The organism is Streptomyces sp. NPDC091282 (assembly GCF_044757385.1).
GTDB classification, from domain to species: Bacteria; Actinomycetota; Actinomycetes; order Streptomycetales; family Streptomycetaceae; genus Streptomyces; species Streptomyces gramineus.
Map to the genome: position 1 here is coordinate 114,110 of NZ_JBIVUX010000011.1, position 56,305 is coordinate 170,414.

Genomic DNA, 56,305 nt, shown 5'->3' on the forward strand with positions numbered 1-56,305 from the left:
CAGATCTGGGCGCGCGCCCCGTTCGCCGACGAGTTGTCCGTGACGTCCAGACACTTGTTCGCCGCCGCGTTCACCACGTCACCCGTCGAGGCGTTGTACGACCACTGCTGCGCGCCGGTCCCGTTGCAGTCGTACAACTGGACCTTCGCGCCGTTCGCCGTCGACGCCGAGGTCACGTCCAGGCACTTGCCGAGGGCGCGGACCGAGCCGTCGGACTGCACGGTCCACTGCTGGGCGGTGGAGCCGTTGCAGTCGTAGAGCTGCACGGCGGTGCCGTTGGCGGCCGAACCGCCCGCCACGTCCAGGCACTTGTTCGCCAGGCCCGTGAAGGCGCCGCTCTGGGCGCCGCCGCCCGACTGGGTGCCGGACCAGGTGAAGGTCGCCGAGGTCTTGCCGGGCAGCGAGTAGGTGGCGTGCTGGCCGCCCCAGTTGATGGTGACGGTCTTGGCGGCGGAGGCGTCGTTGTAGGCGATGAGCGCCTTGGAGCCGTCCGGGTTGCGCCAGGCCACGTTCGGCACCGCGGAGGACGCGGTGGAGGCGATCCGCTGCGCGCCGGGCCGGACGAACTTCGTCAGGTGCCCCATCGTGTAGTACTCGACCGTGTAGTCGACGGTCCCGCTCGCGCCGTCGCCGTTGTGCACGGTGATCAGCCCGGTGCAGGTGCCGCAACCGCCGTTGTGCGGGCCCATGTTCTGGTCCACGGCCAGCGACCACTTGGTCACCGACTTCGCCCAGTTGCGGGTGTAGTCGATGATGTTGTTCATGTCCTCGCGCTGCTGGTTGGCGATCCAGGTGCCGCCGGAGTGCTCGGTGCCGAAGGCGTCGAGGTTCGGGTACTGGTTGTGCACGGTGGTCTGCTTGTTGATGTCGCCGCCGTAGCCGTGCCAGGCGATGCCGCCGAAGTTGGGATGGTTGCGGATCGCCGCGTCGTCCACGCTCGCGGCCGCGTAGGAGTCGTAGACGTCCCAGTTCCAGTCGTGCGCGAGGACCTTGGTGGAGAGCCCGGCGGCCTGGAGCTTCGGCAGCAGTTCGCTCTTGAGGAAGTACTGCAGGCCCGAGGCGTTCCAGCTCATCGAGGGGTAGCCGGAGCAGCAGGTCGGCTCGTTCTGCGGGGTGACGTAGGAGACCTTCACGCCCTGCGCCTGGTAGGCCTGGAGGTACTTCACGAAGTACGAGGCGTAGGCGCCGTAGTCCTCCGACTTGAGCCAGCCGCCGTTGAGCGAGCCGCTGTCCTTCATCCAGGCCGGCGCCGTCCATGGCGAGGCCATGACAGTCGCGGACGGGTTCAGCTGGAGTGCCTGCTTGGTGAGCGGGACGACGTCCGCCAGGTCGTGGGAGATGGAGAAGCTGTTGAGGTTCGGGTCGCTCTGCCCGGCCGGCACGTCGTCGTACGTGTACCCGTAGCGGGCCAGGTCCGAGGCGCCCATCGGATTGCGCAGGAACGACAGCCCGATCCCGTCCGTGGGCGAGAACAGCTTCTTCATGGTGGCGTCGCGGGTGGCCTGGGACAGCGCCCCGCTGCTGTTCATCAGCCAGGCCGCGGTGTCGGTGAAGGAGGCGCCGCCGCCGGTGAAGGTCTGGTAGCGGGTGTTCTCGTCGACGGTGATGTTCTCGCCGCCGCCGCTGCCGGACTGGAAGGCGAACGGCGTCTGGGCCTGGAGGCCGCGCGTGACATGGCGGCCGCCGGAGTCGTCGGTGGTGGTGAGGTACGCCGTGACCTGCTCACCGGCCGCGTGCGCGGACGGTACGACCGCGGAGATGCCGGCCACGGTGAGCAGTCCGGCCAGGATCAGCCGGATGGTGTGGGGGGTGGTTCTCATGGACACATCGCCCTTCCTGACGGGACGTCTTGACGGGGGTGCGAGCCGTTAGTTAACTCACGTCGTGATCTAAGCCATGAGTGAACTGTGAGAGCCCCGAGTGAACCAGAGAGTCGAGGGAAGGTCTATGCCAAGAACCGCCCTGCTCGTGTCCACCGCTCTGCTCGCAGCCCTGATGCCCCTGTCCGCGGCCCGCGCCGCCGACGACCCCGCACCCACCCCCGTCGACCGCTTCGAGGGCGAGGTCCCCTTCGCCTCCCAGCCCGCCGAGGGCATCTTCACCTGGGGAGGCGACAGCGACGACCCGCCCGCTCTGCAGCTCGCCGACCGGGCGGACGCCCCCGAGGGCGCCAAGGTCCTCGCCGGGACGTACGACATCAGCGGCTACGGCGGCTTCACCCACGACTTCGCCGCCACCGAACCCGCCCACGACTGGTCCGCCCACAAGGGCATCCGCTTCTGGTGGGACGGCCAGGACAACGGCAAGAAGATCGCCTTCGAGATCAAGGACGGCGGCGCCGACGGCGAGGCCTCCGAGCTGTGGACGACGTCCTTCACCGACGACTTCACCGGCTGGAAGCAGATCGAGATCCCGTTCACGGACTTCGTGTACCGGACCGACTACCAGCCCGTCGGCGGCATCGACCACGTCCTCGGCCTGGACCGGATGTGGGGCTACGCGCTCACCCTCCCCGTCGGCGTCCAGGGGCACTTCGCCATGGACGACGTGGAGCTGTACGGCAAGGCCGACCAGTCGCTGCGCGCCTCGGTCACCACGGACGCCGCCGTCTACCCGGTGCGGGAGGGCCGCACCGCCTCGGTGAAGGTCTCCGTCGCCACCACCGGCTCCGCCCCGCTGGACGAGCCCGTGACGGTCGCCTACCAGAGCGCCGGCGGCACCGCCACGTCCGGCAAGGACTACGCCCCGGTCTCCGGCACCCTCACCTTCCCGGCCGGCACGGTCTCCGGCGCCACGCAGACCGTCAGGGTGCGCACGCTGGACGACCGGTCCGCCGAATCCGCCGAGACCGTCCCGCTCAAGCTCACCGTCACCGGCGCCAAGGCCCCCGCCGAGACCCCGCAGGTGGTCATCGACGCGCACGGACTCCCGTACCTGGACAGCAAGCTGCCCGTGAAGAAGCGGGTCGCCGACCTGCTGTCCCGGATGTCCCTGGCCGAGAAGGTCGGCCAGATGACCCAGGCCGAGCGCGGAGCCGTCGGCAACGGCGGTGACGTCGCCGCCTACGACCTCGGCTCGCTGCTCTCCGGCGGCGGCTCCACACCGACGCCCAACACCGCGGACGCCTGGGCGAAGATGATCGACGGCTTCCAGCTCCGGGCGCAGGCGACCAGGTTCCAGATCCCGCTGATCTACGGCGTCGACGCGGTGCACGGCCACAACAACCTGGCCGGCGCCACGATCATGCCGCACAACATCGGCATCGGCGCCACCCGCGACCCCGCCATCGCCGAGGACACCGGCGCGGTGACGGCCGCCGAGGTCCGCGCCACCGGCGTCCCCTGGGACTTCGCGCCCTGCCTCTGCGTCACCCGTGACGAACGCTGGGGCCGCTCCTACGAGTCCTTCGGCGAGGACCCGGCGCTGGTCAAGTCCATGGAGACCATGATCCAGGGCCTCCAGGGCCGCGCTGACGGACGCGACCTCAAGGACGACGACAAGGTCCTGGCCACCGCCAAGCACTTCGTCGGCGACGGCGGCACCGCGTACGGCTCCTCGACCACCGGGTCGTACACGATCGACCAGGGCGTCACCAAGGTCACCCGGCAGCAGCTGGAGGACATCCACCTGGCGCCGTACCAGACCGCGGTCGACCGGGGCATCGGCACGGTCATGCCGTCGTACTCCTCGCTCGACATCGCGGGCGACGGCCTGGGCCCCGTGAAGATGCACGCCCGCGGCGACATGATCAACGGGGTGCTCAAGGGCCGGATGGGCTTCGACGGCTTCGTGATCAGCGACTGGAACGCCATCGACCAGCTCCCCGGCGACTACCCGGCCCATGTCAGCACGGCCGTCAACGCCGGCGTCGACATGATGATGGTCCCCTACAGCTACCAGGACTTCACCAAGACCCTCACCGACCAGGTGAGCGCGGGCCGGGTCACCGTGGGGCGGATCGACGACGCGGTCTCCCGGATCCTCACGCAGAAGTTCGAACTGGGCCTGTTCGAGCACCCGTACGCCGACACCAGCGGGGCCTCGAAGATCGGCTCCGCGGGGCACCGCGCGGTGGCCCGCCAGGCGGCCGCCGAGTCCCAGGTGCTGCTGAAGAACGACAGCGCGGTCCTGCCGCTGAAGAAGTCGCAGAAGGTGTACGTCGCCGGCTCCAACGCCGACGACCTCGGCAACCAGACCGGCGGCTGGACCATCACCTGGCAGGGCCAGTCCGGTACCCACACCACCGGCACCACCATCCTCCAGGGCATGAAGAACGCCGGCGGGAACGTCACCTACTCCAAGGACGCCTCGGCGCCGACCGGCGGCTACGACGTGGGGGTGGTCGTCGTCGGCGAGACCCCGTACGCCGAGGGCGTCGGAGACGTCGGCAACGGCAACGACCTGGCGCTGACCCCGGCCGACCAGGCCGCCGTGGACAAGGTCTGCGCGGCCATGAAGTGCGCGGTGCTGATCGTCTCCGGGCGGCCGCAGCTGATCGGCGACCGGCTCGGCGAGATCGACTCCCTGGTGGCGTCCTGGCTGCCGGGCACCGAGGGCGACGGCGTGGCCGACGTGCTCTACGGGAAGAAGGCCTTCACCGGGCAGCTTCCGGTGACCTGGCCGAAGTCCGAGGCCCAGCTGCCGATCAACGTCGGCGACACGGCCTACGACCCGCAGTACCCGTACGGCTGGGGCCTGACGACCCTGACCAAGGCACCCAAGGGCGGCGACGCCACCCTGCGGGCGCTCGGCATCGCGGCGAAGGCCGCGGAGCGGACGGGCTCCGCCGCGGCCGGCCGGAAGCTGGTCGACAAGGCGCGGCTGCTGGTGCAGGACAGGATCGGGCAGTCGGTCACCGCGGCCGTCTCGAAGCCCTTCGCCGACGCCGACCACCTGCTGCTGACCGGCAAGTACGCGGCGGCGGTGGAGAAGCTGCGGGAGGCCTACGCGGCAGCATAAGAAATGACTGGTTATGGGAGGCTTCGGGTACATTGCGACACATGAAGGCCGTGCTGCGGATCCGGACCCGAAGCCTCCCAGGCCTGCTGCTGGCCCTGCTGGTGATCGCCCTCACGGCGTTCGCACCCGAGGCCACGGCGGCCACCGGTGTCTCGACGATCGCCGCCGCCCTCCGCAAGAGCCCGGTGTACGTCGACCCGGCGGCCGCCGCGCAGCTGTCCGCCGCCGAGGCCGACACCCTGGCCCGGCAGATCAAGGACGCGGACAAACCCCTGTTCGTCGCGGTCCTGCCGGCCGGCTACCCGACCGAGAACCTCTTCACCGACCTGCGCACCGCCACCGGCGTCACCGGCCTGTACGCGGTCCGGCTCGGCGACCGCTTCGACGCCCGCGCCGACTCCTCGGTGCTGTCCCGGACGGGCGTGCGGAACCTGGTCACCAGCGTCCAGGGCGAGCCCGCGCCCACCCAGCTCACCGACTTCACCGACCGCGCCCTGGCCAACCTGGGCGGCAGGGCACCCTCGTCCTGGGGCGGCGGCACCTCCGGCTCCGGCGTCTCCGGCACGGCGCTGATCACCGTCGGCGCGGTGGTCGTGGCCGGCGGCGCCGGCGCCTACGCCCTGGCCCGCCGCGGCCGCAGGCGTCACGCGGAGGAACAGCGGGCCGCCCTGGACCGGCTGAGGGTGGTCGTGGACGAGGACATCACCGCCTTCGGCGAGGAACTGGACCGGCTCGACTTCCACCCGTCCGAACCGGGCGCCGACGACGCCATGCGCGGCGACTACGAGCACGCGCTGAACGCCTACGACCAGGCGAAGCAGTACATGAGCGAGGCCCGCAGACCCGAGGACGTACGGGCCGTCACCCAGGCCCTTCAGGACGGCCGCTTCTCGCTGGCCGCCCTCGCCGCCCGCCGCGAGGGCAGGCCGCTGCCCGAACGCCGGTCGCCGTGCTTCTTCGACCCCCGGCACGGCCCCTCGGTCACCGACGCCACCTGGACCCCGGCCGGCGGCTCGGCCCGCGAGGTCCCGGTCTGCGCGGCCGACGCCACCCGGCTTGCCGACGGCCGCGACCCGGCGGTCCGCGAGGTCGACACCGACCAGGGCCGCCGCCCCTACTGGGACGCCGGACCGGCCTACGGCCCGTGGGCGGGCGGCTACTTCGGCGGCGGCCTGCTGCCCGGCCTCCTCGTCGGCACGGCCCTCGGCGGCTGGATGTCCGCTCCCGCCTACGGCGCGGACTACGGCACCGGATACGGCGACTTCTCCTCCGGCGGCTACCAGGGCGGCGACCTGTCGGGCGCGGACTTCGACCCCGGCGACTTCGGCGACTTCGGCGGCGGCGGGGACTTCGGCGGCGGAGGCGGCGACAGCGGGGACTTCGGCGGCGGATTCTGAGCGGGCCTTTCCGGGGCTCCCCGCGGGGCCCCGACCTACCCCAGGAGGACGCGATGGTGCGGCGGACGAGGCCGGCAGGGGAGTCCGAGGAGTACCTCCGGGCCCGGGAGGAGCTGCGCCGGGCCGAGATCGGGCTGATGCGGCGGCGGGAGGAGGTGGCGGCGCTGCGGCGGGCGCTGCCGCCGGGACCGGCCGTCGAGGACTACGTCTTCCTGGAGGGACCCCGCGATCTCGGCGCGGGCGACGCCCCGGTGCGCGAGGTCGCGCTCGGCGAGCTGTTCTCCGCTCCCGAACGGCCGCTCATCGTCTACCACTTCATGTACGGCAAGCGGCAGACCGAGCCGTGCCCGATGTGCACGATGTGGATCGACGGCTACAACGGCATCGCCCACCACGTGGCCAGGAAGGCGGACTTCGTCGTCGCCGCGGCCGCCGACCCGGCCGCCCTGCGCGGATACGCCCGTGACCGCGGCTGGCACCGGCTGCGGCTGCTCAGCTGCGGCGACAGCACGTTCAAGTACGACCTGGGCAGCGAGGACGAGAACGGCGAACAGGACTCGACGGTCTCCGTCCTCACCCGCGACGGCGACGGCACGGTCCGGCACGCCTACTCGGCCCACCCGCGCCTGGCCGACGACATCCAGGAGCGCGGCATCGACCTGCTGACCCCCGTCTGGCACCTTCTCGACCTCACCCCGCAAGGACGCGGGGACTGGTACCCGGCCACCGACTACTAGGACGGAAGCCGGCCTATTTCCCTCCTACGGTGGCGCCATGACCGCACACGACGCCGCCGACACCTCCCGCGCCAGGGCCTTCGCCGCCGTCCCCGACCTGGACGCCTGGCTCACCGCCCACCCGGCTCCGCATCCCGGCCTCTGGGTGAAGGTCGCCAAGAAGGGCGCGGGCCTGGCCTCGGTCACCTGGGCCGAGGTCAACGACGTCGCCCTGTGCCACGGCTGGATCACCGGACAGCGCAGAGCGCTGGACACGGCGTACTTCCTGCAGAAGATCACTCCGCGCCGGCCGGGCAGCATCTGGTCCACGGTCAACGTGCGCCGGGTGGCGGAGCTGACCGCGGCCGGCCGGATGCGTCCCGCGGGCCTCGCGGAGGTGGCCGCGGCGCGGGCGGACGGGCGGTGGGCGGCGGCGTACGAGCCGCAGAGCGAGGCCCGGGTCCCCGAGGACCTGGCGGCGGCGCTGGAACGCGATCCCGAAGCCGCGGCGGCCTTCGGCGTCCTCGGACGGACGGACCGGTACCAGGTGATCTTCCCGCTGCTCACGGCCCGTACGCCGAAGGGCCGGGCCGCCAGGCTGGCGGTCGCCCTGGACCGGCTGGCCGCCCGGCCCCGGACATGACCGAGCGCCCGGCCTCCGTGCGGTAACGGGGAGGGCGGGCGCTGCGGACGGTCGGGAGGAGGGCCGGGCCCGGGGGCCGCGGCGGTCCGTGCCGAGGGCTCAGGCGTTCTTGATCGCCGAGATGTCGAAGTTCAGCTTGATCTTGTCGGAGACCAGGACGCCACCGGTCTCCAGCGCCGCGTTCCAGGTCACGCCCCAGTCGGAGCGCTTGATCTCGGCCTTGCCCTCGAAGCCGACGCGCTCGTTGCCGAACGGGTCCTTGGCCGCGCCGTTGAACTCCAGGTCGATGGTGACGGGCTTGGTGACACCGAGGATCGTCAGGTCGCCGGTGATGCGGTAGTCGTCCCCGCCCAGCGCCTCGGCCTTGGTGGAGCGGAAGGTCATCGTCGGGAACTCGTCCGTCTTGAAGAAGTCCGCCGACTTCAGGTGCGCGTCACGGTCCGGGGTGCCGGTGGTGATGCTGTCCATGACGATGTCGAGGGAGGCGGTGGACTTCGCCGGGTCCGAGCCGTCCAGGTGCAGGGTGCCCTCGAACTGCTCGAAGTGGCCCTTGACGTTGGTGACCATCGCGTGGCGCGCCACGAAACCGAGCGTGGTGTGCGCCGGGTCGAGCGTGTAGTCGCCGGTCAGCGTCGCGGTGTCGGCGCCGGCGGCGGTCGCGGTGTCGTCGTTCTTGCGGCCGAAGATGCCCATGACGTGCTCCTTGAGGGGGACGGGTCGTTGATGTTTAACGTTCAACGAACTCAACGGCGACCACCGTAGTCCTATTCCGTACAACGTTCAACATCATTGGTTCGCGTGTCGCGACCCTTACGGAACGTAGTGGCAAGCCGGGCCGCCCGCCACGCGGCGTGACGGTGTGGCGCGACTGCGGCTAGGCTCGGAGGGAAGCCGTTCCGGCACGCGGGGCCCGCCGTTCGAGGGGCCCTTCACTCCGGGGGTGGTACGCGCCGGCCATGAATGTGAGGCGCGTCTCAGGCTTCCTCTTTGTGGCACCCCTACAACACCACAGCCCCCTGAGCAGTCGGAACGGCTGCATGCGGTTCTGGTTCTGTTCAGTGCTTCCAGGAAAACGCTTCGGAGACTGTACGGAGTCGACGTCTCGCAATCCTTGGTGTCCTTCGTAAGGTCACTACATGACCGTTTTGGAAGAGACGACGGGTGAGCCCACCGGCGAGCCGACGGACGCGCGCGGGCGGGTCGCCGAGCTGCACGAGATCCGTGCGGCGGCCGTGGCGGGACCCAGCGAGAAGGCGACCGAGGCGCAGCATGCCAAGGGCAAGCTGACGGCCCGGGAGCGCATCGAGCTGCTCCTGGACCCGGACTCCTTCCAGGAGGTCGAGCAGCTGCGCAGGCACCGCGCGGTCGGCTTCGGCCTGGAGGCCAAGAAGCCCTACACCGACGGCGTCGTCACGGGCTGGGGCACGGTCGAGGGCCGCACGGTCTTCGTCTACGCCCACGACTTCCGGATCTTCGGCGGCGCGCTGGGCGAGGCCCACGCCACCAAGATCCACAAGATCATGGACATGGCCATCGCGGCCGGCGCGCCGCTGGTCTCCCTGAACGACGGCGCCGGCGCCCGGATCCAGGAGGGCGTCTCGGCGCTCGCCGGCTACGGCGGCATCTTCCAGCGCAACACCAAGGCGTCCGGCGTCATCCCGCAGATCTCCGTGATGCTCGGCCCGTGCGCGGGCGGCGCGGCCTACAGCCCCGCCCTCACCGACTTCGTCTTCATGGTCCGCGAGACCTCGCAGATGTTCATCACCGGCCCGGACGTCGTCAAGGCGGTCACCGGCGAGGAGATCACCCAGAACGGCCTCGGCGGCGCCGACGTGCACGCCGAGACCTCCGGCGTCTGCCACTTCGCGTACGACGACGAGGAGACCTGCATCGCGGAGGTCCGCTACCTCCTGTCGCTGCTCCCGCAGAACAACCGCGAGAACCCGCCGAGCGTCGAGTCCACGGACCCCCTGGACCGCCGCAGCGACGTCCTGCTCGACCTCGTCCCGGCCGACGGCAACCGGCCCTACGACATGACCAAGGTCATCGAGGAGATCGTCGACGACGGCGAGTACCTGGAGGTCCACGAGCGCTGGGCGCGGAACATCATCTGCGCGCTGGCCCGGATCGACGGCCAGGTGGTCGGCATCGTCGCCAACCAGCCCCAGGTCCTCGCCGGCGTCCTGGACATCGAGGCGAGCGAAAAAGCTGCGCGCTTTGTTCAGATGTGTGACGCTTTCAATGTTCCGATCGTCACCTTCCTGGACGTACCGGGCTTCCTCCCCGGTGTCGACCAGGAGCACGGCGGGATCATCCGCCACGGCGCGAAGCTCCTCTACGCCTACTGCAACGCGACCGTGCCCCGGATCTCCCTGATCCTGCGCAAGGCGTACGGAGGTGCCTACATCGTCATGGACTCCCAGTCGATCGGTGCCGACCTGACGTACGCCTGGCCGACGAACGAGATCGCGGTCATGGGTGCCGAGGGCGCCGCCAACGTGATCTTCCGCCGGCAGATCGCCTCCGCCGAGGACCCCGAGGCCATGCGGCAGAAGATGGTCAAGGAGTACAAGGCCGAGCTCATGCACCCCTACTACGCGGCCGAGCGCGGCCTGGTCGACGACGTCATCGACCCGGCGGCGACCCGCGAGGTGCTCGCCAGGTCGCTGGCGATGCTGCACACCAAGCACGCCGACCTGCCGTCCCGTAAGCACGGCAACCCCCCGCAGTAATCCTGCGGAAACCTCTCTCACGGAGACTGACACCCATGAACGTGCCTGACATCCGCGTCGAGAAGGGCCATGCCGACCCGGAGGAAGTCGCCGCCATCACGGCGGTGCTCCTGGCCCGTGCGGCAGCCCGGCCGACCGCCGACACCGAGCAGTCCCACCGCGGCCGCGCGAAGGCCGCCTGGCGCCGTCTGGAGCGCGAGAACGGCTTCCGCGCCCCGCACAGCTGGCACGGCTAGGCCGGCCGCTCAGCCACGGCAAGCACGGCGGAAGGGCCCCTCTGGCTTCAGAGGGGCCCTTCCGCCGTGCGCGCCCGGAGGGAAAAGATTCGGGCCCCTTCACGGGAAGGGGCCCGGAGAAGCACCCCTTCAGGGGCGCTGGGGGAGGAACTGCGCGACCAGCCACGAACCACCCGCGGTCGGCGTGCGACCGGCCGTGGCGACCGGGCCGCCGAAAGCTACCGCAGGCGCGCCATCAGGGCGTGCTCGACCAGGGTGATCAGCGCCGACTTCGCGTCGGCACGGTGCCGCGCGTCGGTCGTGATGATCGGGGTGTCGGGACCGATCTGGAGCGCCTCGCGCACCTCTTCCGGGTTGTACGGCTGATTGCCGTCGAAGCCGTTGAGGGCGATGACGAAGGGGAGACCCGAGTTCTCGAAGTAGTCGACCGCGGGGAAGCAGTCGGCGAGCCGGCGGGTGTCCACGAGGACGATGGCGCCGATCGCGCCGCGTACCAGGTCGTCCCACATGAACCAGAAACGGTCCTGGCCGGGCGTGCCGAACAGGTACAGGATCAGGTCCTGGTCCAGGGTGATGCGGCCGAAGTCCATGGCGACCGTGGTGGTCGTCTTGTCCCCGGTGTGGGTGAGGTCGTCGATGCCGGCAGACGCGGACGTCATCACGGCCTCTGTGCGCAGCGGGTTGATCTCCGAGACGGCACCGACGAACGTGGTCTTGCCCACGCCGAAGCCGCCCGCCACCACGATCTTCGCGGAGGTGGTGGAGCGGGAAGGACCGCCGCTAGAGCTTGCGAAGTCCACTGAGCACCCTTTCGAGCAGTGTCACGTCTGGCTGGCCACCGGCGTTCTCGTCGCCGCCGGGCTGATGGATGGCGACCAGGCCCGCCTCCGCCAAGTCGGCGACGAGGATCCTGGCCACGCCGAGAGGGATCGACAGGAGGGCCGAGACTTCGGCCACCGACTTGATCTCACGGCAGAGGGTGCAGATCCGCTGATGCTCGGGCAACTGGCCCTGCATCTGGTGCGGCTGCGCGGTGGTGTGCACCAGCGCCTCGATGGCGAGCTGGTACCGCGGGCGGGTCCGGCCGCCGGTCATGGCGTACGGACGCACCAAGGGGTTGTTCGACGCCGAGGCCGGCGCCGGTTCGGGACGGCGCTGCGGCTGCACCGGCTGGATGCGGGGCGCCGGCGGCTGGTCGTACGGCGACGGGCCGGGGCCCTGCGGGGCGTACGGCTGCCGGTGGCTGGGCGTGGAGGGGAAGTTGTACCGGTTCGCGGAACCGTCGCCGTGACCCTGCGCGGGACCGTACGACCAGTTGCCGTTATTCGAACCGCCTGGGGGTGTTGCCACTTTCTCTCCTCCTCCGACCGTGCCGGGCACCCATCCCTGTGGAGCCGCGTCCCGAAACCTTACGGCCCCGGGACGCGAAAACGCACCGTCTGACTGTTAGTTGAGAAGGCTTCCCTGGAGTTCCGCCCGCAGATCCGGGGTAAGAACCGTGCCCGCGCGGTCCACCAAAAGGGCCATCTCGTACCCAATCAGGCCGATGTCGGCCTCCGGGTGGGCCAGAACGGCCAACGAGGAACCATCGGATACGGACATGATGAACAGGAATCCCCGTTCCATCTCCACAACCGTCTGATTCACGCTGCCGCCCTCGAAGATCCGGGAGGCGCCTGCCGTCAGCGACGTCAGGCCGGAGGCGACGGCCGCGAGCTGGTCGGCGCGGTCGCGGGGGAAGCCTTCGGACATCGCCAGAAGGAGTCCGTCGGCGGAGACCACCACCGTGTGGGACACCCCCGGGGTGTTGTCCACGAAGTTGGTGATCAACCAGTTCAGGTTCTGTGCCGCCTGGCTCATCGGGCTCACACTAACGCTCCTGGTTGTAGGTGCTGTCAGGACCACTGTGCTGATTCCCAGTGGCCTGGCCGTTCGTTTCACTGCCTGCGTCGCGTCCGCGCTGGACGCCTCTGCGCAGGTTGCTCAGTCTGCCCCGGATGTCCTCCGGGGCGCGGGAGACCTGGGGGCCTCCCTGGGGGGTGTTCTCGGCGGCTCCCTCGACCAGGTTGGCCTTGGGGACCCGCCTCGGCAGCCCGGAGGAGGTGACTCCGCCGGCCTTGGGCTTGCGCAGCTGCGAGGCCTGCTGCCAGCGCTCGTCGTTCGCCGAACGCCAGTCGCCGTCGCCGTTGGACTCCGGAGCCGAGGCCGTCGGACCCGAGGCCGGAGCCTGCTGCGCGGGAGCCGCGCCGTTCGGGCCGCCGGATCCCCTGCGGGGGAGCCCGGCGTCGGTCAGCCGGTGGCCGGCGGCGGGGGCCGCTCCCGGACGGTCGAAGCCTACGCGGTTCCGCTCCGCCACGTCACCGGCCTGCGAAGATTCCGCTTCCGGAGCGTACTGGGCCGGATAGCCGTTCTGGTAGCCGTCCTGCCGCTGCCCCTGCTGGGGCCAGTCGTCCTGGTAGGGCTGCTCGCCGAACCCCTGGAAGGAGTCGGCCGAGGCCGCGGGCTCCTCCTGGGCCTGTTCCGGATAGTCCGGTTCCGGATAGCCGCCGTTGCCGGTGAAGGCGTCCGGCGCGAACGTGTCGTTCTGCGGCAGGCCGCCGTTCGGCGCGTAGTACTGCTCCTCGTACGCGCCCTGCGGCTGCTCCTGGTACTGCTGACCGGCGTCGAAACCCGCCGGCTGCTCCTGGAAGCCCGTACCGCCGTTGTCGTAGCCCTGCTGTCCTCTGTCGAACTCGTCGACGTACGCCGGTATCTCGGCGGTCTCCTGGGGCGTCCCCGGGAGCTGTCCGGGCTGCGGGGGCTGCGCCTGGGCCTCCAGGGCCGCACGGCGCTCCTCGCGCATCAGGGAACGGCCGACGGGGTCCAGGTCGCGGATGTCGTCCGGGACCTCCACGTAGCGGCTGTCGTCGAAGCCCAGCTCGGCCGCCGTGCGCATCGGCTGGAGCTGCGGCTGCTGGACGAAGTTCTCGGCCTGGAACTGCTGCTCCGGGATGATCTGCGAGACGGTGAACTCGTCGCGGTCCAGCGCCTGCTCGCCACCGCCACCGTGGGTGATGGCGTCCGGCAGCATGACCAGCGAGGTGGTGCCGGCCTGCTCGCCGGAGGGGCGCAGCTGGACCCGGATGCCGTGCCGGTCGGAGAGCCGGCCGACCACGAAGAGACCCATCCGCTGGGAGATCGCGGCGTCCACGGTCGGCGGGTTGGCCAGCTTGTGGTTGATGTCCGCGAAGTCCTCGGCGGTGAGGCCGATGCCCTTGTCGTGGATCTCGATCATGATGCGGCCGTCCGGCAGACGGGTCGCGGTGACGCGGACCTTCGTCTGCGGCGAGGAGAACGTGGTGGCGTTCTCCAGCAGCTCGGCCAGCAGGTGCACGAGGTCGGTGACCGCACGGCCGTGGATCTCGGCCTCCGGCACGCCGGAGAGCTCGATGCGCTCGTACTGCTCCACCTCGGAGGAGGCGGCGCGCAGCACGTCCACCAGCGGGACCGGCTGGTCCCAGCGGCGGCCGGGCTCCTCGCCGGCGAGGACCAGGAGGTTCTCGCCGTTGCGGCGCATACGGGTCGCGAGGTGGTCCAGGCGGAAGAGGTTCTCCAGCTGGTCCGGGTCGGCCTCGTTGTTCTCCAGGTCGGTGATCAGGGTCAGCTGGCCCTCGATCAGCGACTGGTTGCGGCGCGAGAGGTTGGTGAAGATCGCGTTGATGTTGCCCCGCAGCAGGGCCTGCTCCGCGGCGAGCCGGACCGCCTCGCGGTGGACCTGGTCGAAGGCGCGGGCGACTTCGCCGATCTCGTCGGTCGAGGTGATCGGGATCGGCGCCACCCGGGTGTCGACCCGGCCCGGGTCGGTGCGGGAGAGCTGGTCGACCAGCATCGGCAGGCGCTGCTCGGCGATGCCGAAGGCGGCGTTGCGCAGCTGGCGCATCGAGCGCGACATCTGGCGGGCCACCATGCCGGCCAGGATGAAGGCGGCGAGCAGCGCGACCACGACCGCGGCACCCGTGATGAACGCGTCCGTCTTCGCGTTGTCGGCGATGTCGGAGGCCTCGCTCACCGCCTTGTCGGCCATGTCCGACTCGATCGTGCGGTAGGCGTTGTACTTGAGGGTGTTGACCGCCCACCAGTTCTCGGCGGTGACGCCCTGGGAGGCCAGCGCCTGGCGGGTGCTGGGATCGGTGTCCTGCAGCGTCGCCAGCGCCGAGACCATCGCGTTGTCCTTGGACGGCGGGGCCACGTAGTTCGGGTCCTTGGCCTTGGCCTGCTGCACCAGGGCCGCGCCGTCGCTCTTGATCTTCGACTGGAGGTCGGTCAGCTTCTGCGCGTCCGCCTCGGTGCCACCGCCGATGTACTCCTCGACGGCGATGCCCTCCAGGTAGGCGTACGACGACAGCGCCACCCGCTGGCTGGCCAGGTTGCCGGCGTCGGGACCCGGCTTGACCAGCAGGTGCATGCCGATCGAGCGCTCCAGCGACAGGGCCGACTTGGTGAGCGCGATGGCGTAGACGGTACGGCCGTAGGAGGTGATGTTTCCGGTGCCCAGACCGAGCTCGTTGGCGAACTCCGTCAGGGGGTGGGCGACCTCGACGTACCCCTCTTCGGTCTTCACGCCGGTGAGCTTGGTCGTGTACGCCGCGGCGCGGAGGCTGACGAGCTTGGGCTCGGCCTCGCGGAAGAGTTTGAGGCGGCGCTCCAGACCGGGCTTCTGCGGCATGTTCTGCGCGGCCGCGTCGAAGGCGTCGGCGGCCTTGTCGGTGTTGGCGCGGGCGTCGGAGACCGTCTTCTTGTCCGCGGCGTTCTGCAGCGAGCCCTTGAGCAGGGGAGCGGCGGTGACGTCACGCTCCTGGTAGAGCGCGTCCGCGTAGGTGAGGGAGGCACGGACCAGGCGCGCGGTGTTCTCCGCGTCGCGGGCCTCGTTCCAGGTGTCGATGGAGCTCTTGACCTGGAAGCCGCCCATGACGAGACCGACGGTCACGGGTATGAGCAGGATCGCGTTCAGCCTGGTCGGCACGCGCCAGTTGCGCGGCGAGAAACGGCCGCCGCTCTTCGCGGGCCCGGCCGGTGGTTCCGCGGCAGGCACAGGGGAGGGCGCCGCGGCGCGCGGCGGCGGGGTGAAGTTGCCCCGCGCCGACGGCTCGGGACCGTTCTTGCTTCGCCTCACTCGACCAACAACCTCTCGGCGGCGGGCACCTGTCGTCGTGCCGCAGTCTCTCAGAGCCCGGTGTGTCACAGACCACTACTCAGTACGTTCTTGACTACTGGGCAGTTCAGGCATTCCAGCATGGGGGCCTGCGCACTTCCAAACAGCGGAAAGCGGGGGAACGTGCTCTTGTAAGGCCCAGATAAAACGGTCATAAAGAGCGAGCCCCGCCAAAAGGCGGGGCTGTTGTGCGCGCAGCGGCACCACGTGACCGCGACGCGTGGCGATACCACCCGATTCCTCTGCCGAAACGTTATGAACACCGGAGCCGACCGTGTCAAAGGCCACAGCCGGCTCCGGTTTCCGTACGACAACTGCCGTACACGACGAATGACTTGGGTGCTACCGCAGCCGTGCCATGAGCGCGTGCTCCACCAGCGTGATCAGCGCACTCTTGGCGTCGGCGCGGTGCCGGGCGTCCGTGGTGATGATCGGAGCGTCCGGACCGATCTGCAGCGCCTCGCGGACTTCTTCGGGCGTGTACGGCTGGTGCCCGTCGAAGCCGTTGAGGGCTATGACGAACGGCAGACCGCTGTTCTCGAAATAGTCCACCGCGGGAAAACAGTCGGCCAGACGCCGGGTGTCCACGAGCACCACCGCGCCGATCGCGCCGCGTACCAGGTCGTCCCACATGAACCAGAAACGGTCCTGGCCGGGCGTGCCGAACAGGTAGAGGATCAGGTCCTGGTCGAGCGTGATACGGCCGAAGTCCATGGCCACCGTCGTGGTGGTCTTGTCCCCGGTGTGGGTGAGGTCGTCGATGCCCGCCGAGGCGGACGTCATGACGGCCTCCGTGCGCAGCGGGTTGATCTCGGAGACCGCTCCCACGAACGTGGTCTTGCCGACGCCGAAGCCGCCCGCCACCACGATCTTCGCGGAGGTGGTGGCCCGGCCTCCGTCAGAGCTTGCGAAGTCCACTGAGCACCCTTTCGAGCAGCGTCACGTCAGGTGCGCCACCGTTGTTCTCGTCGCCGCCCGGCTGGTGGATGGCGACCAGGCCGGCCTCGGCGAGGTCGGCCACCAGGATCCGGGCCACACCCAGCGGCATGGCGAGCAGCGCCGAGACCTCGGCGACCGACTTCACCTCACGGCACAGGTGGCAGATGCGCTGGTGCTCCGGGAGCAGCCCCATGAGCGCTGCCGGGTCGGCCGTCGTGCTGATCAGCGCCTCGATGGCGAGCTGATAGCGGGGCCGGGTCCGGCCGCCGGTCATCGCGTAAGGACGTACCAGCGGCTGGTCGCCCTCGTCCCCGTACGGCTCCGCGTACGGATCATGAGAGGCGGTGGGCGGGGTCATCGTTCCTCCGGGCGGGACAGCAAGTCGGTCAGTCGTGCCGTCGGACGTGGCCGGTGGGGGGATTGTGGCGGCCGGACGGTGATTTGGTGAGGTGGGTTGGTTCCGGGGCGGTCAGTGGAGCAGACTGCCTTGCAGTTCGGCACGCAGGTCGGGCGTGAGCACCGCGCCCGCGCGGTCGACCAGGAGCGCCATCTCGTAGCCGACGAGGCCGATGTCGCACTCGGGGTGGGCCAGGACCGCGAGGGACGACCCGTCCGAGATGGACATCAGGAACAGAAAGCCGCGTTCCATCTCGACGACCGTCTGCGCCACGTCGCCGCCCTCGAAGATCCGGGACGCCCCGGCCGTCAACGAGGTGAGCCCGGACGCGACGGCCGCCAGCTGATCGGCGCGGTCGCGGGGGAAGCCTTCGGACATCGCCAGAAGGAGACCGTCGGCGGACACGACGACGGTGTGGGACACACCTGGGGTGTTGTCCACGAAGTTGGTGATCAACCAGTTGAGGTTCTGTGCCGCCTGGCTCATCGGACTCAACTAACGCTCCTGCTGGTGAGTGGGGCTCGGGAAGCTGCCGGTCTGCGGGCCGCCGGCCTGCCGACCCTGCGCGATACCCCGACGGAGATTGGTCAGCCGGCCGCGGACGTCATCAGGCGCACGCGAGACCTGCGGACCGGTGTGGTGCTGCTGCTGCTGAGCCGTGCCCGGGACGAGGTTCGCCCTGGGCACCCGGCGCGGCAGACCGGAGGTGGTGACACCGCCCGCCGCCGGCTGCCGTACGCGCTCCGCCTGCCGAACGAGATCGTCGTTCGGGGAGGTGCGCCAGGCCGCCTGGGCGGGACGCTGGGGGGCCGCGGCGGCCGGAGCCGGCGGCTGGGCAGGAACGGGCGGGAGCGGCGCCGAGCCGATCCCGTGGCCGTTGCTCTGCTGCGGCTGCGGCTGCGGCTGCGGCTGCGGCTGCTGCTGGTGCGGCTGCTGCTGTTCCTGCTGACCGCCGTGGAACCAGTTGGTCTCCAGCGTGTCGTACAGCGGGGTACGGCCGTCGCCGGGACCGCTGGCCGGCGGCAGCGCCTCGGGCTCCTGGCGGACCGGCGGGGCGGGCTGGCGCTGGGCGGCGCCGAAGTCCATGCCGCGGCCGTTGGTGCCGGGCCGCTCGAACTGGCCCGTGGTGTGGCGGCCGTTGTCCGGGTAGCCGTTCTGGCGGCCGGGCAGCGAGTGCTGACCGGCCGAGCCGTTGTCGTAGGCCTGCGGGGCGGCGTACTGACCGGTGGAACCGTTGTCGTAGGCCTGCGGAGCGGCGTACTGGCCGGTGGTGTGGGCAGTGCCCTGCGGCCCGCCCTGCCCGCCGAAGACGTCGGAGCGGACGAACTGCCCGCCGTCCTGCTGGCCGTTGACGTCGGGCCGCGGGAAGGAACCCGTGTCCTGGCGGCCGTTGACGTCGGGGCGCGGGAAGGAGCCGGTGTCCTGCGGTCCGTTCATGCCCGGACGCGGGTACGAGCCCGTGTGCTGCGCGTTGTTCGGCTGGTTGAAGTCCGGGCGGGGGAACTCGCCGGTGGACGACGGCCCCTGCGGGATCGCCGGCATCTGCGAGGTGGCGCCCAGGTCCTGCCGGTCGTCGATGCGGGGCATCGGCGCGGTCTGGGACGGGTCCTGCTCGTCGTGGCCGCGCGGGGTGTCCAGCGAGGCACGGGAGAGCGGGGGCTGGGCGTTGTCGTCGCTCCAGCTGGGCCGGCCCTGCTGCGGGTTGCCGCCGGGCAGCTCGGCCCGCGGACCACCGCGCGGCGGCAGCTGGGGCTGACGGCCCTGGTCGGAGGGGGAGCCGGAACGCTGCGGCGGGACCGGACCCCGGTTGCCGAAGGCGTCCTGAGCGCCGAAGGAGTCCTGCCGGTTGCCGAACGCGTCCTGGTCGCCGAAGGCGCCGCCGCCGTTGGACCGGCCCTGCTGCGGAGCCGCCGGCCCCTGCTGGCCGCGGGCACCGCCCGGCGCGCCGGGACGGCCGCCGTTCTGGCCCGCACCGGGCAGCGCGGCCCTGGGACCCTGGCCCGCGCCGACCTGTCCGCGCGCCGCACCGGCGCCGAGCAGGCCGCCGGAGGGAGAGCCCGCACCGAGGGCACCGCCGCGGGCGCCTGCCGCGCCGCCGCCGAGGGCCGGGGCGGGAGCACCCGCGCCGAGCGGACCGCCGGCGCCGCCCTGGCCGCCGCCCCGACGGGCCGCGGCCGCACCCGCGGCGGCCTGCGCGGCGGCCGGACCGCCGGAGGCCGGGGCGCCGGGCTTGCCGGGAGCGGGCTTCTTGCCGCCCTGGGCGACGTCGACCGGGAGCATGACCAGCGCGGTCGTGCCGCCGGAGTCGGAGGGACGGAGCTGGATGCGGATGCCGTGCCGCTGGGACAGCCGGCCGACCACGAACAGACCCATGCGGCGGGAGACCGAGACGTCCACGGTGGGCGGCGAGGCGAGCCGCTCGTTGATCGCCGCCAGGTCCTCGGGGGAGAGGCCGATGCCGGTGTCGTGGATCTCGATCAGGACCCGCCCGTCGGGCAGCGCGTGACCGGTGACCTTGACCTTGGTCTGCGGCGAGGAGAACGAGGTGGCGTTCTCCAGCAGCTCGGCGAGCAGGTGCACGAGGTCGTTGACCACGCGGCCGGCCACTTCGGTGGTCGGCACGGCGGCCAGTTCGATGCGCTCGTACTGCTCCACCTCGGAGGCGGCGGCGCGGAGCACGTCGACCAGCGGGACCGGGCGGGTCCAGCGGCGGCCGGGCTCCTCGCCCGCGAGGACCAGAAGGTTCTCACCGTTCCGGCGCATACGGGTCGCGAGGTGGTCGAGCTTGAAGAGCGAGGACAGCTGGTCCGGGTCGGCCTCGCGGGACTCCAGTTCGGAGATGAGCGAGAGCTGACGCTGGATGAGGCCCTGGGAGCGGCGCGAGAGGTTGGTGAACATCGCGTTGACGTTGCCCCGCAGCAGGGCCTGCTCGGCGGCGAGGCGGACCGCCTCGCGGTGCACGTCGTCGAAGGCCGCGGCCACCTGGCCGATCTCGTCCCGGGAGTGCACACCGACCGACTCCACGGACGTGTCGACGTCCTGCGGGTCGGACTCGGAGAGCTGCTTGACCAGCTCGGGCAGGCGGTCCTGGGCGACCTTGGTGGCGGTCTCCTGCAGGCGGCGCAGCGAGCGGATCATGGACCGGGCCACGATGAAGGCGCCGACCAGCGACACGCCGAGGACGAGCAGGATCAGCGCGCCGGAGATGATCGCTTCCTGCTCGGAGGAGGACCGCAGCTCGCGGGCCTTCTGCTCCATGTCCTCGAGCAGCGTGTGCTCGATCTTCTTCATCTGCTCGATCTTGGTCGAGCTGTCGTCCACCCAGTCGAGGTAGGACCGCTTGGCCAGTTCGTTCAGGCCGTTCTGGGCACCCAGCGCGCGCTTGGCGTAGGTGTTGGCGGCCTCGATCGTCGGGTTGTTCTCGTCGACCGGCTTGAGCAGCTCGGCGGCGTTGCCCGCGTAGATCTTCCGGAAGATCGTCAGCTCGGAGGTCTCGCTCTCCTGGGCCGACTCACCGTAGAGGCGGTCGTTCTCGGAGAGGTTTCCGATGTTCTTGTTGTTGGCCGGCAGGGCCGCGGCGATGACCGCTCGCTGCACCGACGCGTACTCCTTGGCGGTGGAGAACGCCGCCAGGGCGCGGGTGCGCTGGATCATCTCCGGGTTGCTGGAGGCCTGCGCCATGTCCTGCGACAGGTCGATCAGCTGGGTGATCAGCCGGTGGTAGGCCTCGACCGTCTGGGTCGAGTTCTCCTTCTGCTGATAGGCGTCCTTGCGGATCTTCGCCAGGTCGTCCAGCTGGCCGGCCAGACCGACGAGGCTGTCGCGGACGCCCTGGAGCTGACCGTTCTTGCTCGCGGTGTCGATTTCCTCGGAGGCGTTGAGGAAGTTCTCGCGGGCCCGGTCGGTCTGGGCCTCTTTGCTCTTGACCGCGATGCTGGTGACCGACTGGCCGTGCGCCAGCGGACCGGCCGTGAAGTCGCGCTCGTCCTGGAGGGCGGCGGCCAGCTCGGTGGCCTGCTTGGTCATGTCGGTCAGCAGCTTGATGTTGTCGAGCTGCTGGATGTCGTCGAGCGACTGGTTGATACGGACCGCGCCCAGCGAGGTCGCCGCCACCACGGGGAGCGCGAGCAGCGACACCAGGCGCGTGGAGATGCGCCAGTTGCGCAGGGCTATGCGCGAGCCGGGGTTGGACGGGCCCGAGGCGGGCTTGATCGTGGGCGCCGGTGTGGCGGCCGGCTGGGGACCCGAAGATCCCGGAGCCGTCGAAGACGCCGACACGGCGGGGCGCCCGGAGCGCTCGCCGCCGTCACCACCGCCGGCCGGGGCCGGGCCCTGGTTCTGGGCGTGCTGGGGCGAGGAACCGCGGTCGGTCCCGCCGTGCGCCTCCGGCTCCGCCGAAGCGCTGCCATCCCTCTTGAAACGTCCCTGCACTAGCGTCGCAACCTCTGGACCAGGCGCCCCTCCGCTGAACGGAGTGACACGGTGTCGGCGTTGATAGGGGGGAGCGCCCTGAATGCGCGCCCCCTGTTGGTCGTGAGTGTGACCGGCGCTGGCTCCCCCTGTCTCGCCGCCACCCGGCGCTGCGTTGCGCCCCTGCGCGCCGGCTGGATCCCGCGGCGGTCCGTGGAATTCCAGCACAGTGCCGGATCTCCAACAAGGGCCGTGGACCGAGCTGTGACCTCCGTGACAGCCTGTGAGTGACACGTTACGAGATGTCGAAGTCGATCGCGTACATAACGGACGTATCCCTGCCAGTCGCAGGCGCGTCACTCGTGTCCCAGTCGCCATGATCAGGAGCGGAATGACAGGTTCAGTTCGCCAATGTCCGTTTCGGAACGGGGAGTTGCGGGCCCGGAATGACCGCTTTGAGCTTGCCGCCGTGAGCAAACTCACATGAGGATCGCGGCCGGTTGGCGGCTTCCGCCGGGAATTCGATGTTTAGCCTGGCGCTTTACAAGAGGGAAGTCTCTGCCAACCGACACATGACGGGGTCCACGACAACCGTGAAGACGACGATGATGTTCCGCAACATAGCCAACCCCCGGCGCACCACCCTCGCCCACCTCAAGGACGCCGAGGAACTGCAGACCCCGGACCTCCCCGAGCACTCCCTCGACCTCCCGGCCCAGACCGCCAACCCGCGGCGCACCATCCTCATGGAGATCCCGGTCGCGACCGCGGCCGCCGAGTAGCCGCCGGTACGGGACACGGCCGCCGGCCGTCCGCGCACCCGGTCACCGGGTCGCTCTCACGGCGGCCGCCCCCTGCCGCGCTAGCCTGGAGTGTCAGACTCCAGCCGGTTCAGTGAGGGGCGCCAGGATCCCGTGCGCATCGCCAGGTTCTCCATCGACGGGAACGTCGCCTTCGGCGCCGTCGAGGGCGACAAGCAGGACGAACTCGTCCTCGACATCATCAAGGGCATTCCGTTCGCGGACTTCGAGCTCTCCGGCACGAAGGTCCCGCTGAACAAGGTACGGCTGCTCCCGCCGGTGCTCCCCAACAAGGTCGTCGCCTTCGGGCGCAACTACGCGGAGCACGCCAGGGAGCTGGGCAACGAGGTCCCCGACGCCCCCTTCGCCTTCTTCAAGCCCTCCACCTCGGTGATCGGCCCAGGCGACGAGATCCAGTACCCGGCGTTCTCCGAGGAACTCCACCACGAGGCCGAACTGGCCGTGGTCATCGGCCGCCTGTGCCGCGAGGTCCCGCGCGAGCGCGTCCAGGACGTCATCCTCGGCTACACCTGCGCCAACGACGTCACCGCCCGCGACGTCCAGAAGCGGGAGAAGCAGTGGGCCCGGGCCAAGGGCTTCGACACGGCCTGCCCGCTCGGCCCCTGGGTGGAGACGGACCTGGACCTCGCCGCCGCGTCCGACCTGACGATCCAGCTCACGGTCAACGGCGAACAGCGCCAGCTCGGCCGTTCGAGCGAGATGATCCACTCCATCGCGGACCTCGTCGTCAACATCACCGAGGCCATGACGCTGCTCCCCGGCGACGTGATCCTCACCGGCACCCCGGCAGGGGTCGGCCCCCTCAACGTCGGCGACGAGGTCGCCGTCACCATCGAAGGCATCGGCACTCTCACCAACAAGGTTGTCAAGCGTGGCTAGCGCACCCGGCTCCCCCGTACGCGTCCGTTTCTGCCCCTCGCCCACCGGTAACCCCCACGTGGGCCTGGTCCGCACCGCCCTGTTCAACTGGGCGTTCGCCCGGCACCACCAGGGCACGCTGGTCTTCCGCATCGAGGACACCGACGCGGCCCGCGACTCCGAGGAGTCCTACGGCCAGCTGCTCGACGCGATGCGCTGGCTGGGCTTCGACTGGGACGAGGGCCCCGAGATCGGCGGCCCGCACGCGCCGTACCGCCAGTCGCAGCGCATGGACGTCTACGCCGACGTCGCCCGCAAGCTGCTCGACGCCGGCCACGCCTACCACTGCTACTGCTCCCAGGAGGAGCTGGACACCCGCCGCGACGCCGCCCGCGCCGCCGGCCGGCCGTCCGGCTACGACGGCCACTGCCGCGACCTGACCGCCGACCAGGTGGCGGAGTACAAGGCGCAGGGCCGCACCCCGATCGTCCGCTTCCGGATGCCCGACGAGACGATCACCTTCACGGACCTGGTCCGCGGTGAGCTGACCTTCACCCCGGAGAACGTCCCGGACTACGGCATCGTCCGCGCGAACGGCGCCCCGCTGTACACGCTGGTCAACCCGGTCGACGACGCCCTGATGGAGATCACCCACGTCCTGCGCGGCGAGGACCTGCTCTCCTCCACCCCGCGCCAGATCGCCCTCTACAAGGCGCTCATCGAGCTGGGCATCGCCCAGCAGGTCCCGGCCTTCGGCCACCTCCCGTACGTCATGGGCGAGGGCAACAAGAAGCTCTCCAAGCGCGACCCGGAGTCCTCGCTCAACCTCTACCGCGAGCGCGGCTTCCTCCCCGAGGGCCTGCTGAACTACCTCTCGCTGCTCGGCTGGTCGTTCTCCGCCGACCAGGACATCTTCTCCGTCGAGGAGATGGTGGCCGCGTTCGAGATCTCGGACGTGAACCCCAACCCGGCCCGCTTCGACCTGAAGAAGTGCGAGGCGATCAACGCCGACCACATCCGCATGCTGGACGTGAAGGACTTCACGGAGCGCTGCGCCCCCTGGCTGAAGGCTCCGGTCGCGCCCTGGGCGCCGGAGGACTTCGACGAGGCGAAGTGGCAGGCGATCGCCCCGCACGCCCAGACCCGTCTGAAGGTCCTGTCGGAGATCACCGACAACGTCGACTTCCTGTTCCTGCCCGAGCCGGTCTCCGACGAGGCGTCGTGGGCGAAGGCGATGAAGGAGGGCAGCGACGCGCTGCTGACCACGGCCCGCGAGAAGCTGGAGTCGGCCGACTGGACCTCCCCGGAGTCCCTGAAGGAGGCCGTCCTGGCCGCCGGTGAGGCCCACGGCCTCAAGCTCGGCAAGGCGCAGGCCCCGGTCCGGGTCGCCGTCACCGGCCGCACGGTCGGCCTGCCGCTCTTCGAGTCCCTGGAGATCCTGGGCAAGGAGAAGACCCTGGCGCGGATCGACACGGCACTGGCGAGGCTGAGCGCCTGACCCGCGCACGCGCCCGAGGGGCGGCACCCGGTGACCACCGGGCGCCGCCCCTCGCGCGTCCCGGCCGGAGTACGGTCGGTGCCATGACGATCAGGGCCGTGGTCTGGGACGTGGACGACACTCTCTTCGACTACACGAGCGCCGACCGCGAGGGCATGCGGGCGCACCTGGCGGCGGAGGGACTGCTCGCGGGCGAAGGGGGCGAGGAGGGCGTGGCGGCCGCGCTGGTGCGGTGGCGGGCGATCACCGACGCGCAGTGGGCGCGGTTCGCCGCGGGCGAGGTCACCTTCGAGGGGCAGCGCCTGGACCGGGTGCGGGTGTTCCTGGGCGAGGAGCTGACCGACGAGGAGGCCGGCGCCTGGTTCCGCCGGTACCGGACCCACTACGAGGCGGCCTGGACGCTCTTCCCGGACGTCCTGCCCGCCCTGGACGCGCTCGCGGCCGGCTACCGGCACGCCGTGCTCTCCAACTCCAGCCTGCACGTCCAGGACCACAAGCTGCGCACGCTCGGTGTGCACGACCGCTTCGAGGCCGTCCTGTGCGCCGCCGAGCTGGGCGTCTCCAAGCCCGCGGCCGGTGCCTTCCTCGCCGCCTGCGAGGCGCTGGAACTCGCTCCGCACCAGGTCGCCTACGTCGGTGACCACCCGGAGATCGACGGACGCGGTGCCGCGGACGCCGGGCTGCTGTCCGTCTGGCTCGACCGGCACGGGACCGGGAGCGCGCCGGCCGGCGGTCACCGGATCGGCTCCCTCGCCGAACTGCCCGCGATCCTCCACGCCGATACCCGTTTTGGAGCCCCGTCCACCTTCAGGTAATGTTCTTCCTGCGCCGCCGGGGAGCGGGCCGAAAGGCCGGAACCGGAGGCGCGAAGCTAGAGCAAGATCCCTTCAGGGGATTGCGTTCCAGTGGCCTATGGTGTAATTGGCAGCACGACTGATTCTGGTTCAGTTAGTCTTGGTTCGAGTCCAGGTAGGCCAGCTCGCAGAGCTTATCTGCATGCGCGGATCACATCCGCAAGCCCCCGTTGTGTAGCGGCCTAGCACGCTGCCCTCTCACGGCAGTAGCGCCGGTTCGAATCCGGTCGGGGGTACGGTGATCGAAGGATCGCTAGGGCCCCCGTTGTGTAGCGGCCTAGCACGCCGCCCTCTCAAGGCGGTAGCGCCGGTTCGAATCCGGTCGGGGGTACGAACTGGTCTAAACCATCATTGGTCTATGGTGTAATTGGCAGCACGACTGATTCTGGTTCAGTTAGTCTTGGTTCGAGTCCAGGTAGACCAGCTCGGATCTGCGGCGGTGAAGTTTGAACGCTCGTAAGATCCACGCCCCCGTTGTGTAGCGGCCTAGCACGCCGCCCTCTCAAGGCGGTAGCGCCGGTTCGAATCCGGTCGGGGGTACAGGTAGGGAAGAAGGCCCCTCACTTCGGTGAGGGGCCTTCTTCGTGTGCCCTACGTCCCGCCGCTCACTCGAAGCCGTAGCGGCGGGCCGTCTCCTCCTCCTGGGCCAGCCGGTGCAGCGCCTGGAGCATCGGCTCCACCAGGACCGCGCTCGCCACGGCGACCTCGACCTTCTCCTCCTCCGAGGGATGCGTCTCCAGGAAGTCCAGGTCGGCGACGGCCGCCCGGTGCATCAACCGCGCGTGCGAGAGCAGGAGTTCGGAGCCCCAGTCGTAACCGAGCCGGCGGAACGCGGCCACCGCGACCACCAACTGGCGGTACGCGGGGGAGATGGTCGTGAGCTGCTTGGCGTTCTCCCAGCCGAGGGCGTCCAGCAGCCCGCCGACCTCCCGGTGCGCGCTCCGCACGAACTCGTCCTCCTCGTCCGGTTCCGGCACCTGCGGCAGCGCCCACAGCGCGGCACCCACCCTGATCGTGCGGCCGAGCGAGCTGTCGTCGACATGGCCGAGCACCTCGCGGACGGTGGCGACCGGGATCCGGCCGACCTGGATCATCGCCCGCACCAGCCGCAGCCGCCGCAGGTGCTCCTCGTCGTACTCGGCGGTGGTGGCGTTGACCTGGCGGCCCTGCGGCAACAGGCCCTCGCGCAGGTAGTACTTGATCGTCGCGGCGGACACGCCGCTGCGCTCGCTCAGCTGGGCAAGCCGCATGTCTTGCGCCCTTCCTTGGTAAGTGCCACTATCCAAGCATCACCGAGAAGGATAGTGCCGCTATCCGATGATGATCCGGGGGCTGTCATCATGTTCACGAAACCGATTCGGGGCCGTACGACCGCGGCGCGCGAGGGTGACGCGGTGGTGCTGCTGATCGGCATGCGCGTCAACCGCTTCTGGGCCGTCCACCAGTGGCTGCCGGTCGGGCTGTCGATGATCCGCATGCTGCGCGAGCTCGAACGGGACCCGGGCCGGGGCCTGCTGGGACGCGTCCTGCTGACGGCGTCGCCGCGGACGTACTACGTCGTGCAGTACTGGGAGTCCAAGGAGAAGCTGTACGCGTACGCGAGTTCCCCGGACATGCTGCACCACGGGATGTGGAGCATCGTGAACCGCAAGGAGCGCGCGGGGAAGCTGCGGGGGCATGTGGGCCTGTGGCACGAGACGTACGTGGCGCCCGAGGGCGGCTACGAGTCGATCTACTTCGACATGCCCGAGTTCGGCCTGGGCGCGGCGAGCGGGGTGGTGCCGGTGGAGAAGCGCGGCCGCTACGGGAAGGACCGGTTCGCATACCGCTCCGGGAGCTGACCTGGTCAGGGGCGCGGGGGACTGCGCGACCGGCCACGACAGCGCCGCGGACGGCTGACGGCCCGTGGTGGCGGACGCTATGCCGTGGGGCTGGGGGCACGGGTCGGCTGCGGGCACGATGCGGCCGGTCGCGCAGTTCCCCGCGCCCCCAGGGCGCTTCACTTCCGTCGGGATCGGCCGGCCGCGGCGTTGAGGCCGGCCTCTCCCGGTGGAGGTGTCAGCCGGTGCGGCGCAGGGCCTCGGAGAGGCGGCCCGCCGCGTCGATGACCGCCTGCGCGTGCATACGGCCGGGATGACGGGTCAGCCGCTCGATCGGGCCGGAGACGGAGACCGCGGCCACGACCCGGTTGGACGGTCCGCGCACCGGCGCCGACACCGAGGCGACGCCCGGCTCGCGCTCGCCGATGGACTGCGCCCAGCCGCGGCGGCGCACGCCCGACAGCGCCGTCGCCGTGAAGCGGGCACCCTGGAGGCCGCGGTGCAGCCGCTCCGGCTCCTCCCAGGCCATCAGGATCTGCGCCGAGGATCCCGCCTTCATCGTGAGCGTCGAGCCGACCGGGACCGTGTCCCGCAGACCGGACAGACGTTCCGCCGCGGCCACGCAGATCCGCATGTCCCCCTGGCGGCGATAGAGCTGGGCGCTCTCGCCCGTGATGTCCCTGAGGTGCGTGAGCACCGGGCCCGCCGTCGCGAGCAGGCGGTCCTCGCCGGCCGCCGCGGCCAGCTCCGCGAGTCGCGGACCGAGAATGAAACGGCCCTGCATGTCGCGTGCCACCATGCGGTGGTGTTCCAGGGCCACGGCCAGCCGGTGAGCCGTGGGCCGTGCCAGTCCGGTGGCTCCGACCAGACCCGCGAGGGTGGCCGGACCGGACTCCAGGGCGCTCAGGACAAGGGCCGCCTTGTCCAGAACGCCGACGCCGCTACTGTTGTCCATGCAACGATACTCACGTCTCACTCTGTGAAACGCAAGTTCAATTTTCGTGGGAACGCGCCACCCTGGATGGACACAGTGGCCCGCGAACCAACGGGCCCGGCGGCGGAAGCCCGGAACCACGACTTCAGGGGCCCGGAGAACGGGCAGCCGCTACCTCAAGATCTCTAGTTGGGCCGGTGCACGCTGCCGGCCGGAGGGAAAGCGATGGGTAGGACACTCGCGGAGAAGGTCTGGGACGACCACGTCGTCCGGCGCGCCGAGGGCGAGCCCGACCTCCTCTTCATCGATCTGCACCTGCTGCACGAGGTGACCAGCCCGCAGGCCTTCGACGGTCTGCGCCAGAACGGCCGCCCGGTGCGCCGCCTCGACCTCACCATCGCGACCGAGGACCACAACACCCCGACCCTCGACATCGACAAGCCCATCGCGGACCCGGTCTCCCGGGCCCAGCTGGAGACGCTGCGCAAGAACTGCGCCGAGTTCGGCGTCCGGCTGCACCCGCTGGGCGACGTCGAGCAGGGTGTCGTGCACGTCGTGGGCCCGCAGCTGGGCCTGACCCAGCCCGGCACGACCGTCGTCTGCGGCGACTCCCACACCTCCACGCACGGCGCCTTCGGCGCGCTCGCGTTCGGCATCGGCACCTCCCAGGTGGAGCACGTGCTGGCCACCCAGACGCTGCCGCTGGCCCGCCCGAAGACCATGGCCATCACGGTCGACGGCGAGCTGCCCGAGGGCGTCACCGCCAAGGACCTGATCCTGGCGATCATCGCCAGGATCGGCACCGGAGGCGGCCAGGGCTACATCCTGGAGTACCGCGGCTCCGCCATCGAGAAGCTCTCGATGGAGGCCCGCATGACCATCTGCAACATGTCGATCGAGGCCGGCGCCCGCGCGGGCATGATCGCCCCCGACGAGACCACCTTCGCCTACATCAAGGGCCGTGCCCACGCGCCCGAGGGCGAGGACTGGGACGCGGCCGTCGCGTACTGGAAGACCCTGCGGACGGACGAGGACGCGGTCTTCGACGCCGAGGTGCGCATCGACGCGGCCGCCCTCTCGCCGTTCGTCACCTGGGGCACCAACCCCGGCCAGGGCGCACCGCTTTCGGCGGACGTCCCCGACCCGGCTTCGTACGAAGACGCTTCGGAGCGGCTCGCCGCCGAAAAGGCCCTGGAGTACATGGGGTTGGAGGCCGGGCAGGCGCTGCGGTCCATCAAGGTGGACACCGTCTTCGTAGGCTCCTGCACCAACGGACGCATCGAGGACCTGCGTGCCGTGGCCGCCGTCGTGGAGGGCCGCAAAGTCGCCGACGGCGTACGGATGCTGGTCGTCCCCGGCTCCGCGCGGGTCGGTCTGCAGGCCGTCTCCGAGGGCCTGGACGTCGTCTTCAAGGAGGCCGGCGCCGAATGGCGGCACGCTGGCTGCTCGATGTGCCTGGGCATGAACCCCGACCAGCTGGCCCCGGGTGAGCGCTCCGCGTCCACCTCCAACCGCAACTTCGAGGGCCGGCAGGGCAAGGGCGGCCGTACCCACCTGGTGTCGCCGCAGGTCGCGGCCGCCACGGCCGTCCTCGGCCACCTGGCCTCGCCCGCCGACCTGTCCGACGCCGACGTTCGTACGCCCGCTGGAGTCTGATCAGCCATGGAAGCATTCACCACGCACACCGGCCGGGCCGTCCCGCTGCGCCGCTCCAACGTCGACACCGACCAGATCATCCCTGCTCACTGGCTCAAGAAGGTCACCAGGGACGGTTTCGAGGACGGGCTGTTCGAGGCCTGGCGCAAGGACCCCGAGTTCGTGCTCAACCGCCCCGAGCGGCAGGGGGCGACCGTCCTGGTCGCCGGGCCCGACTTCGGCACCGGCTCCTCGCGCGAGCACGCCGTCTGGGCGCTGCAGAACTACGGGTTCAAGACCGTCATCTCCTCCCGCTTCGCGGACATCTTCCGGGGCAACTCGCTGAAGAACGGGCTGCTCACGGTGGTGCTGGAGCAGAAGACGGTGGACGCCCTCCAGGAGCTCACCGAGAGCGACCCCGAGGCCGAGATCACCGTGGACCTCCAGACCCGCGAGGTGCGCGCCGAGGGCATCACCGCCTCCTTCGAGCTGGACGAGAACTCCCGCTGGCGGCTGCTGAACGGGCTGGACGACATCTCCATCACCCTCCGGAACGAGGCCGACATCGCCGCCTACGAGGCCAAGCGGCCGTCCTACAAGCCGCGGACGCTCCAGAGCTGATCCGGAGCCCGCTTCGGGCCTGATCGCCCCCATCTGAATACGGCTGGTTTCAGCCACCGCAATCCCTCGCCTGTACCCCCGATCGCCACGATTGGGGGTACAGGCATGTCTGCACCCGAACGGACGCTCGCGTTGTCGCAGGTCTTGCCAACTTCCCACGTTAAGACGGATGTTGTGTGGGTACGTGAGTGCTGTGCCCGCGCCTTCCGCAAGTACCCGGAAGGCCATTTGAGGCGGCAGTTGCCCCCTGCGCAGGCGACAACTCGCCCCAGATGGCACAATCTGTGCATGGAACACGACGGCCAACTCCAGCTCTATGCGGCGGTCGCGGACCAACTGAAGGAAGCGCACACAAGAGTGCGCGCACTGCAAGTCCCGGAGGGCGTACGGATGGCGCTGACCCGGAAGCTGCTGGTCATTACGGCCGCGGCCAAGCACGACCTCGCCGACGCGGCAAGGCGGCTGGAACGGTTCAACACGGACCTCGAAGCGGGTCGATTCCCCGAAGAGGAACGCTGACCGAACCGTCCTGGACGATCGAATCCGTTGCGGCACAAGGGTGATAAGCCCGTTTCGTGTTTGATTTGCGGTATATATCTGCCTAACGTGCGAAAAAGCTTGAACACATTCGTTCTGGCGATGTCTCCGAAGGGGAAGACGTGAACAAGGCGCAGCTCGTAGAAGCGATTGCCGACAAGATGGGCGGCCGTCAGCAGGCCGCCGAAGCGGTCGACGCGGTTCTGGACGCCATCGTCCGTGCGGTCGTCGCGGGTGACCGGGTCTCGGTCACGGGCTTCGGGTCCTTCGAGAAGGTGGACCGCCCCGCGCGTTACGCCCGCAACCCCCAGACGGGCGAGCGGGTCCGGGTCAAGAAGACCTCCGTGCCGCGCTTCCGCGCCGGTCAGGGCTTCAAGGACCTGGTGAGCGGCTCGAAGAAGCTTCCCCGCGGTGGCGAGGTCGCGGTCAAGAAGGCGCCCAAGGGCAGCCTGACCGGCGGCGCTTCCGCGACGGTCAAGAAGGCGGCCGCGAAGAAGAGCACCGCCAAGAAGGCCACGGCCGCCGCCAAGAAGGTCACCGCGAAGAAGACGACCGCGAAGAAGACCACGGCCGCCGCGAAGAAGACCACGGCGAAGGCGACCGCGAAGAAGGTCACGGCCACCGCCAAGAAGACCGCCGCGAAGAAGGCGCCGGCCAAGAAGGTCACCGCCAAGAAGGCGCCGGCCAAGAAGTCGACGGCGCGCAAGGCCACCGCCAAGAAGACGGCCGCGCGCTAGGCCGCGGCGACCCGGGGACACTCACGCGACGGGCCGGACTCCTGGGGGAGTCCGGCCCGCGGTGCGGTCGGGGCGGACCGCGTCAGAGCGTCTGCAGCGTCACCAGCGTGATCCGCAGGCCCGCTCCTGATCCCTCGGTCTCGATGCGCACGCGCTGACCGGGGCGAAGCAGCCGCAGGCCGCCCGCGTCGAACGCCGCTCCGTCGAAGGGCACCGGGGTCCCGTCGTCCAGCAGCACCTGTCCGCCGCGGGTCTCGGGGTCGTACGTGTACGCGGTCGCCTGCATGACGGCAGCCTACTGGTCCGGGATCAGCAGGCGCGCCGCCACCGCCGCCGTGCGCGGGCCCACGCCCAGGGCCAGTGCCGTGCGCAGGTCGGCGCCGGTGTCCACGTCCTGGCGTACCGACTCCACGCCGGACGGCCGCAGTTCCACGGCGCCCGAGGCGGCGTGCCGGGCACGGGAATCCAGCCCGAATGCGGGCGCCAATTCACTGCCGGGCGCCGCGGCCAGCAGAGTGGTGCCGACAGCCGCCGCGTCCGCGAGAAAAGCGCGCGGGAATTCCGCGGCCGCGTCGAGTACCCGGGACAATTCCAGCGGACGCAGCGCCGGCAGATCGGCGTTCAGTGCGGCCACCGCGCTTTCCGGACGCGACACGCGCACCACCGCGGCGCCGTGCCGCAGAGCCGCGTTGAGGCCGCTGTGCGGCGTGTCCGGGACGATCCGCGCGCCCAGCGCCGCCAGCTCCCGCCCGGCCAGCGGGTCGTCCGTGACTACCGCCACATCCTTCACCGCCTGGCAGGCCAGCGCCGCGGCCACCGTGTCCTGGGCGAAGGCCAGGGCCAGTCCCGGACGCAAACCGTCCGTCGCGGTGTCCGCGAGCCTGCTCTTGGCTCGCGCCAGGGGCTTGAGGGGTATCACCAGGGTCCACTGCACCGACGTACCGTCCCTCCCTTGTTGCCTCATTGTCACCCGGGCCCCGGGGCGGGCGCGGAAGTGAGGCGTACGGTGTTCCTCGACAGACCGGCGGTCCGGGGCGACACTTCTCCCGGCCCCCCGGTCCGGGAGAAGAAGTCCCGCAGACCGGGAATGAAGTCCTAGAGGAAGGTGTGCGCGTGCCCCGCCGGAGAATCGGCTTCTGGTACCGCTTCGCTGCAGTGCTCTGCAAACCGCCGCTGGTGGTCCTGATCAAGCGGGACTGGCGCGGAATGGAGAACATTCCGGCTGACGGCGGATTTATCACCGCGGTGAACCACAATTCCCACATCGACCCCTTCGCCTACGCGCACTATCAGTACAACACCGGGCGTGTTCCGCGATTCCTGGCGAAGAGCGGGCTTTTCAAGAAGGGATTCGTCGGCGCCGCCATGCGCGGCACCGGCCAGATCCCGGTCTACCGCGAGTCCACCGACGCCCTGAGCGCCTTCCGGGCCGCGATCGACGCCGTGGAACGCGGCGAGTGCGTGGCCTTCTACCCCGAGGGCACGATCACCCGCGACCCGGACCAGTGGCCCATGACGGCCAAGACCGGCGCCGCCCGGGTCGCCCTGCAGACCAGGTGCCCGGTGATCCCGGTCGCCCAGTGGGGCGCCAACGAACTGCTGCCGCCGTACGCGAAGAAGCCCAACCTGCTGCCCCGCAAGACGCACCACGTCCTCGCGGGCCCGCCGGTCGATCTCAGCCGCTTCTACGGCAAGGACATGACCCAGGACGTCCTCAGGGAGGCATCCGAGGTCATCATGGCGTCGATCACCCGCCTGCTGGAGGAGATCCGCGGCGAGAAGGCTCCCGAGACCCCCTACGATCCACGCCAGGTGCGGATCGAGCAGCGGCGCCGGACGCGTGCGCAGAGCGGTCTGGAAGAGGAGAGCGGCAAGTGAGCATGCCTGCCAAGGCAGCGGTCTTCAGCGCGGGTTCGTGGGGTACGGCCTTCGGGATGGTGCTCGCCGACGCCGGGTGCGAGGTCACCCTGTGGGCGCGGCGGGCGGAGGTGGCCGAGGCGATCAACTCCGGCCGTACCAACCCCGACTACCTGCCCGGCGTGGAACTCCCCGAGAACCTGCGGGCCACCACCGACCCCGCCGAGGCGGCGGCCGGCGCCGACTTCACCGTCCTGTCGGTGCCGTCCCAGACCATGCGCGCCAACCTCGCGGACTGGGCGCCGCTGCTCGCGCCCCGCACCACCCTGGTGTCCCTCATGAAGGGCATCGAGCTGGGCACCACCATGCGGATGAGCGAGGTCATCTCCGACGTCGCCAAGGTCGGCCAGGACCGCATCGCCGTGGTCACCGGCCCCAACCTGGCCCGGGAGATCGCCGCCCGGATGCCGGCCGCCGCCGTGGTCGCCTGCACCGACGGCGCGGTCGCGGAGCGCCTCCAGGCCGCCTGCCACACACCGTACTTCCGGCCGTACACGAACACCGACGTGATCGGCTGCGAACTCGGCGGCGCGGTCAAGAACGTCATCGGGCTCGCGGTCGGCATCGCCGACGGCATGGGGCTCGGTGACAACGCCAAGGGCTCGCTCATCACCCGCGGCCTGGCCGAGACCACCCGGCTCGGCGTCGCGCTCGGCGCGGACCCGCTGACCTTCTCCGGCCTGGCCGGACTCGGCGACCTGGTGGCGACCTGCTCCTCGCCGCTGTCCCGCAACCACACCTTCGGCACCAACCTCGGCAAGGGCATGACCCTGGAGGAGACCATCGCGGTCACCCGGCAGACCGCCGAGGGCGTCAAGTCCTGCGAGTCGGTGGCCGATCTCGCCCGCCGGCACGGCGTGGAGATGCCGATCACCGAGACGGTCGTCGACATCGTGCACGAGGGCAAGCCGCCGGTGGTCGCGCTCAAGGAGCTGATGTCGCGCAGCGCGAAGCCCGAGCGACGCTGAGCGAACGCACCCCGCCGACGCTGTATCGGCGCACTACCAACGGGTACTCTCATCGCGATATGAGCACCGAGAACCTCCCCCAGAGCCCTGAGCAGCCCGCTCGCAAGCCCCGTGTGGCCCTCGTGTTCGGCGGCCGCAGCTCCGAGCACGGCATCTCCATGGTCACCGCCGGAGCGGTCCTGAGCGCCATCGACCGGACGAAGTACGACGTCCTGCCGATCGGCATCACCCGGGAGGGCCGCTGGGTGCTCACGGCCGACGCGCCCGAACGCATGGCCATCACCGACCGCCGTACGCCCGAGGTCGGCGATCTCGCCGAGGCCACCGACGGCGGCGTGCTGCTCCCCGTCGACCCGGCCAACCGCGAGGTCGTCTACAGCGAACCCGGTTCCGTGCCCAAGGCGCTCGGCGAGGTCGACGTCGTCTTCCCGATGCTGCACGGCCCCTACGGCGAGGACGGCACCCTCCAGGGCCTGCTGGAACTCTCCGGCGTGCCCTACGTCGGCTCCGGCGTGCTCGCCTCGGCCGTCGGCCAGGACAAGGAGTACATGAAGCGGGTGTTCACCTCGTTCGGGCTCAAGGTCGGCCCGTACCTGGTGATCCGCCCCCGGGAGTGGAAGCAGGACGAGTCCGCCGCCCGCAAGCGGATCGTGGAGTTCGCCGGCGAGCACGGCTGGCCGCTGTTCGTGAAGCCCGCGCGGGCCGGCTCGTCGATCGGCATCACCAAGGTCGACGACCTCTCCGGGCTGGACGAGGCGATCGCCACCGCGCAGGTCCACGACCCGAAGATCCTGGTCGAGGCGGCGCTGCGCGGCCGTGAGCTGGAGGTCGGCGTCCTGGAGTTCGAGGACGGCCCGCGCGCCTCGGTGCCGGCCGAGATCCCGCCGGCCGGCACGCACGCGTACTACGACTTCGAGGCCAAGTACATCGACTCCACCCCCGGCATCGTCCCGGCCCCGCTGACCGGGCAGGAGACCGCCGAGATCCAGGCGCTCGCGGTGGACGCGTTCGAGGCGGCGTCCTGCGAGGGACTGGTCCGCGCGGACTTCTTCCTCACCGAGGACGGCGACTTCGTGATCAACGAGATCAACACGATGCCGGGCTTCACGCCGATCTCGATGTATCCGCAGATGTGGCAGGCGACCGGCGTCAGCTACCCGGACCTCGTCGACCGCCTGATCCAGGCCGCCCTGAACCGCTCGACCGGTCTGAGGTGACCCACCCGGGGCGCGGGCGACCAGGTGCGGCCCGCCCCCGGCGTACTGCTTCGGCCGCTGCGGCGGCTAGCCGGCGATCCCCTTCGGGATCGCCTTTCCGACGGCCGGCGCCAGGTGCACCAGCGGCGCCATGCCGTCGCCGGTCCGCGCCGCCGGGATCGTCACCTCGACGTACGCCTTGCGCAGCGTCGTGGTGAAGCGGAACGATTTGTCGGGCTGCTCCTCCAGCAGCCAGCCGACCCCGTCGACCTCGACCCCGTCGGCTTCGGGGTCGGACATCTTCGCAGGCCGATCGACACCGCAGCGCAGTATGATCGCGGGGTTCCCCCAGCCCGCCGTCAGCGCGGAGGCGGGCTCGGGGTCCCGCCGGGCGAGTCCGTCCACCTTCTTCGGCAACCCCTCGTCGAGGTTCCGGCAGAGCTCGGCCACGGCCGCGCCCGGACGGGGAACCTCCGCCGTCGGGGCGTCGTCTGCCGAGGAGCAGCCCGCCGCCGCGACCAGAAGCGCGGCGAGCGCGGGCAGACGGAATGGCCGGTGACGGTAGATGTTCACCGGCCAAGCGTAGACGGGGGCTACAGATGCACGACCGGGCAGGTCAGTGTGCGCGTGATGCCGTCCACCTGCTGGACTCTGGCGACCACCAGCCGGCCGAGTTCGTCGACCGTCTCCGCTTGTGCGCGCACGATGACGTCGTACGGTCCCGTCACGTCCTCGGCCTGGATGACACCAGGGATCTTGCTGATGATCTCGGCGACGGTCGACGCTTTGCCGACCTCCGTCTGGATCAGGATGTACGCCTGTACCACGGAACCTCCAGGGCGGCCACGAGGATCATGTGGGGAAAAGGAACGCCACGGTATCGCGTCGCCGCTCACCGCGGGGAGACCTGGGCGGACAGGGGCTTGCGCGCCAGGGTGCAGGCAGGACAGAAGTTGACGGTCACCTCGACCGTATCCAGGACGACGGTGACGCGCGAGCGGGCCCGGCAGAGCAGAGAAGGGGCGTAAGGGCGATGAAGGGCACTGTCGGTGAGCTGGGGGAGTTCGGGCTCATCAGGGAGCTCACCTCCCGTCTCACCACCACTCCGGCGGTCCGGGTCGGTCCCGGCGACGACGCCGCGGTGGTCGCCGCGCCCGACCGCAGGGTCGTGGCGAGCACCGACATCCTGCTGGAGGGCCGGCACTTCCGGCGCGACTGGTCCACGGCCTACGACGTGGGCCGCAAGGCGGCCGCCCAGAACCTCGCGGACATCGCGGCGATGGGCGCCGTCCCGACCGCGCTGCTGCTCGGCCTGGTCGTCCCCGCCGAACTGCCGGTGACCTGGCCCAGCGAGCTGATGGACGGCATCCGGGACGAGTGCCAGGTGGCGGGCGCCTCGGTGGTCGGCGGGGACGTGGTCCGCGGCGACACGATCATGGTCTCCATCACCGCGCTCGGCGATCTGCGCAACCAGGAGCCGGTGACCCGGGCCGGCGCCCAGCCCGGCGACCTGGTGGCCGTCACGGGCTGGCTGGGCTGGTCGGCGGCCGGCTACGCGGTGCTCTCCCGGGGCTTCAGGTCGCCGCGCGCCTTCGTGGAGGCGCACCGCCGTCCCGAGCCGCCGTACCACGCGGGTCCGGCCGCGGCGGGCCTCGGCGCGACCGCGATGTGCGACGTCAGCGACGGGCTGATCGCCGACCTCGGGCACATCGCGGAGGCCAGCAAGGTACGGATCGACATCCGCTCCGGCGCGATCGACGTCCCCACCCAGATGAACGACATCGGCCAGGCCGTCGGCGTCGACCCCATCCAGTGGGTGCTGACCGGCGGCGAGGACCACGCGATCGTGGCGACCTTCCCGTCGGACGTGAAGCTGCCCGCCCGCTGGAAGGTGATCGGCGAGGTCCTCAACCCGTCCGCGCTGCCCCAGGTGACCGTCGACGGCGCGCCCTGGACCAGCAAGGGCGGCTGGGACCACTTCGGGGACATCGAGTCATGAGCCGGCCTCGGGTGCTGACGGTCGCGGGCTCCGACTCCGGCGGCGGCGCCGGGATCCAGGCCGACCTGAAGACGATGCTGGCGCTGGGCGTGCACGGCATGAGCGTGATCACCGCCGTCACCGCGCAGAACTCCACGGGCGTGCAGGGCGCCTGGGAGCTGCCGGTGGCGGCGGTGCGCGCCCAGTACCGCAGCGTGGTCGACGACATCGGCGTGGACGCGGTGAAGACCGGGATGCTCGCCTCGGCCGAACTCGTCGGGGCGGTCGCGGAGTTGATCGCCGGGACCGGGGTGCCGGTGGTCGTCGACCCGGTGGGCGTCTCCAAGCACGGCGACTCCCTGCTCGCCGCCTCCGCCCTGGACACGATGCGCACCGAACTCCTCCCGCTGGCCACCGTGGCCACCCCCAACCTGGACGAGGTGGCCCAGCTCACCGGCGTCCACGTCGAGTCGGAGGCGGACCTGCGGCGGGCCGCGGCCGCCGTGCTGTCGTACGGGCCGCGGTGGGTGCTGATCAAGGGCGGGCATCTGCCCGGTGAGGCCGTGGACCTGCTCACCGACGGCACGGACGAGTTCGTGCTGCGCGCTCCCCGCCACGACAACCGGCACACGCACGGCACCGGCTGCACGCTCGCGTCCGCGATCGCCTCGGAGCTGGCGAAGGGGCGGTCCGTGCCGGAGGCGGTGGCGGCGGCCAAGGAGTACGTCACCGGTGCGATCGCCGCCGGGTTCGCGCTCGGCGCCGGCATCGGCCCGGTGGACCACGGCTGGGCCCTGAGCCGGGACCCCGGCCAGGACTAGGCAGCCCGGCCGTTGCGGCCGGGTATGGCAAAAAGCCGGCCCACCCGGAGGTGGACCGGCTCAGTGCGGCGAAACCGGTTGTGGCCGCGCGCTAGCAGCAGTGCGTCAGCGCGAGACCTTGCCGGCCTTGATGCACGAGGTGCAGGCGTTCACGCGCTTCGGCGTCCCGCCGACCACGGTACGCACACGCTGGATGTTCGGGTTCCAGCGACGGGACGTACGGCGGTGCGAGTGCGAGATGTTGTTGCCGAAGCCCGGCCCCTTGCCGCAGACGTCGCAGTTGGCAGCCACGGGTCACTCCAAAGACTTCAGATGCACTTACGGTTGAATCCCGGCGTGCCGGGATTCAGATCCGGAGATCTGAGATCTTGAGTGGCCTGCCAGGGGTTATGGCCCGATCGGATCGGGCAACCGGAGCAGCATACAACGGCCGCGACGGTTAGACGAAACTAGCATGGCAGCTCAGGGGCCCGCTCCCGGCCCTCTGCCGGTGGACACCCGTGCGGGGTCTACGCTGCGACCACGTCGGGCCAGCTCAAGGAGGCGCAGGTGGCGCAGGTGCCGCAGACATTCCTCGATGCTCTCGCGGTACGCACCTGGTGCGCTCTCGCGCTCGGGGCGGTCGGCCGGGCGCGCGAGGAGATCGACGCCATCAACGTCTACCCGGTGGCCGACGGCGACACGGGCACGAACCTCTATCTGACGCTGGAATCGGCCGCCGGGGCCGTGGAGGCCGTCTTCGCGGGCTACGAGCTGGGCGAAGAGGTCCCCACCCTCGCCGACGCCGTCCGCGCGATGGCGCACGGCGCCCTGATAGGCGCGCGCGGCAACTCCGGCACGATCCTCGCGCAGCTGCTGCGCGGCATGTCCCAGGTCCTCGCCGAGGGTGAGGCGGCTCACATCGACAGCGCGGGGCTGCGGCGGGCCCTGCGGCAGGCGGCCGACGCCGCCCGCGGGGCCGTGGCCCATCCCGTCGAGGGCACCGTGCTGTCGGTCGCGTCCGCGGCGGCCGACGCCGCCGGCGCGGCCGAGGGCGACTGCGCGGCGGTCGCGCGGGCCGCGTACCGGGGAGCCTGCACGGCGCTCGCGCGGACCCCGGGGCAGCTGGCCGCGCTGGAGCGGGCGGGCGTGGTCGACGCGGGCGGCCGGGGCCTGGTCGCGGTGCTCGGCGCCCTCCTGGAGGCGATCACCGGCGAGACGCCGGCGGTCTTCGACCCGTACGCCCACGGAGCGCCTCCATCCGCCCACGCGCGCGTGGACGCCGTCTCCGACGCGCGGGCCGAGGCGTGCGCCGAGCGGACCACGGGCCCCGCCTTCGAGGTCATCTACCTCCTGGAGGCCGAGGACCGCGCCGTACAGCGGCTGCGGGCCCGCCTCGACGCGCTCGGCGACTCCCTCGTGGTGGTCGGCGGGGACGGCCTGTGGAACGTCCACGTGCACGTCGACGATGCCGGGGCCGCGGTGGAGGCGGCAGTCGAGGCCGGGCGGCCGTACCGGATCCGCATCACGCACTTCGGCGCCGGGGACGTGCACACCGGCGCGGAACCGCCGCGCGAGCGGGTGCAGCGGGCCGTGGTGGCCGTCGTGCCGGGCGAGGGACTGGTCGGCCTGTACGGCGAGTCCGGCGCGACCACCGTGCTCGCGCGTCCCGGCGAACCGCCCGCCAGCGGCGAGCTGGTGGACGCCGTACGACGGGCACACGCGCGCGAGGTGGTACTGCTGCCCAACGACGCCGACCTGCGGCACACCGCGGCCGCGGCCGCCGAACAGGTCCGCGCCGAGGGCATCCGGGTCGCCCTCATCCCGACCCGCTCCGCGGTGCAGGGCATCGCCGCGCTCGCCGTGCACCAGCCGGACCGCCGCTTCGACGAGGACGTCGTGCAGATGACCTCGGCGGCCGGCGCCACCCGCTACGCCGAGATCGTGGTCGCCGAACGGCAGTCCTGGACCATGGCCGGCATCTGCCAGGCCGGGGACGTGCTGGGCCTGATCGACGGTGACGTGGCGGTCATCGGCTCGGACGTGACCGCCACCGCCGAGAGCGTCCTGGACCGCATGCTCCAGGCGGGCGGCGAACTGGTCACCCTCGTGCGCGGCGACGAGGCGCCCGAGGGCGTCACCGAACGCCTACGGGCACGGGTGCGCGAGGCCTACCTCGCCGTCGACACGGTCGTCTACGACGGCGGCCTGCAGGGGGCCCCGCTCCTCATCGGCGTCGAATGAGCCCCCCGCGCGCCCGTGCTCAGGCCTCCGCGGGCTCCAGCAACTGCCGAGCCTCCGCCCGCCGGGCCCGGACCGTGTCGTCCTCGGGGTCCGCGTCCCGGTAGGCGTCCAGCACCGCACGCGCGCGTGCCGCCGCGTCGGCCGGCCGGCTCAGGTCGGCCTCCAGCCAGCCCGCCGCGAGTTCCGCGCCGGTACGGCTGTGCAGTCCGTCCGCGCCCAGCCCGGCGAAGACGGCGATCGCCGCCGTCGTCTCGGCCAGCGCCGCCTCGAACGCGTCCTGGATCGCCGCGTCCTGCGCGTCCTCCGGCACGGACCGGGCCAGCAGGTCGCCGAACTGCCGGTGGGTGTGGCCCAGCTCACCGGTGAGCCGCTCCCGGGCCGCCGCATCCCGCAGCCCCGTCAGCGCCGACTCGCACTCCGTCACCGCCGCCGCCATCAGCCGCCGCGCGCCCGCCGTCCCGGCCTCCGTGCGCAGCGCCAGCCACGCGCGGGCCCGCAACGACCGCACCAGGAAGTGCACGTTGCCCATCGCCCGCCACAGCTCGCCCGCGCGCGCGTACGCCCGGTCCGCCTCGGCGGCCAGCCCCGCGTTGCCCAGCGACTCGGCGGCCAGGTGCGCGAGGGTGGCGTGGTCGTGCTGCTCGGGCCAGTGCCGGGCGATCTCGGCCGCCTGCAGCCGCCGTTCGGCCGCCGCGTGATGCTCGCCGAGTTCGCTGAGACAGTCCCCGAGCCACCACTGGGTCTGGACCACCGCGCCGTCGCCGTGCCTCTCGGCGCTCAGGTCCGCGAGCGCCGACTCCAGCACCTCGGCGGCCTCCGCGAACCGCCCCTGCCGCAGCAGCAGGCCGCCCAGCTGGTGCCGCGCCCACGCACCCAGGGTGGCGCTCTCCCCGGCCTCGTCGGCCCAGTGCGCCGCCTGGAGGGCGTGCTCCGCGGCCTCCTCCGCCGCGCCCCGGCCGCCGAGCACCTCGGCCAGCTGGAGGTGCAGCTGGGCCCGTCCGACCGCCTCCACGTGCGGCCCGCCGTGCTCCAGGGCCGCGCGCAGCGCCCGCTCCGCCTCGGCCATGTCGCCCTGCTCGTGGGCGAGCGCGGCCACCCGCACCTCGTACTCCACCGCGAACCACGGCAGCTCCGCGCCCACGAACTGCGCCGACGCCTGCCGGAACAGCTCGGCCGCCCGCTCCCCGTCACCGGCGTGCTCGGCCAGCTCGGCCAGCATCGCCCGCCCCTCGGCCGCCCGGGACACCAGCCGCACGTCGGACCCGCCGCGCCCGCCGACGAGCGCCAGCAGCTCCCGTACGGCCTGCTCGGCCTCCAAGGCGCCCTCCGACCGCTCGTGCACCCGCCGCATCAGGATCCGCGCCCGGCTCATCAGCACGGACGCCGTCTGCCGTACCCCGGTGGCCTCGTCGGCGTACAGCGCGAGGATCCGGTCGTACGGCTCGCCGATCGCCGCCGTCGCCACGTCCACTTCGCCGGCCAGCGCACGGACGTAGGCCGCACGCGCGCGTGCCGCGATCGCCTCGCCCTCGTCACCGGCCCGCGCGTACAGCTCCGCCGCGTGCTCGAACAGCTCGGCGCCCTCGGGGCCGCGGCCCATCGCCGTGTGGTCGGCCACCTCCGCGCGGACATAGGCGTCCACCTCGGTGCCCTCGACGGCCTCGGCGACCGCCGCCCAGGCCTCCAGGGCGTGCGGCTGGAGCGTGTCCGACAGCCGGCGCGCCTCGGCGAGCAGCTCGGACAGCGACGGCGGCTCCTGCGCGGGCGCCCGCACCACCGGCGCGAGAGGTCCGGCGGGCGCGGTCCGCGCCGCCCGCACCCCCAGGGGCAGCCGGTCCGCCAGCGGCCGCTGGTCCATGCGCTCGCGCACCCGGTCGCCGACGTAGGAGGTGCCGTTGCGGGCGTCGAACCGGGCCGCCAGCTCCAGGGCCTCCGCGCGCGCGTGCCCGGCCAGTTCCGCGGCGCTCCACGCCCGCCCGGCCGGACCCGGCACCCGCTGCTCACCGAGGCCCAGCCCGGTCAGCCGATCCATCAGCAGCGTCACCACCGCCAGGAAGTCCATCCGGCTGCGCGGCTGCCCGGCGTCCGTGAAGTAGGCGGGACGTTCCGCCAGCAGTTCGAGACCGCGCGCCTCGTTGCCGGTCAGCGCGCAGAACTCCACGTGGTCCGCGTACGCGCCCCGCATGCTCTCCATGGGGCGGACCAGCCGGAAACCGCGCAGATGGTGGGCGCGGGCCTCGTCGGTCCTGCCCAGCCGCAGCAGCGGGACCAGGGACGAGGCGAGGACCGTGTGCGGCTCGTGGGCGCAGCTGTACTCGCCCTCCAGGACCGGCCGCCACAGCTCGAGCGCCTCGGCGTCCCGGCCGTTGCGCAGCTGCCAGCCGCCCTGTCCGTGCAGCTCGCACGCGTGGCAGTCGGCCATCCGGTCCCGGTCCGCCGCCAGCCAGGCCGCGTACGCCCGCTCCGCGCGCGGGAAGTCACCGACGTGCGCGGCCACGCTGAACTCGGCGCTGCGCACCGCACGCTCGGAGTGCCCGGCGAGCCGGTAGCGGTGCTCCATCTCGCCCAGCCACTTCTCGATCGAGGCGAGCGGTATGTGCGGCTGGTCGAGCATGCCGGCCGACATCCACTTGAAGACCCAGTACAGGGAGTGCGTCTCGTACTCGTCGAAGTCCCCGGGCCGTTCGTCCCACAGGCGCAGCAGCCGCGCGAAGGGGACGAACATCCTGTCCTTCTCGGAGCTGTAGTTGTAGACCTTCAGCTGGTGCCCCAGCGCCTCGACCACGGCGAGCGGGATGTTCAGCTTCTCGGCCTCCGCCAGCAGCTGCTCCGCGCGCGCGTTGCGTGCGGGGCCCTCCGGCTCCTCCGAGTTCTCGGCCATCGCGCGGCGCAGCGCGTCGAAGTCGGCGATGCCGCCGGTCGCGCCCATCAGCGGTCACCCTCCCCATGCGTGGCCCACTCCAGGAGGCCGATGAACGAGCGGTTGATCAGGACCGAGTCGGCGGGCCGCAGCGGACGCTGGGCCATCAGCAGCGCCTGCCCGTAGAGCGATTCGCTCGCGGTGCCGATCAGCTCCGGGTCGGTCAGGGAACTGATCCGCCGGATCAGCGGGTTGAGATGGTTGAGCACCAGACGGGCCCGGGGCGCGCTGCCGCGCAGCGAGCCCAGGATGCCCGCCCACAGGTCGTCGGCCTGCTCCTCGGCCTCCGCGCGGGCCTGCTCGTGCCGTGCGGCCCGGTCGTCCAGGTGCAGCGCGGGCACGGACAGCGGGTGGAAGGCGCGCAGGACGACGTCGCAGCCCAGCGGGTCCAGCTTCGCCCGCGCGGCCGCGAGGAACCCGGCGAGCGCCAGCTCCTCCGCCGGATCCACCGCGTCCAGGTGCGCGGTCACGGTGTCCGCGTCCAGCTCGGCGACCACCGTCCCGGGCCGCACCGACGGCAGCGCCTCGACCAGCTCGCTGTCGTAGGTGTAACCGCCGTTGACCACCCCGACGCCCTGCGCCGAGGCGATCGGCGCGACCTGCCGGTACTCCTCGACCGTCCTGGTGAAGTGCACCACCGGGTGGCGCTGCGCGAACTCCTCCAGGGACAGCTGGCCGTCGGTGGTCTCGAAGGGCAGCCACGGCAGCATCGTGCGCAGCATCTCCCGGTCGTGCCGGGCCAGCGACTTCACCCCGAGGTGGTGCACGGAGAGGAACGCCGAGAGCCGTTCCGGATCGCCCGCGGCCAGCCCGGTCAGCCAGGACCGAATCCTTTCGCCGAGCGCCTCCCGTACCGCCGACAGGGTCTCGTCCTCGTACAGCGACTCGCGCGAGGCGGTCGGCCGGAGGCTGTCCGTGTCCAGGACGCAGCGCACGAAGAACGCCCAGTCAGGCAGGAGCTGTTCGGCCCGCTCGGTGAGCAGCATCCCCTTGAGGTGCACGCGATGGCCGGCCCGCTGCGCCGGGCTCACCGCGGACGGCAGCACGTAGGCCACCCCGCGGATCCCGGCCAGCGGCACGTCCAGGGCGATCGAGTCCAGCGGCGCGAACCCGAACAGGTCCTGGCAGTGCCGGGCGAGGGCCACCCGGCGGGTGCCGGGGGAGGGGTAGGGCCGGTCCCAGGGCGCGGGCAGGTCGGTGACCGCCTCGTCGCCCACCCGGACGTCGTAGGGCAGCAGCGAGCCGAAGTCGCGGGCCAGCGCCAGCACGCGCCGCTCGTCCAGCCACTCCGCCGCGCCGGCCCGCGCCACCAGGTGCACGGTGGTGCCGGGCTCGGGCCGTGCCTCGGACGGCAGCGTCCGCACGGTGTAGGAGCCGTCGTCCCGGGCCGTCCACTCCACCGGGAGCGCGTCCGGGGTGCGCGCGCTGCGGCTGACCACGCGGATCCGCTCGGCGACCACGAAACAGGCCAGCAGCCCGATGCCGAACTGGCCGAGGAAGTCGGAACGGGCCTCCTGCAGCCCGTCCGCCCGCTTGGAGCTGCGCCCGATGGTCGCGAGCAGGCTGTGCACGTCCGCCTCGGTGAGCCCGACGCCGCTGTCCTCCACCCGAAGGGCACTGCCGTCGGCGTACAGCCGTACGCGCGCCGGGGCGTCGGGCTGCTCGGCCCGTCTGGCGGTGATGGCGTCCACCGCGTTCTGCAGCAGTTCGCGCAGGTAGACCTTGGGACTGGAGTACAGGTGGTGGGAGAGCAGGTCCACCAGACCGCGCAGGTCGACCTGGAACGTATGGGGAGGCTGTGGTGCCTGGGATGACTGTGAGGTCTGGGAGTCCATCGTCGCAGCGCCGGAGGGGGGAGACGTGGTCGGCGCGGGGTCGGGCGGTCCCTGGTGGGGCGGTGACCGCGGAAGGATGGCCGGAGCGCGCCATCCTATGGCCCAAAACGGCCGTCTGACCAGGGGTTTCCCGAGACATATACGGCATTGTCAGTGGCGTGGTGTGGAATGGATCTCGTGCCCGCACTGGAAGAACCACTGAAGAAGGTGCTCGGCCCAGCCACCGCGAAGGTGATGGCCGAGCACCTCGGCCTGCACACGGTCGGCGATCTCCTGCACCACTACCCGCGCAGATACGAGGAGCGCGGCCAGCTCACCCACCTCGCCGACCTGCCGATGGACGAACACGTCACGGTGGTCGCCATGGTCGCCGACGCCCGGCTGCACACGTTCGCCTCCGCCAAGGCGCCGCGCGGCAAGGGCCAGCGGCTTGAGGTCACGATCACCGACGGCAGCGGCCGGCTCCAACTGGTCTTCTTCGGCAACGGCGTGCACAAGCCCCACAAGGAACTCCTGCCGGGCACCCGCGCGATGTTCGCCGGCAAGGTCTCCGTCTTCAACCGCCGCCTCCAACTGGCCCACCCGGCCTACGAACTGCTCAGCGGCGACGACCCGGAGGAGTCGGTGGAGACCTGGGCCGGAACCCTGATCCCGCTCTACCCGGCCACCGCGAAGCTGGAGTCCTGGAAGATCGGCAAGGCCGTCCAGACGGTGCTGCCGAGCGTCCAGGAGGCCCTGGACCCGCTGCCGCCCGCCCTGTGCGAGGGCCGCGGCCTGGTCTCCCTGCCGGAGGCCCTGCTCAAGATCCACCGCCCGCACACCAAGGCGGACATCGCGCAGGCCCGCGACCGCCTCAAGTGGGACGAGGCCTTCGTCCTCCAGACGGCCCTGGCCCGCCGCCGCCACGCGGACGCCCTCCTTCCCGCGGTGGCCCGGCGGCCCCGTCCCGACGGCCTCCTGACGGCCTTCGACGACCGTCTTCCGTTCACCCTCACGGACGGCCAGCAGAAGGTCTCCAGGGAGATCTTCGACGACCTGGCGACCGAACACCCCATGCACCGGCTGCTGCAGGGCGAGGTCGGCAGCGGCAAGACGCTGGTCGCCCTCCGCGCCATGCTCGCCGTGGTCGACGCGGGCGGCCAGGCGGCCATGCTCGCGCCCACCGAGGTGCTGGCCCAGCAGCACCACCGCTCGATCACCGAGATGATGGGGGAGCTGGCCGAGGGCGGCATGCTGGGCGGCGCCGAACACGCCACCAAGGTCGTCCTGCTGACCGGCTCCATGGGCACCGCCGCCCGCCGCCAGGCCATGCTGGACCTCGTCAGCGGGGACGCCGGACTGGTGATCGGCACCCACGCCCTGATCGAGGACAAGGTCAAGTTCCACGACCTGGGCCTGGTGGTCGTGGACGAACAGCACCGCTTCGGCGTGGAACAGCGCGACGCCCTGCGCGGCAAGGGCAGGACGCCGCCCCACCTGCTCGTCATGACCGCGACCCCGATCCCGCGCACGGTCGCCATGACGGTCTTCGGCGACCTGGAGACCTCGGTCCTGGACCAGCTGCCGGCCGGCCGCTCCCCGATCGCCACACACGTCGTCCCGGCCGCCGACAAGCCCCACTTCCTGGCCCGCGCCTGGGAACGGGTCCGCGAGGAGGTCGGCAACGGCCATCAGGCCTACGTCGTCTGCCCCCGCATCGGCGACGAGGAGGAGGACCCGAAGAAGGGGAAGAAGTCCGCCGAGGACGAGGCGGAGAAGCGTCCCCCGCTGGCCGTCCTGGACGTGGCCGACCAGCTCGCCAAGGGCCCCCTGTCCGGCCTGCGCGTCGAGGTCCTGCACGGCCGCATGCACCCGGACGACAAGGACGCGGTGATGCGCCGCTTCACGGCCGGCGACACGGACGTCCTGGTCGCCACCACGGTCATCGAGGTCGGCGTGAACGTGCCCAACGCCACCGCCATGGTGATCATGGACGCGGACCGCTTCGGCGTCTCCCAGCTGCACCAGCTGCGCGGCCGGGTCGGCCGCGGCTCCGCGCGGGGCCTGTGCCTCCTGGTCACCGAGATGCCCGAGGCGAGCCCGGCCCGCCAGCGCCTGACGGCCGTCGCCTCGACCCTGGACGGCTTCGAGCTGTCCCGCATCGACCTCGAACAGCGCAGGGAGGGCGACGTCCTCGGCCAGGCCCAGTCCGGAGTCCGCTCCAGCCTCCGCGTGCTGGCGGTCATCGAGGACGAGGAGATCATCGCCGAGGCCCGCGAGGAGGCGACGGCCCTGGTGGCCGAGGACCCGGAGCTGACCGCCTTCCCCGGCCTCCGCACCGCCCTGGACGCCCTCCTGGACGAGGAGCGGGAGCAGTACCTGGAAAAGGGCTGACGGGCAGCGCCCCGGAAGGGGCGCGGGGAACCGCGCGACCGGCCACCGCGCACCCGCGGCCGCCGCGGCGCACCGGGCACCCACCCCGGCGGGCCTGCCAGACTGAACCCGCAAGCCGCCCTCGAAGAAGGACCCCCCATGACCCGCGTGATCGCCGGCGCAGCCGGTGGACGCCGGCTGACAGTGCCACCCGGCACCGGAACCCGGCCCACTTCGGACCGCGCACGCGAAGGCCTCTTCTCCACCTGGCAGTCCCTCCTGGGCGGCCCCCTGGACGGCGACCGCGTCCTCGACCTCTACGCCGGTTCGGGAGCCGTGGGCCTGGAGGCCCTGTCCCGCGGTGCCGGCCACACCCTCCTCGTGGAGGCCGACCCGCGCGCCGCCCGCGTCGTCCGGGAGAACGTGCAGAACCTGGGCCTGCCCGGTGCCGAGGTCAGGGCGGGCAGAGCGGAACAGATCGTCCGGTCGCCGGCGCCCGCGCAGCCCTACGACCTCGTCTTCCTCGACCCTCCCTACGCGGTCTCCGACGACGATCTTCGGGAGATTCTCCTCACACTCGCCTCGGGGGGCTGGCTAGCGCCCGAGGCGCTCGTCACCGTGGAGCGCAGCACCAGAGGCGGCGACTTCCGCTGGCCGACCGGCTTCGAGGCCCTCCGGTCCCGTCGCTACGGCGAGGGAACGTTTTGGTACGGTCGCGCCGCCGCTACGTGCGAAGACGCACGATGACCGGACCGGAGAGCGAGGGATCACAAGTGCGCCGCGCCGTCTGTCCCGGGTCGTTCGACCCGATCACCAACGGACACCTCGACATCATTGCCCGAGCGTCCCGTCTCTACGACGAGGTCTACGTCGCGGTGATGATCAACAAGTCCAAGAAGGGCCTGTTCGAGATCGACGAGCGGATCGACCTGATCCGCCAGGTCACCGCCGACTACGGGAACGTCCGCGTGGAGTCGTTCCACGGCCTCCTCGTCGACTTCTGCAAGCAGCGCGAGATCCCCGCCATCGTCAAGGGCCTGCGGGCCGTCAGCGACTTCGACTACGAGCTGCAGATGGCGCAGATGAACATCGGCCTGTCGGGCGTGGAGACGCTCTTCGTGCCCACCAACCCCACCTACAGCTTCCTGTCGTCCTCCCTGGTCAAGGAGGTCGCGCAGTGGGGCGGCGACGTCTCGCACCTGGTGCCGCCGACCGTGATCGAGGCCCTCAACAAGCGTATCCGCCGGGACTGATGGGGCTACAGTCGTCCCGTCCGTCTCCAACACGGCTGTAGAGAGTGGCGAGCGCAGGGTGGACGTACAGAACAAGCTCGACGAGATCGTGGCCACCGTCACCGGTGCCCGGGCCATGCCCATGTCGGCGTCGTGCGTGGTCAACCGGGCCGACCTGCTCGCGATGCTCGAAGAACTGCGCCAGGCGCTGCCCGGCTCCCTCGCCCAGGCCCAGGAGCTGATCGGCGGCCGCGAGCAGATGGTCGAGCAGGCGCGCATGGAGGCCGAGCGGATCATCGAGACCGCGCACGCCGAGCGCGGCTCGCTGATCTCCGACACCGAGGTGGCCCGCCGCTCCCAGGCGGAGGCCGACCGGATCCTCGGCGAGGCGCGCCGCGAGGCCGAGGAGGTCCGCGCCGACGCCGACGACTACGTCGACTCCAAGCTCGCCAACTTCGAGGTCGTCCTCACCAAGACCCTCGGCTCCGTCGGCCGCGGCCGCGAGAAGCTCCTCGGCACCGGACCCGGCCTCGACGAGCAGGGCTACGAGGACGAGGACGCCCCCGAGCGCAGCCACGACCCCGAGACCCTGCGCCGCGACGCCGACGCCTACGTCGACGTGAAGCTCGGCGCCTTCGAGGCGGTCCTCGCCAAGACCCTGGAGGCCGTCGGCAAGGGCCGGGCCAAGCTGCACGGCCGGATCGCCTCCGACGCCCTCGGCGCCCTGTCCGACGACAACACGACCTTCCAGCACTCCAGCGACGCCGACTACCTCGCCGACCTCGCGGCCCTCGCCGACCAGGACGCGCAGGCGGCGCAGCCCGAGCCGCAGCCGGTCGCCGCCGTCCCGCAGCAGCCGCAGTACGACCCGCAGCCGGTGCAGCAGCCCGTGGCGCAGGACCCGTACGGCTACCCGCAGCAGCAGGACCCCTACGGCGGCTACCCGCAGCAGCAGCCGGCCTACGCCCAGCAGGACCCCTACGGCTACCAGCAGGCCGACCCCTATTCCCCCACCTCCGGCTACGCTCCGGCGGGAGGGGCCCCCTTCCAGGGCTACGACACCGGCCAGCAGCCCGCCTACGACCCCCAGCAGCAGGCGGCCCAGCACCAGCAGGCCTACGCCCTGGACGAGACCAGCCTCTTCGACACCGGCATGATCACGCCGGAGCAGCTGAGGGCCTACGAGCAGGGCCGGGGCCTGTAGCCGAGGCGGCCGGGGCCTCCGGATTGGGCCGAGAGCGAAAGGTCCAGTATCCTGGCTCTTCGGTCGCGACTACGTCGGCGATCACCGCTGCCCGGAGAGGTCTTCCGGACGGCTTCCCTCTGGACTCGGAGATCGAAAGCAGGAATGGCTCCTCACGCACGCCTCGACCACCGCAACCCGTTCGTGTTCGACACACACGAGCTGGGGCGGCGTCCTGGCGCGCTGCAGCGCCTGACCCGCACGATCGACGCCCCGGAGGACTTCGGGATCAAGGGAGTCATCGGAGTGCCGCAGGGCGCGCCGGTGGAACTCGACCTCCGTCTCGAGTCGGTCATGGAAGGGGTGCTCGTCACGGGCACCGCCCGTGCACGGGCCGAGGGGGAGTGCGTAAGGTGTCTGGAGCCGGTCGGGCAGGAGCTCGAAGCGGACTTCCAGGAACTGTTCTCGTACCCTGACGCCGACGACCGGGGCCGCGTGATCGCGGAACCGGGCGACGACGCCGAGGACGACGAGGACAGGTTCTTCATCGAGGACGGCCTGTTCGACCTCGAACCCGTGCTGCGCGATGCGGTGGTGCTCGCACTGCCGATGCAGCCGGTGTGCCAGGACGACTGTGCAGGGCTGTGCTCCGAGTGCGGAGCCCGGCTCGCGGACGACCCGGACCACCACCATGACGCCGTCGACATCCGTTGGGCGGCTTTGCAGGGACTCGCCAGTTCCACGAGGGACGGCGAGAAGGACGAGATGAGCGGCGCTGACGCGGAAGCGGGCGTCGACGAGAAGCAGGAGAAGTAGCCGTGGCTGTTCCGAAGCGGAAGATGTCGCGCAGCAACACGCGCCACCGCCGGTCGCAGTGGAAGGCTGCGGTCCCCACCCTGGTTGCGTGCGAGCGCTGCCACGAGCCCAAGCTGCAGCACATCGCGTGCCCGTCTTGCGGCACCTACAACAAGCGCCAGGTCCTCGAAGTCTGAGCGGCCAGGTGAGAGGCACTGTGTCCAGTCCCAAGAAGGCGGATGACGCCAAGGCGGATCCATCCGCCAAGAAGAAAGCGGACAGCACGGCCTCGTCCCACACGCTTCTGGAAGGGCGGCTCGGCTATCGGCTCGAGTCCGCCCTTCTGGTGCGTGCGCTGACCCACCGTTCCTACGCGTACGAGAACGGCGGCCTGCCGACGAACGAGCGGCTGGAGTTCCTCGGTGACTCCGTCCTCGGCCTCGTCGTCACGGACACGCTGTACAACACCCACCCGGATCTGCCCGAGGGCCAGCTGGCCAAGCTCCGGGCAGCGGTGGTGAACTCGCGTGCGCTCGCGGAGGTGGGTCGCGGGCTCGACCTGGGTTCCTTCATCCGGCTCGGCCGCGGTGAAGAGGGCACGGGCGGGCGGGACAAGGCGTCCATCCTCGCCGACACCCTGGAAGCGGTGATCGGCGCGGTCTATCTCGACCAGGGCCTCGACTCGGCGTCCGAGCTGGTGCACCGGCTCTTCGACCCGCTGATCGAGAAGTCCTCGAACCTCGGAGCCGGCCTGGACTGGAAGACCAGTCTCCAGGAGCTCACCGCGACGGAGGGCCTCGGCGTGCCCGAGTACCTGGTCACGGAGACCGGCCCCGATCACGAGAAGACCTTCACTGCTGCCGCCCGCGTCGGAGGCGTCTCGTACGGCACCGGCACCGGCCGCAGCAAGAAGGAGGCGGAGCAGCAGGCCGCCGAGTCCGCCTGGCGCGCCATCCGCGCCGCCGCGGACGAGCGGGCCAAGGCCGCTACGGCGGCGGCAGCCGAACAGGCCGCCGCGGCCCAGGAGGACGACGGCTCGTCGTCCGCCGCCTCCGCCTGACGAAACAGCGCGACGATCCGAGCGCCCGGCCCCGCACAGGGCCGGGCGCTCGGATTCGTCCAGGGTCCTGCACGGGAGACGCGATGCCCGAATTGCCCGAGGTCGAGGTCGTACGGCGGGGCCTGGAGCGATGGGTCGCCCATCGGGTCGTCGCCGAGACCGAGGTGCTGCATCCGCGTGCCGTGCGCCGGCACCTCGCCGGTGCCGACGACTTCACGCACCGGCTCAAGGGCCACCGGGTCGGCACGCCCAGCCGGCGCGGCAAGTACCTGTGGCTGCCGCTGGAGGACACCGGCCAGTCGGTCCTCGCCCACCTCGGCATGAGCGGCCAGCTGCTGGTGCAGCCGCACGAGGCGGCCGACGAGAAGCACCTCAGGATCCGGATCCGGTTCGCCGACGGGCTGGGGACCGAACTCCGGTTCGTCGACCAACGCACCTTCGGCGGGCTGTCGTTGCACGACAACACCCCCGACGGGCTGCCGGACGTCATCGCGCACATCGCCCGCGACCCCCTCGACCCGCTCTTCGACGACGAGGCCTTCCACCAGGCGCTGCGCCGCAAGCGCTCCACCATCAAGAGGGCGCTGCTGGACCAGTCGTTGATCAGCGGAGTCGGCAACATCTACGCGGACGAGGCCCTTTGGCGGGCCCGGATCCACTACGAGCGGCCGACGGCCGGCTTCACCCGGCCGCGCACCGCCGAACTCCTCGGCCACGTGCGGGACGTGATGAACGCGGCCCTGTCCGTCGGCGGCACCAGCTTCGACAGCCTCTACGTCAACGTCAACGGCGAGTCCGGATACTTCGACCGCTCACTGGACGCCTACGGCCGGGAGGGCCTGCCCTGCCGGCGGTGCGGTACGCCGATGCGCAGACGGCCCTGGATGAACCGGTCCAGCTACTTCTGCCCGGCCTGTCAGCGGGCGCCGCGGGTCTCGTCGTAGGCCTCGCGGGCGGCCAGCACCTCGTCCATCCGGCTCTCCACGAAGTGGACGACGGACAGCAGGCGTTCGGCGACGCCGCGGCCCAGCGGGGTGAGTTCGTAGTCGACCCGCGGCGGGTTGGTCGGCTGCGCCTCGCGGTGCACCAGACCGTCGCGCTCCAGGGCCTGGAGGGTCTGGGAGAGCATCTTCTCGCTGACGCCGTCCACGCGCCGCCGCAGCTCGTTGAACCGGAACGACCCCTCGTGCAGCGCGCTCAGGGTCAGCCCGCCCCAGCGGCCCATGACGTGTTCGAGCGTGCCGCGCGAGGGACAGGCCCGCGCGAAGGCGTCGTACGGAGGATGCGTCTCCTCGGGACGGCCCTCGATGCTGATGCTCATGTGCCCAGGGTAAGCGACCACAGCGCTAACCGACAGGGTGCGCTAACCAACGGTTAGCGCACCGAGGAACGACAGGCCCGGCTCAGTAGCCGAAGAAGTTAAGGGCCGGATCTCCGACCTGCGGCCGTGTTGTCGATCAGTGCCGCGAGCTGCGACTTAGCTGTCCGTGGTTGTCAGCTTTTGTCGTCGTGGAGCGCCTTTTGCGGCTCCAGTACGGCCCCAGGAACTGGGCGTCGCCTCGGCCCGGCGTGTCACACTGCGGCCGTGGCGGAGATCTATCGACTGTGTCTGGCGGCCGTGTCGGGCCCGATACCCGAGAACGAGGCTCGGATCTACTGGAACTGCAAGGAAGATCCAACCCCGGTTCTGGACGAGGCCTTGCGCCGGGCCGCCTGCCTCTACGCCGGTTCCTGGGGTGATGAGCACGAGCCGGAGAATCTGCACGCGGGCAAAGGACACTGCCCTGCCAACCGGCTGCACAGCTGGCTCTTCTACCTCGGCACGATCGATCGCTATCAGGCGCCTTTGCTCGACCATGAGCTGATGGCCCGGCTGGTCGAGCTCTACCGTCCCCGTCCCAGTGATCTCCCGGCCGACGTAATCGACCTTCCACGGTTGGAGAGCTTTCTCCGCACGCACCTGGGGATGTACCTGCTCACCGAGGAGTACGACCCGGAGACACACGGGTAGGTGGTGCGCTTGGGCCGGCGGAGCGACGTTGGCCGGGAGCGCGCCCGGCGCGGTAGAGCGCAGGCGGGGCGTGACGCGGGGGAGAACACCAAGGCACTCGGTGAGTACCTGGGTCATCACGACCCAGGGTTCACGCTGCGGACGTACCCCCACCTGATGCCGTCGAGCGGAAACCGCACCGGGGCCGCCGTGGACCGTGTCTGCCCAGAAGTACCCCCGGGCGACGGCCCGGAGACGGCCCCGGACGGTTCCTGAATCTCTGACCTGCGGTTATCTCAGTAGCCGAAGTCCTGCGTCCACCAAGGGCCGCCCGAACCGAAGTGCACGCCGACGCCGAGGGTCTTGAAGTCGCAGTTCAGTATGTTGGCGCGGTGGCCCTCGCTGTTCATCCAGGCGTCCATCACGGCCTCGGCCGTGGCCTGGCCCCGGGCTATGTTCTCGCCGCCCAGGTCGGATATGCCGGCGGCCGCGGCCCGGTCCCACGGCGTCTTGCCGTCGGGGTCGGTGTGGTCGAAGAAGCCGCGCGCGGCCATGTCCTCGCTGAACGACTCGGCCAGCCCGGCCAGCGAGGAACTGGCGGACAGCGCGCTGCAGCCGACCTTGGCCCGCTCCTCGTTCACCAGTTTGAGCACCTCGGCCTCGGCGGCCGCCGCCTCGGACACGGCGACCGGCGCGGTCGTCCTGACCGGCGCCTTGGTGGCCGTCCTCGCGGCGGAGGGCGTCGCCTTGGCGGACGGTGTGCCGGCGGCGGGCGACGGCTTCTCGGACGCGGTCTTCGACGGGGCGGGAGAGGAGGAGGCGGGGGCCGGAGCCGCGGCGGACGCCGTCCCGGTGGGCGCTCCGGAGCGCTGGGCGTCCCCGGCCGCCGGGGAGCCGGTGCCCTGGCCGGTGCCCTGGCTGTCGGCGCTGCCCGCGGTGCCGCCCTGCTCGGCGGCCGTGTTGCCGGGCACCCCGTCGGCCTGCACCCGTTCGCCGCCGGTGGTGCCGGAGTTCCCGCCGAGCTTGTAGTTCTCCAGGCCCGGCACCACGCCCGTGGCCACCGCGACGGTGCCGATGGCGACGGCGGCCGAGACCCCGAGCAGCCCGGTGCGCATGGGCCGCGCGGCCTTCTTCCTGCGCCGGTGGCCGCCGCCCGCGGGGGAGCCGCCGGTCACCGGGGCGAATTCCTCGGTGGAGAAGACGGCGGTGTCGTCGGACCGGGCGTAGTCCTCCTGGGGCGCGTACAGATAAGCGGAGCTGCGCGCGTTGGCGTCGGCGTACTCCTCCTGGTGCAGGTAGGCCGCGGTCCCCGTGCCGAAGCGGAGCCCCGCGTAGGAGTCCTGCGGGTCGTGGCCGCCCGGGTACGGGCCGTCGTCGTCCGTGCCCCCCATGGCGCGGCTCGTGGCGGCGCGGCCGGCGGCGGAGCGTCGGTGGCGTCCCATGTCCTTGCCTTCTTCCCTCGTCCTCGCGGTCGGGCCGACCAGGGGCCGTTACGGCCGGTGACTCCTTCTGGTCGACCACCCTCACTCGATCGAGTGAGTTTCAGATGAGATTCATTGGGTGGGGACGGTACCGCATGGCGGTGGGGGCGGAAGGGGTTCGAGTGACATCGGCCGGTTAGGTTGCACCCATGAGTGAGGATGTACGACTGGTCGCCTGGGTCCGCGGCCGGGTGCAAGGTGTCGGTTTCCGCTGGTTCACGCGCGCCAAGGCCCTGGAGATCGGGGGCCTGAGTGGTTTTGCTCTCAATCTGGGCGACGGCCGGGTGCAGGTGGTCGCGGAGGGCTCCCGGGAGGGCTGCGCAGGCCTGCTCGACTGGCTCCAGGGCGATGACACGCCCGGGCGGGTGGAGGGTGTCACCGAGATCTGGGACACACCGCGCGGCGGTTACGACGGGTTC

At 71.2% G+C, this 56,305-nt stretch carries 52 protein-coding genes and 5 tRNA genes (2 of these 57 cut by a window edge); 36 read left to right on the top strand and 21 right to left on the bottom strand.

The genetic code is table 11. From position 1 onward, the window contains the following. A protein-coding gene (locus ACIQOE_RS37035; protein WP_401416347.1) for a lectin crosses the window boundary here: on the bottom strand, positions 1-1,820 show its 5' portion. It extends 43 nt beyond the left edge of the window; the window shows 1,820 of its 1,863 coding nt (coding positions 1-1,820); its start codon is at positions 1,818-1,820; its stop codon lies off the left edge, out of view. Positions 1,821-1,947: 127 nt separating this feature from the next. Here ACIQOE_RS37035 and ACIQOE_RS37040 point away from each other — a divergent pair, with 127 nt between their 5' ends. From ACIQOE_RS37040 to ACIQOE_RS37055, 4 genes are read left to right on the top strand one after another with little or no spacing between them, the layout of a single operon-like run. Further along, the gene (locus tag ACIQOE_RS37040) at positions 1,948-4,959 is read left to right on the top strand and encodes a glycoside hydrolase family 3 protein (RefSeq protein WP_401416349.1); all 3,012 of its coding nucleotides are present in this window, start codon (positions 1,948-1,950) and stop codon (positions 4,957-4,959) included. A 41-nt stretch (positions 4,960-5,000) separates the two neighbouring features. Beyond that, positions 5,001-6,356, top strand: a complete 1,356-nt coding sequence (locus ACIQOE_RS37045) for a hypothetical protein (protein ID WP_401416351.1) — start codon at positions 5,001-5,003, stop codon at positions 6,354-6,356. A 53-nt stretch (positions 6,357-6,409) separates the two neighbouring features. Beyond that, positions 6,410-7,093, top strand: coding sequence for a DUF899 family protein (locus tag ACIQOE_RS37050; protein ID WP_365558895.1), 684 nt, complete (start codon positions 6,410-6,412; stop codon positions 7,091-7,093). 37 nt (positions 7,094-7,130) lie between these two features. Next, positions 7,131-7,715: a YdeI/OmpD-associated family protein gene (locus ACIQOE_RS37055; RefSeq protein WP_365558896.1), complete on the top strand. Its 585-nt coding sequence runs from the start codon at positions 7,131-7,133 to the stop codon at positions 7,713-7,715. A 99-nt stretch (positions 7,716-7,814) separates the two neighbouring features. Here ACIQOE_RS37055 and ACIQOE_RS37060 read toward each other — a convergent pair whose 3' ends face one another. Beyond that, positions 7,815-8,408, bottom strand: a complete 594-nt coding sequence (locus ACIQOE_RS37060; RefSeq protein WP_351323495.1) for a YceI family protein — start codon at positions 8,406-8,408, stop codon at positions 7,815-7,817. Positions 8,409-8,851: 443 nt separating this feature from the next. On the opposite strand from ACIQOE_RS37060, the gene ACIQOE_RS37065 reads away from it, so the two are divergent. Continuing rightward, entirely contained in the window at positions 8,852-10,447 is a 1,596-nt protein-coding gene (locus ACIQOE_RS37065) for an acyl-CoA carboxylase subunit beta (protein WP_365558898.1), read from the top strand. A 35-nt stretch (positions 10,448-10,482) separates the two neighbouring features. Continuing rightward, positions 10,483-10,683, top strand: a complete 201-nt coding sequence (locus ACIQOE_RS37070; protein WP_351323498.1) for an acyl-CoA carboxylase subunit epsilon — start codon at positions 10,483-10,485, stop codon at positions 10,681-10,683. A 218-nt stretch (positions 10,684-10,901) separates the two neighbouring features. Here the strand turns inward: ACIQOE_RS37070 and ACIQOE_RS37075 are convergent, their stop codons facing one another. The 8 genes from ACIQOE_RS37075 to ACIQOE_RS37110 form a co-directional block, all read right to left on the bottom strand. Continuing rightward, complete coding sequence (locus ACIQOE_RS37075) at positions 10,902-11,483, bottom strand: ATP/GTP-binding protein (protein WP_046729246.1); 582 nt, start codon at positions 11,481-11,483, stop codon at positions 10,902-10,904. Beyond that, positions 11,464-12,033, bottom strand: coding sequence for a DUF742 domain-containing protein (locus tag ACIQOE_RS37080; RefSeq protein WP_351323499.1), 570 nt, complete (start codon positions 12,031-12,033; stop codon positions 11,464-11,466). Before ACIQOE_RS37080 ends, ACIQOE_RS37075 begins: the two co-directional genes overlap by 20 nt. Positions 12,034-12,129: 96 nt before the next feature. Then, a complete protein-coding gene (locus ACIQOE_RS37085) occupies positions 12,130-12,543 on the bottom strand; it encodes a roadblock/LC7 domain-containing protein (protein WP_005479603.1) in 414 nt (137 codons plus the stop codon). Positions 12,544-12,553: 10 nt separating this feature from the next. Further along, on the bottom strand, positions 12,554-15,835 hold the full coding sequence (locus ACIQOE_RS37090; RefSeq protein WP_351323500.1) for a nitrate- and nitrite sensing domain-containing protein: 3,282 nt from the start codon (positions 15,833-15,835) through the stop codon (positions 12,554-12,556). Between the two features lie 381 nt (positions 15,836-16,216). Further along, a complete protein-coding gene (locus tag ACIQOE_RS37095) occupies positions 16,217-16,792 on the bottom strand; it encodes an ATP/GTP-binding protein (protein WP_046729249.1) in 576 nt (191 codons plus the stop codon). Further along, on the bottom strand, positions 16,773-17,171 hold the full coding sequence (locus ACIQOE_RS37100; protein ID WP_019058642.1) for a DUF742 domain-containing protein: 399 nt from the start codon (positions 17,169-17,171) through the stop codon (positions 16,773-16,775). The genes ACIQOE_RS37095 and ACIQOE_RS37100 overlap by 20 nt, the downstream gene beginning before the upstream one ends. A gap of 111 nt (positions 17,172-17,282) precedes the next feature. Continuing rightward, positions 17,283-17,696, bottom strand: a complete 414-nt coding sequence (locus ACIQOE_RS37105; RefSeq protein WP_121890767.1) for a roadblock/LC7 domain-containing protein — start codon at positions 17,694-17,696, stop codon at positions 17,283-17,285. A 9-nt stretch (positions 17,697-17,705) separates the two neighbouring features. Then, positions 17,706-21,641, bottom strand: coding sequence for a nitrate- and nitrite sensing domain-containing protein (locus ACIQOE_RS37110; RefSeq protein WP_401416358.1), 3,936 nt, complete (start codon positions 21,639-21,641; stop codon positions 17,706-17,708). 572 nt (positions 21,642-22,213) lie between these two features. Here ACIQOE_RS37110 and ACIQOE_RS37115 point away from each other — a divergent pair. From ACIQOE_RS37115 to ACIQOE_RS37155, 9 genes are all read left to right on the top strand, one after another. Continuing rightward, complete coding sequence (locus ACIQOE_RS37115) at positions 22,214-22,402, top strand: hypothetical protein (RefSeq protein WP_351323635.1); 189 nt, start codon at positions 22,214-22,216, stop codon at positions 22,400-22,402. A gap of 132 nt (positions 22,403-22,534) precedes the next feature. Next, positions 22,535-23,320 carry a fumarylacetoacetate hydrolase family protein gene (locus ACIQOE_RS37120; protein ID WP_351323502.1) on the top strand — a complete coding sequence of 262 codons (786 nt, stop codon included), beginning with the start codon at positions 22,535-22,537 and terminating at the stop codon, positions 23,318-23,320. Continuing rightward, the gene (gene gltX, locus ACIQOE_RS37125; protein WP_401416361.1) at positions 23,313-24,797 is read left to right on the top strand and encodes a glutamate--tRNA ligase; all 1,485 of its coding nucleotides are present in this window, start codon (positions 23,313-23,315) and stop codon (positions 24,795-24,797) included. Before ACIQOE_RS37120 ends, gltX begins: the two co-directional genes overlap by 8 nt. Positions 24,798-24,880: 83 nt before the next feature. Then, positions 24,881-25,612, top strand: a complete 732-nt coding sequence (locus ACIQOE_RS37130; RefSeq protein ID WP_365558905.1) for an HAD family hydrolase — start codon at positions 24,881-24,883, stop codon at positions 25,610-25,612. A gap of 91 nt (positions 25,613-25,703) precedes the next feature. Next, a tRNA-Gln gene (locus ACIQOE_RS37135) sits at positions 25,704-25,775 on the top strand. Between the two features lie 39 nt (positions 25,776-25,814). Then, positions 25,815-25,887 (top strand) — tRNA-Glu (locus tag ACIQOE_RS37140). 22 nt (positions 25,888-25,909) lie between these two features. After that, positions 25,910-25,982: transfer RNA gene (locus tag ACIQOE_RS37145), tRNA-Glu, on the top strand. A gap of 21 nt (positions 25,983-26,003) precedes the next feature. Continuing rightward, a tRNA-Gln gene (locus ACIQOE_RS37150) sits at positions 26,004-26,075 on the top strand. 43 nt (positions 26,076-26,118) lie between these two features. Next, a tRNA-Glu gene (locus ACIQOE_RS37155) sits at positions 26,119-26,191 on the top strand. Between the two features lie 65 nt (positions 26,192-26,256). On the opposite strand, the gene ACIQOE_RS37160 is transcribed toward ACIQOE_RS37155, so the two are convergent. After that, positions 26,257-26,901 carry a MerR family transcriptional regulator gene (locus ACIQOE_RS37160; protein WP_351323505.1) on the bottom strand — a complete coding sequence of 215 codons (645 nt, stop codon included), beginning with the start codon at positions 26,899-26,901 and terminating at the stop codon, positions 26,257-26,259. A gap of 90 nt (positions 26,902-26,991) precedes the next feature. Between ACIQOE_RS37160 and ACIQOE_RS37165 the strand changes: the two genes are divergently transcribed. Next, entirely contained in the window at positions 26,992-27,492 is a 501-nt protein-coding gene (locus ACIQOE_RS37165) for a DUF4188 domain-containing protein (RefSeq protein WP_399012758.1), read from the top strand. A 217-nt stretch (positions 27,493-27,709) separates the two neighbouring features. Here ACIQOE_RS37165 and ndgR read toward each other — a convergent pair whose 3' ends face one another. Next, positions 27,710-28,426: an IclR family transcriptional regulator NdgR gene (gene ndgR / locus ACIQOE_RS37170; protein ID WP_003993203.1), complete on the bottom strand. Its 717-nt coding sequence runs from the start codon at positions 28,424-28,426 to the stop codon at positions 27,710-27,712. Positions 28,427-28,630: 204 nt separating this feature from the next. Here ndgR and leuC point away from each other — a divergent pair, with 204 nt between their 5' ends. The 4 genes from leuC to ACIQOE_RS37190 all read left to right on the top strand — a co-directional run bounded on the left by leuC (position 28,631) and on the right by ACIQOE_RS37190 (position 31,935). Further along, entirely contained in the window at positions 28,631-30,061 is a 1,431-nt protein-coding gene (gene leuC / locus ACIQOE_RS37175; RefSeq protein ID WP_401416365.1) for a 3-isopropylmalate dehydratase large subunit, read from the top strand. Positions 30,062-30,067: 6 nt separating this feature from the next. Then, positions 30,068-30,661, top strand: coding sequence for a 3-isopropylmalate dehydratase small subunit (gene leuD / locus ACIQOE_RS37180; protein WP_351323508.1), 594 nt, complete (start codon positions 30,068-30,070; stop codon positions 30,659-30,661). 288 nt (positions 30,662-30,949) lie between these two features. Next, entirely contained in the window at positions 30,950-31,180 is a 231-nt protein-coding gene (locus ACIQOE_RS37185; protein ID WP_351323509.1) for a hypothetical protein, read from the top strand. Positions 31,181-31,320: 140 nt separating this feature from the next. Then, on the top strand, positions 31,321-31,935 hold the full coding sequence (locus ACIQOE_RS37190) for an HU family DNA-binding protein (protein WP_365558913.1): 615 nt from the start codon (positions 31,321-31,323) through the stop codon (positions 31,933-31,935). An 82-nt stretch (positions 31,936-32,017) separates the two neighbouring features. Here the strand turns inward: ACIQOE_RS37190 and ACIQOE_RS37195 are convergent, their stop codons facing one another. Then, entirely contained in the window at positions 32,018-32,221 is a 204-nt protein-coding gene (locus tag ACIQOE_RS37195; protein ID WP_351323512.1) for a hypothetical protein, read from the bottom strand. 9 nt (positions 32,222-32,230) lie between these two features. Further along, complete coding sequence (gene cofC / locus ACIQOE_RS37200; RefSeq protein ID WP_365558916.1) at positions 32,231-32,869, bottom strand: 2-phospho-L-lactate guanylyltransferase; 639 nt, start codon at positions 32,867-32,869, stop codon at positions 32,231-32,233. A 179-nt stretch (positions 32,870-33,048) separates the two neighbouring features. On the opposite strand from cofC, the gene ACIQOE_RS37205 reads away from it, so the two are divergent. From ACIQOE_RS37205 to ACIQOE_RS37215, 3 genes are read left to right on the top strand one after another with little or no spacing between them, the layout of a single operon-like run. Beyond that, positions 33,049-33,813: a lysophospholipid acyltransferase family protein gene (locus ACIQOE_RS37205; RefSeq protein ID WP_351323514.1), complete on the top strand. Its 765-nt coding sequence runs from the start codon at positions 33,049-33,051 to the stop codon at positions 33,811-33,813. After that, complete coding sequence (locus ACIQOE_RS37210; RefSeq protein ID WP_351323515.1) at positions 33,810-34,820, top strand: NAD(P)H-dependent glycerol-3-phosphate dehydrogenase; 1,011 nt, start codon at positions 33,810-33,812, stop codon at positions 34,818-34,820. Before ACIQOE_RS37205 ends, ACIQOE_RS37210 begins: the two co-directional genes overlap by 4 nt. A 59-nt stretch (positions 34,821-34,879) precedes the next feature. Continuing rightward, positions 34,880-36,037, top strand: coding sequence for a D-alanine--D-alanine ligase family protein (locus ACIQOE_RS37215; protein WP_351323516.1), 1,158 nt, complete (start codon positions 34,880-34,882; stop codon positions 36,035-36,037). A gap of 66 nt (positions 36,038-36,103) precedes the next feature. On the opposite strand, the gene ACIQOE_RS37220 is transcribed toward ACIQOE_RS37215, so the two are convergent. Together ACIQOE_RS37220 and ACIQOE_RS37225 are read right to left on the bottom strand one after the other, a co-directional pair. Then, complete coding sequence (locus tag ACIQOE_RS37220) at positions 36,104-36,589, bottom strand: DUF3515 domain-containing protein (protein ID WP_365558918.1); 486 nt, start codon at positions 36,587-36,589, stop codon at positions 36,104-36,106. Positions 36,590-36,609: 20 nt separating this feature from the next. Next, positions 36,610-36,843, bottom strand: coding sequence for an Lrp/AsnC family transcriptional regulator (locus ACIQOE_RS37225; protein WP_093498875.1), 234 nt, complete (start codon positions 36,841-36,843; stop codon positions 36,610-36,612). A 206-nt stretch (positions 36,844-37,049) separates the two neighbouring features. Here ACIQOE_RS37225 and ACIQOE_RS37230 point away from each other — a divergent pair, with 206 nt between their 5' ends. Continuing rightward, on the top strand, positions 37,050-38,015 hold the full coding sequence (locus tag ACIQOE_RS37230) for a thiamine-phosphate kinase (protein ID WP_365558919.1): 966 nt from the start codon (positions 37,050-37,052) through the stop codon (positions 38,013-38,015). Then, the gene (gene thiD, locus ACIQOE_RS37235) at positions 38,012-38,815 is read left to right on the top strand and encodes a bifunctional hydroxymethylpyrimidine kinase/phosphomethylpyrimidine kinase (RefSeq protein ID WP_401416371.1); all 804 of its coding nucleotides are present in this window, start codon (positions 38,012-38,014) and stop codon (positions 38,813-38,815) included. The genes ACIQOE_RS37230 and thiD overlap by 4 nt, the downstream gene beginning before the upstream one ends. Before the next feature lie 105 nt (positions 38,816-38,920). Here the strand turns inward: thiD and rpmB are convergent, their stop codons facing one another. Beyond that, on the bottom strand, positions 38,921-39,106 hold the full coding sequence (rpmB, locus tag ACIQOE_RS37240; protein WP_003993230.1) for a 50S ribosomal protein L28: 186 nt from the start codon (positions 39,104-39,106) through the stop codon (positions 38,921-38,923). 258 nt (positions 39,107-39,364) lie between these two features. On the opposite strand from rpmB, the gene ACIQOE_RS37245 reads away from it, so the two are divergent. Then, entirely contained in the window at positions 39,365-41,038 is a 1,674-nt protein-coding gene (locus ACIQOE_RS37245) for a DAK2 domain-containing protein (RefSeq protein WP_401416373.1), read from the top strand. Positions 41,039-41,057: 19 nt separating this feature from the next. Here ACIQOE_RS37245 and ACIQOE_RS37250 read toward each other — a convergent pair whose 3' ends face one another. Continuing rightward, positions 41,058-43,967: a tetratricopeptide repeat protein gene (locus ACIQOE_RS37250; protein ID WP_401416376.1), complete on the bottom strand. Its 2,910-nt coding sequence runs from the start codon at positions 43,965-43,967 to the stop codon at positions 41,058-41,060. Then, complete coding sequence (locus ACIQOE_RS37255; RefSeq protein WP_351323521.1) at positions 43,967-45,793, bottom strand: HSP90 family protein; 1,827 nt, start codon at positions 45,791-45,793, stop codon at positions 43,967-43,969. Before ACIQOE_RS37255 ends, ACIQOE_RS37250 begins: the two co-directional genes overlap by 1 nt. A gap of 168 nt (positions 45,794-45,961) precedes the next feature. Here ACIQOE_RS37255 and recG point away from each other — a divergent pair, with 168 nt between their 5' ends. From recG to mutM, 8 genes are all read left to right on the top strand, one after another. After that, a complete protein-coding gene (gene recG / locus ACIQOE_RS37260) occupies positions 45,962-48,166 on the top strand; it encodes an ATP-dependent DNA helicase RecG (protein ID WP_401416378.1) in 2,205 nt (734 codons plus the stop codon). Positions 48,167-48,304: 138 nt separating this feature from the next. Then, positions 48,305-48,892 carry a 16S rRNA (guanine(966)-N(2))-methyltransferase RsmD gene (gene rsmD, locus ACIQOE_RS37265; protein WP_351323523.1) on the top strand — a complete coding sequence of 196 codons (588 nt, stop codon included), beginning with the start codon at positions 48,305-48,307 and terminating at the stop codon, positions 48,890-48,892. 26 nt (positions 48,893-48,918) lie between these two features. Then, the gene (gene coaD / locus ACIQOE_RS37270) at positions 48,919-49,398 is read left to right on the top strand and encodes a pantetheine-phosphate adenylyltransferase (RefSeq protein ID WP_351323636.1); all 480 of its coding nucleotides are present in this window, start codon (positions 48,919-48,921) and stop codon (positions 49,396-49,398) included. A 58-nt stretch (positions 49,399-49,456) separates the two neighbouring features. After that, the gene (locus ACIQOE_RS37275) at positions 49,457-50,581 is read left to right on the top strand and encodes an ATP synthase F0 subunit B (RefSeq protein WP_351323524.1); all 1,125 of its coding nucleotides are present in this window, start codon (positions 49,457-49,459) and stop codon (positions 50,579-50,581) included. A gap of 144 nt (positions 50,582-50,725) precedes the next feature. Continuing rightward, on the top strand, positions 50,726-51,376 hold the full coding sequence (locus ACIQOE_RS37280) for a DUF177 domain-containing protein (RefSeq protein WP_351323525.1): 651 nt from the start codon (positions 50,726-50,728) through the stop codon (positions 51,374-51,376). A 2-nt stretch (positions 51,377-51,378) separates the two neighbouring features. After that, positions 51,379-51,552: a 50S ribosomal protein L32 gene (gene rpmF, locus ACIQOE_RS37285; RefSeq protein WP_007493396.1), complete on the top strand. Its 174-nt coding sequence runs from the start codon at positions 51,379-51,381 to the stop codon at positions 51,550-51,552. 8 nt (positions 51,553-51,560) lie between these two features. After that, on the top strand, positions 51,561-52,415 hold the full coding sequence (gene rnc, locus ACIQOE_RS37290) for a ribonuclease III (RefSeq protein ID WP_362642213.1): 855 nt from the start codon (positions 51,561-51,563) through the stop codon (positions 52,413-52,415). A gap of 83 nt (positions 52,416-52,498) precedes the next feature. Further along, entirely contained in the window at positions 52,499-53,359 is an 861-nt protein-coding gene (gene mutM / locus ACIQOE_RS37295; RefSeq protein WP_365558926.1) for a bifunctional DNA-formamidopyrimidine glycosylase/DNA-(apurinic or apyrimidinic site) lyase, read from the top strand. On the opposite strand, the gene ACIQOE_RS37300 is transcribed toward mutM, so the two are convergent. Next, positions 53,332-53,736 carry a winged helix-turn-helix transcriptional regulator gene (locus ACIQOE_RS37300; protein WP_399012751.1) on the bottom strand — a complete coding sequence of 135 codons (405 nt, stop codon included), beginning with the start codon at positions 53,734-53,736 and terminating at the stop codon, positions 53,332-53,334. The genes mutM and ACIQOE_RS37300 overlap by 28 nt on opposite strands. 264 nt (positions 53,737-54,000) lie before the next feature. Between ACIQOE_RS37300 and ACIQOE_RS37305 the strand changes: the two genes are divergently transcribed. Further along, positions 54,001-54,426, top strand: a complete 426-nt coding sequence (locus ACIQOE_RS37305) for a hypothetical protein (protein WP_401416383.1) — start codon at positions 54,001-54,003, stop codon at positions 54,424-54,426. Positions 54,427-54,701: 275 nt separating this feature from the next. On the opposite strand, the gene ACIQOE_RS37310 is transcribed toward ACIQOE_RS37305, so the two are convergent. Continuing rightward, the gene (locus ACIQOE_RS37310) at positions 54,702-55,847 is read right to left on the bottom strand and encodes a CAP domain-containing protein (RefSeq protein WP_401416385.1); all 1,146 of its coding nucleotides are present in this window, start codon (positions 55,845-55,847) and stop codon (positions 54,702-54,704) included. A gap of 188 nt (positions 55,848-56,035) precedes the next feature. On the opposite strand from ACIQOE_RS37310, the gene ACIQOE_RS37315 reads away from it, so the two are divergent. After that, a protein-coding gene (locus tag ACIQOE_RS37315) for an acylphosphatase (RefSeq protein ID WP_351323530.1) crosses the window boundary here: on the top strand, positions 56,036-56,305 show its 5' portion. 12 nt of this gene lie beyond the right edge of the window; 270 of the gene's 282 nt are visible here — the first part of the coding sequence; it begins with the start codon at positions 56,036-56,038; its stop codon lies off the right edge, out of view.

Excerpts from the sequence above, each read along its gene's own strand:
- ACIQOE_RS37040 (WP_401416349.1), top strand. The coding sequence starts at position 1,948 with ATGCCAAGAACCGCCCTGCTCGTGTCCACCGCTCTGCTCGCAGCCCTG.
- ACIQOE_RS37045 (WP_401416351.1), top strand. The coding sequence starts at position 5,001 with ATGAAGGCCGTGCTGCGGATCCGGACCCGAAGCCTCCCAGGCCTGCTG.
- ACIQOE_RS37050 (WP_365558895.1), top strand. The coding sequence starts at position 6,410 with ATGGTGCGGCGGACGAGGCCGGCAGGGGAGTCCGAGGAGTACCTCCGG.
- ACIQOE_RS37055 (WP_365558896.1), top strand. The coding sequence starts at position 7,131 with ATGACCGCACACGACGCCGCCGACACCTCCCGCGCCAGGGCCTTCGCC.
- ACIQOE_RS37060 (WP_351323495.1), bottom strand. The coding sequence starts at position 8,408 with ATGGGCATCTTCGGCCGCAAGAACGACGACACCGCGACCGCCGCCGGC.
- ACIQOE_RS37065 (WP_365558898.1), top strand. The coding sequence starts at position 8,852 with ATGACCGTTTTGGAAGAGACGACGGGTGAGCCCACCGGCGAGCCGACG.
- ACIQOE_RS37070 (WP_351323498.1), top strand. The coding sequence starts at position 10,483 with ATGAACGTGCCTGACATCCGCGTCGAGAAGGGCCATGCCGACCCGGAG.
- ACIQOE_RS37085 (WP_005479603.1), bottom strand. The coding sequence starts at position 12,543 with ATGAGCCAGGCGGCACAGAACCTGAACTGGTTGATCACCAACTTCGTG.
- ACIQOE_RS37100 (WP_019058642.1), bottom strand. The coding sequence starts at position 17,171 with ATGACCCCGCCCACCGCCTCTCATGATCCGTACGCGGAGCCGTACGGG.
- ACIQOE_RS37105 (WP_121890767.1), bottom strand. The coding sequence starts at position 17,696 with ATGAGCCAGGCGGCACAGAACCTCAACTGGTTGATCACCAACTTCGTG.
- ACIQOE_RS37130 (WP_365558905.1), top strand. The coding sequence starts at position 24,881 with ATGACGATCAGGGCCGTGGTCTGGGACGTGGACGACACTCTCTTCGAC.
- ACIQOE_RS37160 (WP_351323505.1), bottom strand. The coding sequence starts at position 26,901 with ATGCGGCTTGCCCAGCTGAGCGAGCGCAGCGGCGTGTCCGCCGCGACG.
- ACIQOE_RS37165 (WP_399012758.1), top strand. The coding sequence starts at position 26,992 with ATGTTCACGAAACCGATTCGGGGCCGTACGACCGCGGCGCGCGAGGGT.
- ndgR (WP_003993203.1), bottom strand. The coding sequence starts at position 28,426 with ATGGACAACAGTAGCGGCGTCGGCGTTCTGGACAAGGCGGCCCTTGTC.
- leuC (WP_401416365.1), top strand. The coding sequence starts at position 28,631 with ATGGGTAGGACACTCGCGGAGAAGGTCTGGGACGACCACGTCGTCCGG.
- leuD (WP_351323508.1), top strand. The coding sequence starts at position 30,068 with ATGGAAGCATTCACCACGCACACCGGCCGGGCCGTCCCGCTGCGCCGC.
- ACIQOE_RS37185 (WP_351323509.1), top strand. The coding sequence starts at position 30,950 with ATGGAACACGACGGCCAACTCCAGCTCTATGCGGCGGTCGCGGACCAA.
- ACIQOE_RS37195 (WP_351323512.1), bottom strand. The coding sequence starts at position 32,221 with ATGCAGGCGACCGCGTACACGTACGACCCCGAGACCCGCGGCGGACAG.
- ACIQOE_RS37215 (WP_351323516.1), top strand. The coding sequence starts at position 34,880 with ATGAGCACCGAGAACCTCCCCCAGAGCCCTGAGCAGCCCGCTCGCAAG.
- ACIQOE_RS37230 (WP_365558919.1), top strand. The coding sequence starts at position 37,050 with ATGAAGGGCACTGTCGGTGAGCTGGGGGAGTTCGGGCTCATCAGGGAG.
- thiD (WP_401416371.1), top strand. The coding sequence starts at position 38,012 with ATGAGCCGGCCTCGGGTGCTGACGGTCGCGGGCTCCGACTCCGGCGGC.
- ACIQOE_RS37250 (WP_401416376.1), bottom strand. The coding sequence starts at position 43,967 with ATGGGCGCGACCGGCGGCATCGCCGACTTCGACGCGCTGCGCCGCGCG.
- ACIQOE_RS37255 (WP_351323521.1), bottom strand. The coding sequence starts at position 45,793 with ATGGACTCCCAGACCTCACAGTCATCCCAGGCACCACAGCCTCCCCAT.
- recG (WP_401416378.1), top strand. The coding sequence starts at position 45,962 with ATGGATCTCGTGCCCGCACTGGAAGAACCACTGAAGAAGGTGCTCGGC.
- rsmD (WP_351323523.1), top strand. The coding sequence starts at position 48,305 with ATGACCCGCGTGATCGCCGGCGCAGCCGGTGGACGCCGGCTGACAGTG.
- ACIQOE_RS37280 (WP_351323525.1), top strand. The coding sequence starts at position 50,726 with ATGGCTCCTCACGCACGCCTCGACCACCGCAACCCGTTCGTGTTCGAC.
- mutM (WP_365558926.1), top strand. The coding sequence starts at position 52,499 with ATGCCCGAATTGCCCGAGGTCGAGGTCGTACGGCGGGGCCTGGAGCGA.
- ACIQOE_RS37300 (WP_399012751.1), bottom strand. The coding sequence starts at position 53,736 with ATGAGCATCAGCATCGAGGGCCGTCCCGAGGAGACGCATCCTCCGTAC.
- ACIQOE_RS37310 (WP_401416385.1), bottom strand. The coding sequence starts at position 55,847 with ATGGGACGCCACCGACGCTCCGCCGCCGGCCGCGCCGCCACGAGCCGC.